Origin of the sequence: Streptomyces sp. NBC_00989, from assembly GCF_045162655.1 — a bacterium.
In the GTDB taxonomy this organism is placed as follows: domain Bacteria; phylum Actinomycetota; class Actinomycetes; order Streptomycetales; family Streptomycetaceae; genus Streptomyces.
In genome coordinates, this window is sequence record NZ_CP108728.1 from 5,053,079 (window position 1) to 5,110,073 (window position 56,995).

51 protein-coding genes and 4 pseudogenes (2 of these 55 cut by a window edge) are annotated in these 56,995 nt (G+C 69.2%); 19 read left to right on the forward strand and 36 right to left on the reverse strand.

Annotated features, from left to right (window positions below; genetic code table 11):
• The 3 genes and pseudogenes from OG714_RS22055 to OG714_RS22065 form a co-directional block, all read right to left on the reverse strand.
• Window positions 1-523: the 5' portion of a carbohydrate ABC transporter permease gene (locus OG714_RS22055; RefSeq protein ID WP_406123367.1), read on the reverse strand. Its footprint begins 359 nt before the window's first position; the window shows 523 of its 882 coding nt (coding positions 1-523); the start codon lies at window positions 521-523; its stop codon lies off the left edge, out of view.
• The gene (locus OG714_RS22060) at window positions 520-1,509 is read right to left on the reverse strand and encodes a carbohydrate ABC transporter permease (RefSeq protein WP_406123369.1); all 990 of its coding nucleotides are present in this window, start codon (window positions 1,507-1,509) and stop codon (window positions 520-522) included. Before OG714_RS22060 ends, OG714_RS22055 begins: the two co-directional genes overlap by 4 nt.
• Window positions 1,506-2,840 (reverse strand): annotated as a pseudogene (locus OG714_RS22065) (ABC transporter substrate-binding protein). Before OG714_RS22065 ends, OG714_RS22060 begins: the two are co-directional and overlap by 4 nt.
• A 222-nt stretch (window positions 2,841-3,062) precedes the next feature.
• Between OG714_RS22065 and OG714_RS22070 the strand changes: the two are divergent.
• From OG714_RS22070 to OG714_RS22100, 7 genes and pseudogenes are all read left to right on the forward strand, one after another.
• Window positions 3,063-5,069: a beta-galactosidase gene (locus tag OG714_RS22070; RefSeq protein WP_406123371.1), complete on the forward strand. Its 2,007-nt coding sequence runs from the start codon at window positions 3,063-3,065 to the stop codon at window positions 5,067-5,069.
• A 70-nt stretch (window positions 5,070-5,139) separates the two neighbouring features.
• Entirely contained in the window at window positions 5,140-6,303 is a 1,164-nt protein-coding gene (locus tag OG714_RS22075; RefSeq protein WP_406123373.1) for an arabinogalactan endo-beta-1,4-galactanase, read from the forward strand.
• A gap of 127 nt (window positions 6,304-6,430) precedes the next feature.
• A pseudogene (locus tag OG714_RS22080) lies at window positions 6,431-6,925 on the forward strand (Scr1 family TA system antitoxin-like transcriptional regulator); the annotation flags it as partial.
• Window positions 6,926-6,935: 10 nt separating this feature from the next.
• Window positions 6,936-7,043, forward strand: a pseudogene (locus OG714_RS22085) (DUF397 domain-containing protein); the annotation flags it as partial.
• Between the two features lie 399 nt (window positions 7,044-7,442).
• Window positions 7,443-9,245 (forward strand): protein kinase domain-containing protein, encoded by a 1,803-nt coding sequence (locus tag OG714_RS22090; RefSeq protein ID WP_406123375.1) that lies wholly within the window; start codon window positions 7,443-7,445, stop codon window positions 9,243-9,245.
• A 1-nt stretch (window position 9,246) separates the two neighbouring features.
• Window positions 9,247-9,552 carry a helix-turn-helix domain-containing protein gene (locus OG714_RS22095; RefSeq protein ID WP_406123377.1) on the forward strand — a complete coding sequence of 102 codons (306 nt, stop codon included), beginning with the start codon at window positions 9,247-9,249 and terminating at the stop codon, window positions 9,550-9,552.
• 50 nt (window positions 9,553-9,602) lie between these two features.
• Window positions 9,603-10,135 (forward strand): annotated as a pseudogene (locus OG714_RS22100) (hypothetical protein).
• Window positions 10,136-10,160: 25 nt separating this feature from the next.
• On the opposite strand, the gene OG714_RS22105 reads toward OG714_RS22100, so the two are convergent.
• Window positions 10,161-10,709: a hypothetical protein gene (locus OG714_RS22105; protein WP_406123379.1), complete on the reverse strand. Its 549-nt coding sequence runs from the start codon at window positions 10,707-10,709 to the stop codon at window positions 10,161-10,163.
• A 64-nt stretch (window positions 10,710-10,773) separates the two neighbouring features.
• On the opposite strand from OG714_RS22105, the gene OG714_RS22110 reads away from it, so the two are divergent.
• Together OG714_RS22110 and OG714_RS22115 are read left to right on the forward strand one after the other, a co-directional pair.
• Window positions 10,774-11,514, forward strand: coding sequence for a hypothetical protein (locus tag OG714_RS22110; RefSeq protein ID WP_406123381.1), 741 nt, complete (start codon window positions 10,774-10,776; stop codon window positions 11,512-11,514).
• A gap of 3 nt (window positions 11,515-11,517) precedes the next feature.
• A complete protein-coding gene (locus OG714_RS22115; protein WP_406123383.1) occupies window positions 11,518-12,195 on the forward strand; it encodes a formylglycine-generating enzyme family protein in 678 nt (225 codons plus the stop codon).
• A gap of 57 nt (window positions 12,196-12,252) precedes the next feature.
• On the opposite strand, the gene OG714_RS22120 is transcribed toward OG714_RS22115, so the two are convergent.
• Both OG714_RS22120 and OG714_RS22125 read right to left on the reverse strand, forming a co-directional pair.
• Entirely contained in the window at window positions 12,253-13,497 is a 1,245-nt protein-coding gene (locus OG714_RS22120) for an NAD(P)-binding domain-containing protein (RefSeq protein ID WP_406123385.1), read from the reverse strand.
• 64 nt (window positions 13,498-13,561) lie between these two features.
• Window positions 13,562-14,833, reverse strand: coding sequence for an ATP-grasp domain-containing protein (locus tag OG714_RS22125; RefSeq protein WP_406123386.1), 1,272 nt, complete (start codon window positions 14,831-14,833; stop codon window positions 13,562-13,564).
• A 196-nt stretch (window positions 14,834-15,029) separates the two neighbouring features.
• Here OG714_RS22125 and fahA point away from each other — a divergent pair, with 196 nt between their 5' ends.
• Complete coding sequence (fahA, locus tag OG714_RS22130; RefSeq protein ID WP_406123388.1) at window positions 15,030-16,244, forward strand: fumarylacetoacetase; 1,215 nt, start codon at window positions 15,030-15,032, stop codon at window positions 16,242-16,244.
• A 231-nt stretch (window positions 16,245-16,475) separates the two neighbouring features.
• Entirely contained in the window at window positions 16,476-17,414 is a 939-nt protein-coding gene (locus OG714_RS22135; protein WP_406123390.1) for a M56 family metallopeptidase, read from the forward strand.
• A 96-nt stretch (window positions 17,415-17,510) separates the two neighbouring features.
• On the opposite strand, the gene recQ is transcribed toward OG714_RS22135, so the two are convergent.
• Window positions 17,511-19,592, reverse strand: coding sequence for a DNA helicase RecQ (gene recQ / locus OG714_RS22140; RefSeq protein WP_406123392.1), 2,082 nt, complete (start codon window positions 19,590-19,592; stop codon window positions 17,511-17,513).
• Between the two features lie 255 nt (window positions 19,593-19,847).
• On the opposite strand from recQ, the gene OG714_RS22145 reads away from it, so the two are divergent.
• Window positions 19,848-20,405, forward strand: a complete 558-nt coding sequence (locus OG714_RS22145) for a hypothetical protein (protein ID WP_406123394.1) — start codon at window positions 19,848-19,850, stop codon at window positions 20,403-20,405.
• A 72-nt stretch (window positions 20,406-20,477) separates the two neighbouring features.
• Here the strand turns inward: OG714_RS22145 and nuoN are convergent, their stop codons facing one another.
• From nuoN to OG714_RS22215, 14 genes are read right to left on the reverse strand one after another with little or no spacing between them, the layout of a single operon-like run.
• Window positions 20,478-22,136 carry an NADH-quinone oxidoreductase subunit NuoN gene (nuoN, locus tag OG714_RS22150; RefSeq protein WP_406123396.1) on the reverse strand — a complete coding sequence of 553 codons (1,659 nt, stop codon included), beginning with the start codon at window positions 22,134-22,136 and terminating at the stop codon, window positions 20,478-20,480.
• Window positions 22,133-23,704 (reverse strand): NADH-quinone oxidoreductase subunit M, encoded by a 1,572-nt coding sequence (locus OG714_RS22155; RefSeq protein WP_406123398.1) that lies wholly within the window; start codon window positions 23,702-23,704, stop codon window positions 22,133-22,135. The genes nuoN and OG714_RS22155 overlap by 4 nt, the downstream gene beginning before the upstream one ends.
• Window positions 23,705-23,709: 5 nt before the next feature.
• Window positions 23,710-25,605: an NADH-quinone oxidoreductase subunit L gene (gene nuoL / locus OG714_RS22160; RefSeq protein ID WP_406123400.1), complete on the reverse strand. Its 1,896-nt coding sequence runs from the start codon at window positions 25,603-25,605 to the stop codon at window positions 23,710-23,712.
• A gap of 14 nt (window positions 25,606-25,619) precedes the next feature.
• Entirely contained in the window at window positions 25,620-25,919 is a 300-nt protein-coding gene (gene nuoK / locus OG714_RS22165) for an NADH-quinone oxidoreductase subunit NuoK (protein WP_016437642.1), read from the reverse strand.
• Window positions 25,916-26,764, reverse strand: coding sequence for an NADH-quinone oxidoreductase subunit J (locus tag OG714_RS22170; protein ID WP_406123402.1), 849 nt, complete (start codon window positions 26,762-26,764; stop codon window positions 25,916-25,918). Before OG714_RS22170 ends, nuoK begins: the two co-directional genes overlap by 4 nt.
• Complete coding sequence (nuoI, locus tag OG714_RS22175) at window positions 26,761-27,372, reverse strand: NADH-quinone oxidoreductase subunit NuoI (protein ID WP_406123404.1); 612 nt, start codon at window positions 27,370-27,372, stop codon at window positions 26,761-26,763. The genes OG714_RS22170 and nuoI overlap by 4 nt, the downstream gene beginning before the upstream one ends.
• The gene (gene nuoH, locus OG714_RS22180) at window positions 27,365-28,735 is read right to left on the reverse strand and encodes an NADH-quinone oxidoreductase subunit NuoH (RefSeq protein ID WP_406123405.1); all 1,371 of its coding nucleotides are present in this window, start codon (window positions 28,733-28,735) and stop codon (window positions 27,365-27,367) included. The genes nuoI and nuoH overlap by 8 nt, the downstream gene beginning before the upstream one ends.
• On the reverse strand, window positions 28,732-31,236 hold the full coding sequence (locus OG714_RS22185) for an NADH-quinone oxidoreductase subunit G (protein WP_406123406.1): 2,505 nt from the start codon (window positions 31,234-31,236) through the stop codon (window positions 28,732-28,734). Before OG714_RS22185 ends, nuoH begins: the two co-directional genes overlap by 4 nt.
• Complete coding sequence (nuoF, locus tag OG714_RS22190; protein ID WP_406123408.1) at window positions 31,233-32,579, reverse strand: NADH-quinone oxidoreductase subunit NuoF; 1,347 nt, start codon at window positions 32,577-32,579, stop codon at window positions 31,233-31,235. The genes OG714_RS22185 and nuoF overlap by 4 nt, the downstream gene beginning before the upstream one ends.
• Complete coding sequence (gene nuoE, locus OG714_RS22195) at window positions 32,579-33,430, reverse strand: NADH-quinone oxidoreductase subunit NuoE (protein ID WP_406123410.1); 852 nt, start codon at window positions 33,428-33,430, stop codon at window positions 32,579-32,581. Before nuoE ends, nuoF begins: the two co-directional genes overlap by 1 nt.
• Complete coding sequence (locus OG714_RS22200) at window positions 33,427-34,773, reverse strand: NADH-quinone oxidoreductase subunit D (RefSeq protein WP_406123411.1); 1,347 nt, start codon at window positions 34,771-34,773, stop codon at window positions 33,427-33,429. Before OG714_RS22200 ends, nuoE begins: the two co-directional genes overlap by 4 nt.
• Window positions 34,770-35,510: an NADH-quinone oxidoreductase subunit C gene (locus tag OG714_RS22205; protein WP_406123412.1), complete on the reverse strand. Its 741-nt coding sequence runs from the start codon at window positions 35,508-35,510 to the stop codon at window positions 34,770-34,772. Before OG714_RS22205 ends, OG714_RS22200 begins: the two co-directional genes overlap by 4 nt.
• Window positions 35,507-36,061, reverse strand: coding sequence for an NADH-quinone oxidoreductase subunit B family protein (locus OG714_RS22210; protein WP_007383964.1), 555 nt, complete (start codon window positions 36,059-36,061; stop codon window positions 35,507-35,509). Before OG714_RS22210 ends, OG714_RS22205 begins: the two co-directional genes overlap by 4 nt.
• Window positions 36,062-36,075: 14 nt before the next feature.
• On the reverse strand, window positions 36,076-36,435 hold the full coding sequence (locus tag OG714_RS22215; RefSeq protein ID WP_007383963.1) for an NADH-quinone oxidoreductase subunit A: 360 nt from the start codon (window positions 36,433-36,435) through the stop codon (window positions 36,076-36,078).
• 744 nt (window positions 36,436-37,179) lie between these two features.
• Here OG714_RS22215 and OG714_RS22220 point away from each other — a divergent pair.
• Window positions 37,180-37,989, forward strand: a complete 810-nt coding sequence (locus tag OG714_RS22220) for a C40 family peptidase (RefSeq protein WP_406123413.1) — start codon at window positions 37,180-37,182, stop codon at window positions 37,987-37,989.
• 185 nt (window positions 37,990-38,174) lie between these two features.
• Complete coding sequence (def, locus tag OG714_RS22225; RefSeq protein WP_406123415.1) at window positions 38,175-38,801, forward strand: peptide deformylase; 627 nt, start codon at window positions 38,175-38,177, stop codon at window positions 38,799-38,801.
• A 24-nt stretch (window positions 38,802-38,825) separates the two neighbouring features.
• On the opposite strand, the gene OG714_RS22230 is transcribed toward def, so the two are convergent.
• The gene (locus OG714_RS22230) at window positions 38,826-40,109 is read right to left on the reverse strand and encodes a geranylgeranyl reductase family protein (protein ID WP_406123416.1); all 1,284 of its coding nucleotides are present in this window, start codon (window positions 40,107-40,109) and stop codon (window positions 38,826-38,828) included.
• Window positions 40,110-40,206: 97 nt separating this feature from the next.
• On the opposite strand from OG714_RS22230, the gene OG714_RS22235 reads away from it, so the two are divergent.
• Both OG714_RS22235 and OG714_RS22240 read left to right on the forward strand, forming a co-directional pair.
• A complete protein-coding gene (locus OG714_RS22235) occupies window positions 40,207-40,713 on the forward strand; it encodes a GNAT family N-acetyltransferase (protein WP_406123418.1) in 507 nt (168 codons plus the stop codon).
• A 120-nt stretch (window positions 40,714-40,833) separates the two neighbouring features.
• Window positions 40,834-41,148 (forward strand): PASTA domain-containing protein, encoded by a 315-nt coding sequence (locus tag OG714_RS22240; RefSeq protein WP_406123420.1) that lies wholly within the window; start codon window positions 40,834-40,836, stop codon window positions 41,146-41,148.
• 7 nt (window positions 41,149-41,155) lie between these two features.
• On the opposite strand, the gene OG714_RS22245 is transcribed toward OG714_RS22240, so the two are convergent.
• The 4 genes from OG714_RS22245 to OG714_RS22260 form a co-directional block, all read right to left on the reverse strand.
• A complete protein-coding gene (locus tag OG714_RS22245; RefSeq protein WP_406123421.1) occupies window positions 41,156-41,866 on the reverse strand; it encodes a demethylmenaquinone methyltransferase in 711 nt (236 codons plus the stop codon).
• A 62-nt stretch (window positions 41,867-41,928) separates the two neighbouring features.
• The gene (locus OG714_RS22250) at window positions 41,929-43,308 is read right to left on the reverse strand and encodes an acyltransferase family protein (RefSeq protein WP_406123423.1); all 1,380 of its coding nucleotides are present in this window, start codon (window positions 43,306-43,308) and stop codon (window positions 41,929-41,931) included.
• On the reverse strand, window positions 43,308-45,743 hold the full coding sequence (locus tag OG714_RS22255; protein ID WP_406123424.1) for a bifunctional polysaccharide deacetylase/glycosyltransferase family 2 protein: 2,436 nt from the start codon (window positions 45,741-45,743) through the stop codon (window positions 43,308-43,310). Before OG714_RS22255 ends, OG714_RS22250 begins: the two co-directional genes overlap by 1 nt.
• A gap of 19 nt (window positions 45,744-45,762) precedes the next feature.
• Window positions 45,763-46,071, reverse strand: coding sequence for a hypothetical protein (locus OG714_RS22260; RefSeq protein WP_406123426.1), 309 nt, complete (start codon window positions 46,069-46,071; stop codon window positions 45,763-45,765).
• 402 nt (window positions 46,072-46,473) lie between these two features.
• Here OG714_RS22260 and OG714_RS22265 point away from each other — a divergent pair, with 402 nt between their 5' ends.
• Complete coding sequence (locus OG714_RS22265) at window positions 46,474-47,520, forward strand: chitinase (protein WP_406123428.1); 1,047 nt, start codon at window positions 46,474-46,476, stop codon at window positions 47,518-47,520.
• A 95-nt stretch (window positions 47,521-47,615) separates the two neighbouring features.
• Here OG714_RS22265 and OG714_RS22270 read toward each other — a convergent pair whose 3' ends face one another.
• From OG714_RS22270 to OG714_RS22290, 5 genes are all read right to left on the reverse strand, one after another.
• Window positions 47,616-48,029, reverse strand: a complete 414-nt coding sequence (locus OG714_RS22270; RefSeq protein WP_406123430.1) for an imidazolonepropionase-like domain-containing protein — start codon at window positions 48,027-48,029, stop codon at window positions 47,616-47,618.
• Window positions 48,030-48,036: 7 nt separating this feature from the next.
• Window positions 48,037-49,236 carry a cyclic dehypoxanthinyl futalosine synthase gene (gene mqnC / locus OG714_RS22275; protein WP_366098698.1) on the reverse strand — a complete coding sequence of 400 codons (1,200 nt, stop codon included), beginning with the start codon at window positions 49,234-49,236 and terminating at the stop codon, window positions 48,037-48,039.
• A gap of 89 nt (window positions 49,237-49,325) precedes the next feature.
• Window positions 49,326-49,931, reverse strand: coding sequence for a hypothetical protein (locus OG714_RS22280; protein ID WP_406123432.1), 606 nt, complete (start codon window positions 49,929-49,931; stop codon window positions 49,326-49,328).
• Window positions 49,932-49,945: 14 nt separating this feature from the next.
• Complete coding sequence (locus OG714_RS22285; protein ID WP_406123434.1) at window positions 49,946-51,616, reverse strand: serine/threonine-protein kinase; 1,671 nt, start codon at window positions 51,614-51,616, stop codon at window positions 49,946-49,948.
• A 65-nt stretch (window positions 51,617-51,681) separates the two neighbouring features.
• Window positions 51,682-52,530, reverse strand: a complete 849-nt coding sequence (locus tag OG714_RS22290; RefSeq protein WP_406123435.1) for a menaquinone biosynthetic enzyme MqnA/MqnD family protein — start codon at window positions 52,528-52,530, stop codon at window positions 51,682-51,684.
• A 286-nt stretch (window positions 52,531-52,816) separates the two neighbouring features.
• On the opposite strand from OG714_RS22290, the gene OG714_RS22295 reads away from it, so the two are divergent.
• On the forward strand, window positions 52,817-53,020 hold the full coding sequence (locus OG714_RS22295) for a cold-shock protein (RefSeq protein WP_003998944.1): 204 nt from the start codon (window positions 52,817-52,819) through the stop codon (window positions 53,018-53,020).
• A gap of 623 nt (window positions 53,021-53,643) precedes the next feature.
• Window positions 53,644-54,324, forward strand: coding sequence for a class I SAM-dependent methyltransferase (locus OG714_RS22300; protein WP_406123436.1), 681 nt, complete (start codon window positions 53,644-53,646; stop codon window positions 54,322-54,324).
• Here the strand turns inward: OG714_RS22300 and OG714_RS22305 are convergent.
• The 5 genes in view from OG714_RS22305 to OG714_RS22325 are tightly spaced (at most 7 nt apart) and all read right to left on the reverse strand, a layout consistent with a single transcriptional unit that may run on beyond the window.
• Window positions 54,286-54,816, reverse strand: a complete 531-nt coding sequence (locus tag OG714_RS22305) for a hypothetical protein (protein ID WP_406123438.1) — start codon at window positions 54,814-54,816, stop codon at window positions 54,286-54,288. The two genes, OG714_RS22300 and OG714_RS22305, sit on opposite strands and share 39 nt — an antisense overlap.
• A complete protein-coding gene (locus tag OG714_RS22310) occupies window positions 54,813-55,349 on the reverse strand; it encodes a hypothetical protein (protein ID WP_406123440.1) in 537 nt (178 codons plus the stop codon). The genes OG714_RS22305 and OG714_RS22310 overlap by 4 nt, the downstream gene beginning before the upstream one ends.
• Complete coding sequence (locus OG714_RS22315; protein ID WP_406123441.1) at window positions 55,327-56,622, reverse strand: WXG100 family type VII secretion target; 1,296 nt, start codon at window positions 56,620-56,622, stop codon at window positions 55,327-55,329. Before OG714_RS22315 ends, OG714_RS22310 begins: the two co-directional genes overlap by 23 nt.
• Before the next feature lie 7 nt (window positions 56,623-56,629).
• Window positions 56,630-56,926, reverse strand: coding sequence for a DUF6317 family protein (locus OG714_RS22320; protein ID WP_406123443.1), 297 nt, complete (start codon window positions 56,924-56,926; stop codon window positions 56,630-56,632).
• On the reverse strand, window positions 56,926-56,995 hold the final stretch of the coding sequence (locus tag OG714_RS22325; RefSeq protein WP_406123444.1) for an SAV_915 family protein. 437 nt of this gene lie beyond the right edge of the window; the window shows 70 of its 507 coding nt (coding positions 438-507); the start codon falls outside the window, past its right edge — the gene reads right to left on this strand; its stop codon occupies window positions 56,926-56,928. Before OG714_RS22325 ends, OG714_RS22320 begins: the two co-directional genes overlap by 1 nt.

Below are 56,995 nucleotides of genomic sequence, written 5' to 3' on the forward strand. Positions count from 1 at the left end.
CCGCGTAGATACGGACGAGGTAGACGCCGTAGGGAGAGAGGATCGACGGCAGGAGCATCGACCAGTACGAGTCGGCCAGGCCCAGCTTCGACAGGAGGAGGTACTGGGGGACGGTCAGCACGATGCTCGGGACGAGGACGCCGGCCAGCATCAGCTTGAAGACGAACTCCCGTCCCTTGAAGGCGAATCGGCCCAGTGCGTAGCCGCCGGCGGCCGAGACCGCGGCCGACAGCAGGGCGCCGCCGCCCGCGTAGAAGAGGGAGTTGAGCATCCACTCCCAGTAGATGCCGTCCCGGTAGGAGCTCAGCTGCTTGAGGTTGTCGAGGAAGCCGGTGCCGGGGGCGAAGGTGAACGTGGAGAACAGTTCGCCGCGGCCCTTGCTCGCCGCGATGACCACCCAGACCACGGGGATCAGGCAGTACAGCGCCCCGAGGATCAGCACCAGGGTGGGCACCCAGGCGGTGCGCTTCGGCTTGCCGATGCCCGGGCGGGCGTCGGTGGCGGTGAGGGTGAGGGGGGTCATGCCCGGTCCTCCCGGGTGTAGCGGTCGGAGACGCGCAGCAGCGTGAAGGAGAGCGCGAAGGTCGCCAGGGCCAGCACCACGGCGGTGGCGGAGGCGCCGTAGATGTCCGACCTGAGGAAGGCGGCGTCGTAGATGGCCATCAGCGGACTCCAGGAACTGGAGAGGCCGTTGGTCAGCGGCTTGAGCGCCATGGGCTCGGTGAAGACCTGGAGCGTGGCGATGACCGAGAAGAAGAACGTGAGCACCAGCGACGGCATCACGATCGGGATCTTGATCCGCAGGGCGATCTTCAGGTCGGACGCGCCGTCGATGCGGGCGGCCTCGTAGATCTCCTGCGGGATCGAGCGCAGGGCCGTGTAGATGACGATCATGTTGAAGCCCGTGCCGCCCCACACCGCGATGTTCGCGAAGGACAGGTACAGGTTGCCGCCGTCGAACAGGTCCGGCTGCGGCAGGTTGAACTCCCGCAGCAGGTAGTAGAAGGGGCTGACCGTCGGCAGGTACAGGAAGCCCCACATCAGGGCGGCGATGATGCCGGGCACGGCGTACGGCAGGAAGATCGCGAGGCGCGCGAACTTGGCGCTGCGTGCCTGCGGGGTGTCCAGCATCAGCGCGAAGACCAGCGCCAGACCGAGCATCGTGGGGATGACGATCAGGCCGTAGCCGAAGGCGCGCAGGACGCTGTGGCCGAACTCGGAGTCGTTGAGGACGTCGGTGTAGTTGCCCAGGCCGTTCCAGACCTGCTGGCGGGCGCCCTTGCCGAGGCCGATGCCCTTGACCTGGACCTTGTGGAGGCTGAGCCACACCGCGTACCCGATCGGTACGACGGTGAAGGCGGCGAACAGGAGCACGGCCGGTACGAGGAACCAGTACGGCGCGCTGCGGCCACGGCGACGGAGGCGGCGGGGGCGGACGGAGGTGGCGGTGCCGTCCGCCAAGGGTCCGGCCGTCAGCCGGTCGGAGCCCTTGAGCGGAGTGCTGGTCATGCCTCGGTCACCTTGAAGCCCTGCTTCTTCATGTCGGTGAAGGTCTTCGACTGCATGGTGGCGAGCGCGGTGTCGAACTGGGCGGCCTTCTTCGCCTTGGTGGCCGTGCCGAAGGCGTCGCTGAAGGTGTCGTAGGCGACCTGCACGTTCGGGCCCCAGGCGGAAGCGGCCGTGGTGGCGGCGATCTTGGCGGCCGTGTCGTAGAAGTCGGTCTGGTTCGGGAAGAACTCCGGCGTGGTGAGGATCGAGCCGGACTGGCCCTTGGTGGCCGCCGGGTAGATGCCCGCCTCCTTGACCAGGGCGGCCAGCGCCTCCGGGTCGGTGTTCAGCCAGTTCGCGAACTTGGTCGCGGCCTCGGCGTGCTTGGAGTCGGTGGAGACACCCGTGGAGGAGCCGCCCCAGCTGCCGGTGACGTCCTCGCCCGCGCTCCACTGCGGCAGCGGCGCCATCCGCCACTTGCCCTTGGTGTCGGGGGCGGAGCTGACGAGCACACCGGGCGCCCACACGGCGGAGACCCAGCCGAGGTGGGTGCCCTTGTTCAGGGCGTTGTTCCAAGCCGGCGTGTACATCGGCTGGTTGTCGATCGCGCCCTCCTGGACGAGCCCGCCCCAGAAGTCGGTGACCTTCTTCGTGGCCGCGTCGTCGATGCCGACGGTCCACTTGCCGCCGCTCTCCACGGTCCACCACTTGGCACCGGCCTGCTGCGCCAACCCCGCGAACAATCCCGGGTCGTTGGAGGAGAACGTCGTCAAGTAGGCGTCCGGGACGGCCTTCTTGGCGGCGCGGGCGGTCTTGGCGAAGTCGTCCCAGGTCGCCGGGACGGTCAGGTTGTGCTTCTTGAACAGGTCCTCGCGGTAGAAGAACATCAGCGGCCCGGAGTCCTGCGGTATCGCGTACACCGCGTCGGTGCCGAGCGTGACCATGCCCCAAAGGCCCTCGGCGAACTGGGACTTGGCGGACTTCGCGTACTTCGAGATGTCCGCGAGCACGTCGTTCGAGACCAGCGTCGGCAGCGACTGGTACTCGACCTGGATCAGGTCGGGGGCGTTGCCCGCCTTCTTCGCGGTGATCAGCTTGGAGACGATGTCCTTGCCGGCGGCCTACTTGGAGACGGTGACCGTGATGTCCGGGTTCTTCTTGTTCCAGATCGCGGCGACCTTCTCCATGTTCGGCGCCCAGGCCCAGTAGGTCAGCTTGACGGGCCCGCTGCTCTTGCCGGAGTCGTCGTCGGAACCGCCACAGGCGGCGAGGGTGCCCGTGAGGCCGACAGCTGCTGCCCCGGCAAGGATGCTGCGCCTGCTGAACTGGTGGCGGTGGATCGACATCTTCATCTCCCCTGACTGAGTGCGAGCCGGCCTCGGATGTGTCCCATCTGCGCCGCACGGCTCTGTGACCGTGCACAGTAGAGAATTGTTTCGGACCCTTGTCAATGGATGAACCCTGGGGTTACCTACTTGTTGCTGACGGATGGACGCCACAACCATCCATGTGCACGATCACAGAATCGCTTGCTTTTTAGCCGCCTCAGTCGTTGATCCCCCGGGAGTGAACCCATGCCGTCCCCCGCCCCGCACGACCGTCTGCCGCTCGCCTTCGGAGGTGACTACAACCCCGAGCAGTGGCCGCAGGAGGTCTGGGAGGAGGACGTACGGCTGATGCGGGAGGCCGGGGTCACGGCCGTCTCCCTCGGCGTCTTCTCCTGGGCCCGGATGGAGCCGCGTCCTGGCGAGTACGACTGGGAGTGGCTCGACACGGTCGTCGACTTGCTGCACTCGTCCGGGATCTCCGTGAACCTCGGCACGCCCACTGTCGTACCGCCGGCGTGGTTCTACCGCGCACACCCTGACGCGCTCCCGGTGACCCGCGAGGGCGTCCGCCTCGCCTTCGGCTCGCGGGGCGCGATATGCCACTCCAACGCCGAGTACCGGGCGGCGGCGGCCACGATCACGACGGCCCTCGCCGAGCGCTACGGCAACCATCCGGCGGTGGTGCTGTGGCACGTCCACAACGAGTACGGCGCCCCGGTCCTCGCCTGCTACTGCGACACCTGCGCGACGGCCTTCCGGGACTGGCTGCGAGTGCGCTACGGCACGCTCGGCGCCCTCAACCAGGCCTGGGGAACGGCGTTCTGGGGCCAGCAGTACGGCGACTGGGAGGAGATCACTCCGCCCCGGGCGACCCCGTCCGTATGCAATCCCACCCAGCAACTCGACTACCGCCGCTTCGCCGACGCGCAGGCCCGCGCCAACTTCTGTGCCGAGCGGGACATCCTGCACCGCCTCTCCCCCGGCGTCCCCGTCACCACCAACTTCATGGTCGCCCCGAGCCAGGGCCAGGGCGTCGACTACTGGGCCTGGGCCAAGGAGGTCGACCTCGTCACCAACGACCACTACCTGATGACGGACGGCCGCCGCACCCACGTGAACCTGGCGCTGGCGGCGGACCTGACGCGCTCGGTGGCGGGCGGCGGTCCGTGGCTGCTGCTGGAACACGCCACGTCGGGGGTCAACTGGCAGCCGTACAACCCGGCGAAGCGTCCCGGTGAGATGGCGCGGAACTCACTCGGGCACGTGGCGCGAGGCTCCGAGGGCGCGATGTTCTTCCAGTGGCGGCAGTCGCAGTCGGGGGCGGAGAAGTTCCACACGGCGATGCTGGCGAACTCCGGTACGGACAACCGGGGTTGGCGCGAGGTGACGGAACTCGGCAGCCGGGTCGCCGACTTGAGCCAGGCCGGTCTGCGCGGCACCCGGACACGCGGTGACGTGGCGATGGTGTGGTCCTGGGACTCCTGGTGGGCGCAGAGCCTGGAGTGGCGGCCGAGCCAGGACCTGGACGCGCGGGAACGGTTGGATTCGTTCTACGAGGCCCTGTACGACCGGCACTTGACGGTGGACTTCCTGCCGCCGACGGGGTTGGGGGACCTGGACCCGGAGCGGTATCCGCTGCTGGTGGTACCGCAGTTGTACGCGGCGCCGGTCGGGGTGGGGGCGGATCTGGAACGGTACGTCTCGCGGGGCGGGACGGTACTGGTCTCCTTCTTCTCCGGGATCGTCGACGAGAACGACACGCTGCATCCGGGCGCGTATCCGGGGTCGCTGCGGGACGTACTCGGGCTGACGGTCGAGGAGTTCGACCCGTTGCTGCCGGGCGAGACGGTGTCGGTCCGGGGGACGGACGGCGCGCTGTACGAGGCCGATCTGTGGTCGGAGGTCGTGGTTCCGGGTGCGGGTTGCGAGACGGTCGCGGTCTTCGCGGACGGTCGTACGGCGGGTGGGGCGGCGCTGACGCGGCACGCGGTGGGGTCGGGGGCGGCGTGGTACTTGGCGACGCGGCTGACGGGCGCCGACCTGGCCGCCGTCGTCGACCTCGCCCTCGCGGACGCGGGGATCACACCCGTCGGCTTGCCGCGCGATGTCGAACTCGTCGTACGGGAGGGCGAGTCGGGGACGTTTCGCTTCGCGGTGAACCACACCGGGAGCGAGGTGAAGGTGGTGCTGCCGGACGGGAGTCGCGCGGCGGTACCGGCGGGCGGGGTGGAGGTGTTCCGGGACCCGCGCTGACCAACTCCGTTGCCCCGCAGCTCAGTTCTGCCATCGCTGTCAATTGGTGTCATTGAAAGGGAACTTCGTTATGCGCAGACGCAGTGTTCTTACGGCGGCGGGTGCGGCCGCACTCGCGGTGCCGGTGTTGGGCACAACACCGGCGGTGGCGAGCACCGGTACCGGTACGGCCCCGGACCGGCGCCGGTTGGAGATCCGGGGGATGGACATCTCGTCCCTCCCCAAGGACGAGGCGTCCGGCGCGGTGTACCGCCGAGCGGACGGTCGCCGCGACGATCCGATCCGCATCCTCGCGGACGCGGGCATCACCCACGCCCGCCTCAAGGTCTGGGTGAACCCGGCCGACGGCTACAACAACAAGAAGCACATCCTGCCGCTGGCCAAGCGGTTGCGCCGGGCGGGGATCGGCATCTGGGTCGACTTCCACTACTCCGACACGTGGGCCGACCCGGCCCACCAGACCAAGCCGGCGGCCTGGGCGGACCTGGACGTGGCGGGCCTGACGAGGGCGGTCTACGACCACACGGCCGACGTGTTGGGCGCGTTGCGCCGCCAGGGCACCCCGGCGGACCTGGTCCAGATCGGCAACGAGATCAACGGCGGGCTGCTCTGGCCGACCGGCAAGAACTGGGGTGACGACGCCGGGGGTTGGGGCAACCTGACGACGTTCCTCAAGGCGGGCCTGAACGCGGCGCGCGACACGACCCCGCGCATCCGCACGATGCTCCACATCGCCTCGGGCGGCGACAACGGCACATCACGTTGGTGGTACGACAACGTGGTCGCCGACGGCGTCGACTTCGACATCATCGCCCAGTCGTACTACCCGTTCTGGCACGGCGCCCCGGAGGCCGCGGCGGCCAACTTGGCGGATATCTCGGCCCGTTACGACAAGCCGGTGCTGATCGCGGAGACGGCGTACCCGTTCACGCTGGAGAGCGAGGACGCGACGAACGACATCATGTACGACCCCTCGCAGCTGACGGAGGGCTACCCGGCGACCCCGGCCGGCCAGGCGGCGTGGCTGCGCACGGTGGCCGACCTGATGGCGAACGTCCCCGGCAACAAGGGCCTGGGCTACTGCTATTGGGAAGGCGTGTGGACGTACCGGGCCGGTGACGGCTGGGACCCGACCGACCCGACGTCCGGCAACGCGTGGGAGAACCTCGCCCTGTTCGACTTCGACGACAAGGCGCTGCCGGGGTTGAGGACGCTGGGCCGCTACCGGTCGTAACGCCCGCGAGTGACGAGTCCAACCCGTACGGTTACTGTCCGGTGCTTGTCCAGTGCTGTCCGGGCTGTCGGCAGGGGCCGTACGGGTAGGGGGCGTTGCGGCACGGCCGTACGACGGAGGGGCGAGCGTGGACAGGGAACCGGAGCAGGTCAACGGCGAGGCGGACGAGCCGGGTTGGGAGGTCGACCCGGACGACGAGTGGGGGTTGGCGGTCCTCGCGACGGTGGGGCGCCAGTTGAGGCTGCGGCGCGAGGCGGTGGGGATGCGGGTCCCGGACTTCGCGGTGGCGGTGGGGTACGGCGAGGACCTGGTCTACAAGATCGAGGGCGGGAAGCGGATTCCTCGGCCTGAGTATCTGGACAAGTCCGACGAGGTGTTGGACGCGGGTGGACTGATCTCGGCGATGAAGGAGGACGTGGCCCGGGTCCAGTACCCAAAGAAGGTCCGGGACTTGCAGCAGATGGAGGCCAAGGCGGTCGAAGTGCTTTCCTACGGCAACCACAACGTGCACGGTCTGCTCCAGACAGAGGAGTTCATGCGGGCGCTGCTGCTGACGCAGCGGCCCGTGCTCCCAGAAGAGCAGCTACAGCGACGGCACCGAGGGCGACTCCTGCGTCGAAGTAGCCACCACCCCCGCCACCATCCACATCCGCGACACCAAGCACAACACCCGGGGCCCCCGCCTCACCTTCAGCCCCACCACCTGGACCGACTTCATCCCCTACGCCTCGAACAACTAGCCCCGCCCTTGGAGTTGGTTGGAGCAATGCCGTGGGTAGTACTGCTGTCCCTACCCTGCCCCCTAGGCCGCTGCCGCCCTCGTAGAGGATGATCGGCACGCGAAGGGCCCGGCGAGTTCGTCGACCACGGTCGCCGGACCTTCATGACGTGAGACGGCGGCGCCGCCCCGCTCGCGGCCGGGCCCTGCTCCTCATGGAACCGACCAACAGCCCTGGAGTCGCCCCGCGCGCGACAACCGGGCCCGGCACGCCGTAGAAAGCGGCTGCTTCCGGGCCCTTCGCTGCCACAATGCTCCTCAACCAGCCGTAGGCGAGGGGACGTTGGGCGTGCGGTCGGCCGGAGGAACCCCGTGGCGCCGTCGGCCGGATCGGTCCTGAAGCAGAGAAAAGGAACCCTCGGTGTCCGACGAAGGACGGCTGATCGCCGGCCGATACCTCATCCTCGACCGCATCGGCCGGGGCGGCATGGCCACCGTCTGGCGCGCCCACGACGAACTCCTCGGCCGCCAGGTCGCCGTGAAGAAGCTCCACTCCCAGCCCCAACTCGACGACGCCGAACTCGCCACCCTCTTCGAACGCGCCCGGCGCGAGGCGCACAGCGCCGCCCGGATCAGCCACCCGAACGTCGTTGTCGTCCACGACGTCGTGGACGACGAGGGCCGGCCCACCATCGTGATGGAGTACGTGCGCTCCACCACCCTCGCCGACCGGATCAAGGCGTACGGCACGGTCCCGCTCGACGAGGTCGCCCGGATCGGCCGGGGCGTGATCGCCGCGTTGCGGGCCGCGCACCGGGCAGGGGTCCTGCACCGGGATGTGAAACCGGCCAACGTGCTGCTCGCCGAGGACGGCCGCGTGGTCCTCACCGACTTCGGCATCGCCCAGGCCGTCGAGACCTCGGCGCTCACCCGCACCGGCCAACTCGTGGGGTCGGTCGACTTCATGGCCCCCGAACGCCTCGTCGGCGCCAAACCCGGGCCGGAGGCCGACCTGTGGGCACTCGGCGCAACGCTTTTCGAAGCGGTCGAGGGCCGCTCACCGTTCCTCCGGGAAACGGTGGCCCAGACGATGTACGCCATCGCCATGGAACCGGCCCCCGAAGTGCGCGGTGCCGGACCACTCACCCCGCTGATCCAGGGCCTGCTCGTGGCCAAACCGGCCGACCGGCTGTCGGCCGAGGAGGCCGAACGCATGCTGCGAAGACCGGCAGGCGCAGCGGGGCCCTCTGTTGTTCCACCCGCCGCCCACCCCATGGCCGTGGCTGACGACGCTCCGGCTCCGGCTCCGGCCGCGAACCCAGTGCCCGAGTCCGCATCGCCATCGCCGTCGCCATCGCCATCGCCATCGCCATCGCCATCGCCATCGCCATCGCCATCGCCATCGCCATCGGGGCTCAACTCTGACCGCGGAACCGACGATGCCTCCGCAGCCGAGCCACCCGTAGAACCTCCACAGCCCGATACGACCGCCCAACAGGCGCACCGGCCCCCAGGCCGTTCGAAGAAGCCGGTCGTGCTCGCCGCGGCCGTCGCCACGGCGCTGTTGATCACGATCGCCGTACTGCTGACCAACCTGCCAACGGGGAAGAGCAGCGCCACCGCGTCCGACGGCCCGCTCCCGGCCGACAACCCCACCCAGCAGTCCACGGACACATCCGCGCCCACGGTCTCCTCCCCCAAGGCGTCCCGCTCCGCGAGTTCCGGCGCCAAGTCTCCGACGCCGCACACCTCTTCGAAGCCGACGTCCACAACCGTGCAGGAGGACTCCGAGCCGGAGTCCGGAGGCAATGCCGGATCCGAGGAAAGCGGATCTGGTAGAACGGTCGACCCGGCCGTCGGCCATGCCCTGGTGGTCCCCGCCACGCAGAAGTGCCTGAGCGGCGGCGCCGGGACCGAGGGAATCCAGCTGGTCCATGTCGCCTGCGACGGCTCCGCGGCACAGCGCTGGCAGACCGGATCGGGGGACACCTTCCGCTCCTTGGGGAAATGCATGACCGTGGCCGGCGGAGCGAGCGACGACCGGACCGAGATCCAACTGAGCGCGTGCAGCGGCGACTCCAGCCAGCAATTCCACTTCTCCGGTACGGAACTGGTGGCCGATCAGTCACAGAAATGCGTCACCGTTTTCGGGGGCACGAGCGGCACGGTGGTGGTCCTGTGGGAATGCAACGCCTGGGACAACCAGACGTGGACCCTCCAATAACATGGCCGACATCGCCGACATGGCAGCGATGAACCACTTCGGCATGGCTGTGCGCGGTTGGCGTGAGCGCATGTCACCGCAGGACAGCGGGCTGACGTTGGGCGGGGCGCGGCGCATCTCCGGACTGCGCCGCGAAGAGCTGGCCGGTCTGGCGGGCATATCGGTCGACTACGTGATGCTGCTGGAGCAGGGCCGTGCTCGCAATCCGTCGGTCCAAGTGGTCACCGCTTTGGCCAGAGCACTGCGTCTCGACCGTCCGAGCGTGACCATCTGTTTCGCTGCGCCGACCTCGCACCGCCCTCGGTAGGGAAGGTCTCCAGGGAGATACCCCTGAGCGCGCAGCGACTTGTACGGCAGTTGGGAGACGTTCCCGCCGCGGTCTTCGCTGCCGACTGGACCATCCTCGGCTGGAACAGGATGTGGACGGCCGCGATCGGCGATCCCCGTCCCCGTGCGTACGGTTGGGACGAGCGCAGTCTCGTTGCCGGGACGTTCCCGGCGAGCGGCAGCCGAGGACTGGAACCGATTGCGGCATGGCTCATTCGGCCAGGAAAAGGCATCGAAGCGCAGGAGGAGGACCTCGTCGCCGACCTCCGTGTGACGGCCGCCGCCCATCCCCATGACGTACGTCTTGCCTCACTCGTCGAACGCTCGCTTCGAAGCAACCCGCGCTTCGCCCTCTGTGGTCCAACGGCACTGTCGGCCCCTATGCCGGCGACCACGTGACCATCGAGCATCCACTGGTGGGTGACATCGCCCTCGACATCGACACCCTGATTCCTGCTGGCACCGACCTCAGGATCCTCACGTGTGCGACTGCGGCCGAGACCACCGACACGGAGAAGCCGGCTGCTCTGCGTGCGTCCTGTCCCCGCCGCGCGACGGACTGACCCACCCCGACTCGGAGACCTCCGATCAGGGCTGAACAGGCTGGCCGGGAGGCCGGGTTGGGTCATAGTGCGTGCGGGCGAACGTGTCGTTCGCGCGGTGCACGGTGTCGGGTTCAGGCGGCGCCGGCCACACGCTGAGGACGTGTTCTTCCACCGGGGTGTCGCCCGCGTACCCCTCGCCTTCATCGCGTCCACGCGCCTGGACACGGACGCGATACCAACCCGCGCCGCCCGTCGCGAAGTTCCCGGCGTCCTCCTCGACGTCACCGCCCCACCGGAACAGCCGCAGGACGCCACTCGTACTGCAAATGCTCACGTCCACCACGGTCTCCCACTCATCGCCAGGCAGCGGTGGTTCGTCCGCGCACTGCCGGGTGGTCAGGCGTATCCGGCCGGTGTGCGTGCCCGCGAGCACGGTGAGGTGTTCCGGGCCTCCTGCGGCCAGGCTGTTCCCCGCGAAGATCCGCCGGACCGTGTCGGCGTCGTCGTACTCGCTGAGAAATTCGTCGCCCTGTAGGTAGTACTGCCCGTAGGAGACGAACATCCGATCCGAAGTCCACGTCGTGTAGCGCATCCACCGGATGATGCCCTGCCCCACTGACAACCCGTGGCGAAGGCCTGCCAGGCATCATCGAGGCATGTTCACCCCTGAACAACGCGACCGCACCCGCGCCCAACTCCTCGCCCACGCCGAGGCCGACGACTCGATCACCGGCCTCGCGTACACCGGCTCGCTCGCCACCGGCACCGGCGACCGCTGGTCGGACACGGACATCGTGCTGGGTGTCCGTGGCGAGACCGGGGTCGCCGACGCCGTGAACCGGTGGACGGCGTGGATCCACGACGAGTTCGGCACCCGGCACCACTGGGACCTCCGCACGGTCGGCGCAGGCCTCATCCGCGTGTTCCTGCTGCCCGGATGGGTGGAGCTGGACCTCACCTTCGCCCCGGAGTCGGAGTTCGGCGCCCGGGGTCCAGCCTGGCGAACACTCTTCGGTACCCCGCACACCCAGCCGCCGTTCCCCCCGCCCGACCGCGACACGGTGATCGGCTTCGCCTGGCACCACGCCCTGCACGCCCGCATCTGCCTTGAACGGGGCCGCAGTTGGCAAGCAGCGCACTGGATCAACGCCCTGCGCGACCAGCTGATCACCCTGGCCTGCCTACGCCTGGACCTCCCCACCGCGTACTCGAAGGGCGCCCACCTGTTGCCGGACGAGGTGACGGCCCCGCTGGAATCCACACTCGTCCGTTCCCTCACGGACCCCGAACTCCGCCGCGCCCTGACCGCGACGATCACGGCCACGACAATGGAACTGGACCGCTCGGATCCCCAACTCGCCGCCCGCCTGGGCCCGATGCTCACGGAGCTGACCTAACGCATGGGCACGACCACCCACATCGACCTCGTCCCCGTCCCACCCGGCCAGGTCACCCTCACCGACCGCCGCACGCAACGCAGTTGGACGGTCGACCTCGCCCCCTTCCGCCTCGGCACCCTCCCCGTCACCCAGGAGCAGTACGCCCAGGTCACCGGTGAACACCCGAGCACCGCACAGGGCAGCGACCACCTCCCCGTGGAGACCGTGTCGTGGCGGGACGCGGTCCTCTTCTGCAACTCCCTTTCCCAGCAAGAGGAGTTGACCCCGGCCTACGACTTCGACGCCCAAGGCGAACCACTCCTGCGCGCCCCCTTCGCCGACGGCTACCGCCTCCCCACCGAGGCCGAGTGGGAGTACGCGTGCCGGGCGGGGACGAGCGGCCCCCGCTACGGCCCCCTCGACGACATCGCCTGGCACCGCGGCAACTCCGAGGAGCGGCCCCACGAACCGGGCGGCCGACTCCCCAACCCCTGGGGCCTGCACGACATGCTGGGCAACGTGTGGGAGTGGTGCTGGGACCTCTACGACCCCGAGGTCTACGGCACCTACCGGGTGTTGCGCGGCGGCGGCTGGTTCGACGAGCACTGGAGCTGCCGCGCTTCCGTACGCCGCCGGAGCCACCCGACCTTCCGGGTGGACGACGTGGGCTTCCGCGTCGCCCGGTCCCTCACGGGCTGAGCCCCCGCCGCGACCACCCGGTCGCCGACCACCAGGTCGCCGACATCCGGTCGCCAACTACCCGTGCGCGGACGCCAGATGCTTCGCCAGCCTCGGCGACGCGAACTCCGTCCCGCACACGAACCGCATCACCGGCCCGTACGACGACGCCGACGGCAGCCCCGTGAAGTAGACGCCCGGCACGGACGACACATACCCGGCGCCGAGTTTCGGCGTACCCCGGCTCACCGCCAGTTGGGTGCGCAGCTCATGCCCCAGGAAGTCCATCGCCGCGATGTCCACCCGGTACCCCGTCGCGGATATGACGTGATCGGCGGTGAGCTGCTGCGTCCCTCCGCCCGGCGTCGCGACGGTGAGTACCGGGCGGCCGTTCGCCGCGCCCGCGCCCCCGTCCGCCTCCGCCCGTACGATCCGCTCGACCTCGCTGACCTGCACCTTCCCCTCGAACCGCTCGCGCAGCCACCACGCACCGAGCGGCCCGAGCACCCGGCGGACCAGGTAGTGCCGGGTCTGCTCGGGGAGGTAGCGGTACGGCTGGGGGTAGTAGCTCAGCGCCCACAGCGACCACGCCCGCCCGAACGGCGACTCGGGGCGCAGCTTCGGCTGCTTCCACGGAGGTGCGCCGAAGGCGACCCGGCCGTGCCCGCGCGAGACGATCCGCACGTTCGCGCCCGCCTCCGCCGCCAACACCGCTGTCTCCAGGGCGGACTGCCCGGCGCCGACGACGATCAGCTCCTTGCCCTTGAACCTGCTCAGGTCGTGGTGCTGCGAACTGTGCGAGACGGGAGCGGTGGGCGCGGGCCCGTCGACCGCCGCGGCTGCCAGCTCCGGCGGGAGATGGTCGAGGCCGTACAGTCCGGTCGCGACCACGACCGCCCTCGCTGTGAACAACTCCCCCGAGTCCAGCTTGAGTTCGAAGCCGCCGCCCTTGTTCCGGTCCCCGTTCCGGTCCGCTTTCCGGTCCACGGAGACGACCCGCACCCGCTCCAGCTCGGGCACCAGCTTCTGCTGGAACCACTCGCCGTAGGCGATGAAGGTCTCCACCGGGATGATGTCCTCGTCGGTGACCAGGCGGGGGATGCCGGCCGCGTCGCAGTAGTCGACGAGGTTGTGGCCGGGCTGCGGGGCGTCGAGGTTGGAGGCGGCGGGCGTCGACTTCAGGAGCATCCCGGCGGGCATGTGGTCACGCCAGCTGACCATGGGCTCGCCGAAGACACGAACCGGAATGCCGCGCGCCCGCAGATGCGCGGCGGTGGACAGGCCGAACGGCCCGGCGCCGATGACTGCTACCGGTTGAATCACGAAGTCCCTCCCCAGGACGTTCAATTCGTCACTTCGTGCTGGTGCTGCTGCCAGGGGTCACTGGCTACTGCTGGTTCCTACTGGTGCCGCTGCCGCGCCGGTTGGTGCGCCACAGCTGATACAGGTGCTTCGCGCCCGGCCGCACGAAGCGGGCAAGCATCGTGAAGAACGGCCGCAGATCGTCACCCGCGAGCCAGGCCAGCTCCGTCCCGCTCGCCCGCGCCGGCGCGTGCGGCGTCGTATAGCCGCTGCGGCGGTAGGCGAGGAGGGCGGGCAGGTCGATGTTCTCCACGATGTACCGGTGGCCGGCGCGCTGCTCCCCCTCGGGGACGGAGCGGCCGGTCAGGTCGAGGTGCATGGCGCGGACGACGTCCACCCCCGACTCGTTCTCGAAGAGTCGGAACTGGGCGCCCATGCGGGGGTTGAAGTCGAGCAGTTTGTACTGACCGTCGCGCCGGTCGAAGCGCAGGTCGAGGTCGATGATTCCGGTGAAGCCGATCTGTTTGATGAAACGTGCGGCGAGGTCCGCGAGTTCCGGATTATCCACGACATACGCATTTGCCGTCATGCCCGCGTGCGGCGGCCAGGAGCGCACCTTGACGCCGGTGAACAGGGCGAGCGGGGTCGAGTCCTGGTCGAAGTAGGCGTGCACGATCCAGTCCTCGGCCTCCTCCCTCGGCAGGTACTCCTGGAGGATCACCCCGGGGTGCTCGCCCCAGTCCCGGGCCAGCGTGAGCAGCCCCTCGCGGGTCGCGATCCTCGTCGTACCGTTCACGGCCGGCCGTGAACGCCGTACGAATGCCTCCCTGTTCTTGGCCACGATCGGGAAGCGGGCCTTCTCGGCGAACTCGACGATGTCGTCGTACGACTGCGGGAAGGCCGCCGCGGGGCTGGGTATGCCGTGTTCCACGCAGAGTTCGTGCAGGCCCTGCTTGCTCGCGAGGTGACGCGGCAACTTCGGTTCCACACGCGGGAAGAGGAAGCGGGCGCCGAGCACGTCCTGGTGCTCGGCGATCAGGACGGCGGCCTCCTCGTCGGTGGGGATGAGGACGGCGGGCCGGCCGATTCGGCGCCCGACGCGCAGCAGCCCCTCCACCAGTCGCCCGGGTTCCTCCGTGCCGGTCGTCGGCCACACGAACGCGCGCTCCAGATAGCGGGACGCGGCCGCGGGCGTGTAACGGTCCTCCGTAATCGCATACATCGGCACGCCGAGCCGGCCCAGACTCCGGATCGCACCCACCCCGCCGTGATGCAGCGGATAGTCGCCGAACTTCACGATCAGGCCCGGCACTTCGCGGTCGGCCTCGAAAGGCACGCCGCTGGTGCGCTTGGCCACGGGTCCCCCCACGTGTCCCCCCTACGGACCGGACCCACCCCGTCCGTGTCCCCCAAAGGACGCTAAGCCGGAATTGCCTCCTCCGACAAGGCCTTTTCGGACATTGCGAACTCTTTAGACACTGCCGGTTCCCGCAACTCACCCGTAACGTGTGGCGCGGCCACATGCGAGTACGCACGAGAGTGAGGCAGCACCCATGCCCCCCTTCGATCTTCCCGAGGGCGACCCCTTCGGCCCGCACAACCTTCCCTACGGCGTCTTCTCGCCCGTCGGCTCGGACGAACGGACGGTCGGCATCCGGCTCGGCGACCACGTGCTCGACGCGGGCGCGGCGGCGGAGGCGCTCGGCTCGCCGTACGTCTCCCTCCTGGCGCACCCCACCCTCAACCCCCTGCTCGCGGCGGGCCACACCGCCTGGTCGGACGTCCGCCGCGCGCTGACCGCATGGGTGACGGTCCCGTCCCACCAGGAGACGATCACCCCGTACTTCCACCCGCTCTCCGCAGTGACCCTGCACCTCCCCTTCGAGGTCGCGGACTACGTCGACTTCTACGCCTCGGAGAACCACGCCCGGAACGTCGGCCGCATCTTCCGCCCCGACGCCCCCGACTCGCTGACCCCCAACTGGAAGCACCTGCCGATCGGTTACCACGGCCGCTCCGGCACGGTCGTGGTCTCGGGCACGGACGTCGTACGGCCCTCCGGTCAGCGCAAGTCCCCGGCCGACCCCGCGCCCGTCTTCGGCCCGTCGATCCGCCTGGACATCGAGGCGGAGGTCGGCTTCGTGGTCGGCGCGCCCTCGACGATGGGCAGGCCGGTGCCGCTCGCCGACTTCCGCGAACACGTCTTCGGCCTGTGCCTCCTCAACGACTGGTCGGCACGCGACATCCAGGCCTGGGAGTACGTCCCCCTCGGCCCGTTCCTCGGCAAGTCCTTCGCCACGTCGGTGTCGGCGTGGATCACCCCGCTGGACGCGCTGGAGGAGTCGCGGGTGGCACCGCCGGAGCGCACGCACGAACTCCTCCCCTACCTGGACGACTCGGCCGAGGAACCCGGCGGCTACGACCTCCGCATCTCCGTCGCGATCAACGGCCACACGGTGTCCGAGCCGCCGTTCTCCACCATGTACTGGACCGCCGCCCAGCAACTCGCCCAGATGACGGCCAACGGCGCCTCCCTGCGCACCGGCGACCTGTACGGCTCGGGCACGGTCAGCGGGCCGACGGAAGGCGAGCGCGGTTCGCTGCTGGAGCTGACCTGGAACGGCCGCGACACCCTCGAACTCCCGGACGGCAAGCGGACGTTCCTGGAGGACGGGGATGTCGTGACCCTGTCGGCGTGGGCGCCGGGCGTGGACGGCACGCGGGTGGGTCTGGGCGAGGTCACCGGGCGGATCGTGGCGCGGGACTGAGGCGCGAGGGGCGGCGCGGTCGGCGGGGTCCGAGGCGCGGGGGCCGGCGGGTGTGACGAGTCCGGTGGTCTCTGTACACCTGACTCCAGCCGCCCGTGCAGTCATACTGACGGCGGGCGGCACACCTGTCGTGTACCCGCCCTCGGGTACAGCCGCACCCGCACCTTCCGTTCGTTCCGTTCCGCCCGTTCCCTCTGTTCGTTCCGTTGACCAGGATCCGGAGCCCGTGGCATGACTGTCTGCCTGCTCCTGCTGAGCGTCGTCGCCCTCTCGGCCGCCGTGCCGGCTCCGCGCGCGCTGACCCGGGCCGTGTGGCCCGAGCGGGAACCCGTGGTCGGCCTGTGGGTGTGGCAGTGCCTGGTCGCCACGGTCCTGCTGTGCTGCCTGGCCGCCCTGGTCCTGGGCGCCGCCGCCGTCTTCCACACCGTCCGCGATCATGTCTTCGCCCCCGCTCCCCCGGCCGTCACCGCGGCCTACGACCTCTCCGCCGCCCCCGTCTGGGCGGTCGCCCTCACGCTGTCACTGGCCTGCGGCGCCGCCTGGACCACCGCGATGCTGGCCCGCGAACTCGCCGAGGCCCGCCGCCGTCGCGGCGAGGCCCGCGCGCACCTGCGCGAGCGCGCCCCCGACCTGCCGGCCGGCCTGCCCCCGGCGCGCGGCCCCCTCCTGGTCCTGGAGGACGAGTACCCGGACGCCTGGTGGATGCCCGGCCATCCGCCCCAACTCGTCGTCACCACAGGCGCGTTGCACCGTCTCACCGGTCACCAGCTCGACGCGGTCCTCACCCACGAACGCGGTCACGCCCGCGCCCACCACGACTGGCTGCTGCACCTGTCGACCGCGCTGGCCTCCGGGTTCCCGCACATCCCGCTGTTCGCCCACTTCTGCGACCAGACCCACCGTCTGGTCGAGCTGGCCGCCGACGACACGGCCTCCCGCCAGTGCGGTCACCTGACCACGGCGTTGGCCCTCATCGAGCTGAACAACCACCGAGGCGTCCTCTCCTGCGCCTCCAGCCACCGCCTCCTCGGCGAACGCGTCAACCGCCTCCTGGACCCCAGCCCGAGGCTCGGCCGCCGTCACCGCGCCCTGACGACGACGGTGGCGACCCTGGTCCCCTTGCTCCCGTTGCTGATCGTGTTCGCACCCGGGCTCACGGCCTTGGGCTGAGGGCCCTGTTCCGAGGGCACTGTTCCGAGGGCTCTGGTTCCGAGGGGCCTACCGGGGTCCCCGCACCCCGGTCCCTGCCCCAGCCCTTACGTCCAGCTACATCCAGTCCTCGGGCTCCGGCTCCTCATCCATCTCCGGCCAGTAGTCCGCACCGGGGTCAACATCCTTCGCCGCCCGACCCGAAGCGGGTGCCGACGCCCGCGCTGGCGCCTGCGCCTGCGCCGGTGCCGGGACTTGCGCCGCAGCCGGAGCCGGAGTCGGAGCCGGTGCCACGGCCGGAGCCTCGCCCAGCCCCGCCAGCACCTCGATCACACCCTCCCCGTACGTCGCCAGCTTCTTCTCGCCGACCCCGCTGATCTCCCCGAGCTGCCCCACCGACGTCGGCCAGATCGTCGCGATCTCCCGCAGCGTGGCGTCGTGGAAGATGACGTACGCCGGAACTCCCTGCTCACGGGCCTGTTCCGCACGCCAGGCGCGCAACGCCTCGAAGGCGGGTTGCAGCGACTCGGGCAGCTCCACCGCCGCGGCCTTGGCCTTGCGCTCGCCCCGGCCGGAGGACCCCGACCCCGACCGCGCGGAGCCCGCCGGCTTCTTCGGCTCCTTGCGCAGCGGCACCTCCCGCTCGCGCCGCAGCACCGTGCCGCTCGCCTCGGTGAGCACCAGCGTGCCGTACTCCCCCTCGACCGCCAGCAGCCCCTGCGCCAGCAACTGCCGTACGACGCCCCGCCATTCACCCTCGGCCAGGTCCTGGCCGATGCCGAACACGGACAGCTGGTCGTGGTCGAACTGGATCACCTTGGCCGACCGGCGCCCCATGAGGATGTCGACGATCTGCAGGGCGCCGAACTTCTGGCCCCGCTCCCGCTGCAGCCGCACCACCGTCGACAGCACCTTCTGCGCGGCGACCGTGCCGTCCCAGGTCTCGGGCGGGGTGAGGCAGGTGTCGCAGTTGCCGCAGCCCGCCGCGTCCGGGTCCTGCCCGAAGTAGGCGAGGAGTTGGCCGCGCCGGCACTGCGCGGTCTCGCACAGCGCGAGCATGGCCTCCAGGTGGGAGGCGGCCCGGCGGCGGAACGCCTCGTCGCCCTCGCTGGACTGGATCATCTTGCGCTGTTGTATGACGTCGTTCAGGCCGTACGCCATCCACGCCGTGGAGGGCGATCCGTCACGCCCCGCACGACCCGTCTCCTGGTAGTAGCCCTCCACCGACTTGGGCAGGTCGAGGTGGGCGACGAACCGTACGTCCGGCTTGTCGATGCCCATGCCGAAGGCGATGGTCGCGACGACGATCAGGCCGTCCTCGCGCAGGAACCGGGACTGGTGCGCCGCGCGCGTGCCCGAGTCCAGACCCGCGTGGTACGGCACCGCCTCGATGCCGTTGCGCGACAGGAACTCGGCGGTCGTGTCGACGGACTTGCGCGACAGGCAGTACACGATGCCCGCGTCGCCCGCGTGCTCCTCGCGCAGGAAGCTCAGCAGCTGCTTCTTGGGGTCGGCCTTCGGCACGATCCGGTACTGGATGTTGGGCCGGTCGAAGCTCGCCACGAAGTGCCGGGCGCCCGGCATGTTCAGCCGCTGGGTGATCTCCTTGTGCGTCGCGTCCGTGGCCGTCGCCGTGAGCGCGATCCGCGGGACGTCCGGCCACCGCTCGCCGAGCACCGAGAGGGACAGATAGTCGGGGCGGAAGTCGTGACCCCACGAGGACACGCAGTGCGCCTCGTCGATCGCGAACACCGAGATCTTGCCGCGCGAGAGCAGGTCCAGGGTGTTGTCGAGCCGCAGCCGCTCCGGCGCGAGATAGATCAGGTCCAGCTCGCCGGCCAGGAACTCGGCCTCGACCAGGCGCCGTTCGTCGAAGTCCTGCGTCGAGTTCATGAACCCGGCGCGCACCCCGAGCGCACGCAGCGCGTCCACCTGGTCCTGCATCAGCGCGATCAGCGGGGAGACGACGACTCCCGTACCGGGTCTGACCAGGGACGGGATCTGGTAGCACAACGACTTTCCGCCGCCGGTCGGCATGAGGACGACGGCGTCGCCGCCCGCCACCACATGCTCGATGACCTCTTCCTGCTCGCCGCGGAAGCTGTCGTAGCCGAAGACGCGGTGGAGCGTGGCCAGCGCCTCGCTCTCGCCCTGTGCCGCCGGCGTCCGTACTTCGGTCGTCACAACCGTCCCGCCCATCCCGTGCATCGCTCGTCCCCCGTACGTCGTCCCTCGACCACTGCGTCCACGATAGGGCTCCGCGCTGACAGCGTCGGAGTTATCCACAGGCTGGTGGCGGTGACCGGGTGTGGTCAGTCGGATGGCTCCCGTCACATGGCGCGACCGGAACGGCCGGAACATGCTGCTGGGGCGGGACCGCGGAGGCCCGCCACGCCCCGAACGGACGGCGCGCCGTGCGTGCGGACGCCTCCCGAAAGTCCAAGGAGCCCCACCATGTCCCCTCGGTCCTCGCGGTCCCCTCGGCCCCTGCGGAGCGCCGTCACGACCGCCCTCGCGGTGGCGACGGCCGCGGCCCTCGCGCTGACCGCCGCCCCGGCCCATGCCGCGTCCGACCCCGATCCGTCGGTGTGGACCGAGCTGAGCAGGACGACCCAGGCCACCGCCAAGTACGGGTACGAGGGGTTCGCGGCGGCCGGCGGATACTCGCGCACCGACACCTGCGTCGCCGACCCGGCCGAGGGCGGCATGGGCTACCACTACGTCAACCCGGCGAACATCGACTCGGTCGATCCGCAGAAGCCGGCGGCCCTCGTGTACGCGGACGGGTTCACGAACGAGTACACCGGCACGTCGAGCGGCGGCGCGCGCAAGCTGGTCGCGGTGGAGTGGGTCGTGAAGGACACGGGCCAGGCCGCGCCGACGCTGTTCGGGCAGACCTTCCAGAAGGGCCGGCTCCCCGGCTACTTCACCCTGCACGCCTGGCTCTACAAGCCCAACTCGGCGGGCCTGTTCGCCGCGTGGAACCCCGAGGTCGTCTGCCCGACGGTCTGACCGCGCCTACGCGAAGGCCCCGGCTCGCTCGAAGCGAACCGGGGCCTTACGCATGGGCTCAGCGACCTGCGCTCAGCGCACGAACACCCCTGCCTGGTTCGCCAGGTCGAGGAAGTACTGCGGGGCCACACCAAGCACCAGCGTGACCGCCACGCCCACCCCGATCGTCACCATCGTCAGCGGGGACGGGACCGCGACGGTGGGGCCGTCGGGCCTCGGCTCACTGAAGAACATGAGCACGATCACGCGGATGTAGAAGAACGCCGCGATGGCGGAGGAGAGCACACCGACCACGACCAGCGGGGCCGCGCCACCGGCCGCCGCCGCCTTGAACACGGCGAACTTCCCGGCGAAACCGGCAGTCAGCGGAATGCCCGCGAAGGACAGCAGGAACACCGCGAACACGGCCGCGACCAACGGCGACCTGCGCCCGAGCCCCGCCCACTTGGACAGGTGCGTCGCCTCGCCGCCGGCGTCCCGTACGAGGGTGACGACCGCGAACGCGCCGATCGTCACGAACGAGTACGCGCCCAGGTAGAAGAGCACGGACGAGACGCCGTCCCGGGTGGTCGCGATGACACCCGCGAGGATGAATCCCGCGTGCGCGATCGACGAGTAGGCCAGCAGCCGCTTGATGTCGGTCTGGGTGATCGCGACGATCGCACCGCCCAGCATCGTGATGACCGCAACGCCCCACATGACGGGCCGCCAGTCCCAGCGCAGGCCCGGCAGCACGACGTAGAGCAGCCGGAGCAGCGCTCCGAAGGCGGCCACCTTGGTCGCGGCGGCCATGAAGCCGGTGACCGGGGTCGGCGCGCCCTGGTAGACGTCCGGCGTCCACATGTGGAACGGCACCGCGCCCACCTTGAACAGCAGCCCCATGACGATCATCGCGCCGCCGATGAGCAGCAGCGCGTCGTTGCCCATGGTGTCCGCGAGGGCCGGGTTGATGTTCGTGATGGAGCCGTCGACGACCTGCGCGATCGTGGAGTACGACATCGAGCCGGCGTAGCCGTAGAGCAGCGCGATGCCGAACAGGGTGAACGCGGAGGCGAAGGCGCCGAGGAGGAAGTACTTGACCGCGGCCTCCTGCGACAGGAGCCGCTTGCGGCGGGCCAGGGCGCACAGCAGGTAGAGCGGGAGCGAGAAGACTTCCAGGGCCACGAACAGGGTCAACAGGTCGTTGGCGGACGGGAAGACGAGCATGCCGGCGACCGCAAAGAGCAGCAGCGGGAAGACCTCTGTGGTGGTGAACCCGGCCTTGAGCGCGGCCTTCTCGCTGTCGCTGCCGGGCACGGACGCGCCCTGCGCGGCGAACGAGTCGACCCGGTTGCCGTGCGCCTCGGGGTCGAGTCGCCGCTCCGCGAAGGTGAACAGGCCGACCAGTCCGGACAGCAGGATCACGCCCTGCAGGAACAGGGACGGGCCGTCGACCGCGATCGCGCCCATCGCCGCGATGTGCGCCTTGGTGGTGCCGTATCCGTCGGCCGCCAGCAGCAGCACTGCCACGAAGCCGAGGATCAGGGCGGCGGCGGACACGAGGACCTGGGTGAGGTAACGGGCTCTGCGCGGGACGAACGCCTCGACGAGCACCCCGACGAGCGCCGCGCCGAGGATGACCAAGGTCGGCGACAATTGCCAGTACTCGATCTTCGGGGCGTCGATCTTCGAGATCGGGTCGGCTGCGGTTGCGGCCGTTGTCCACAGGCTGTGGACGGCTGTTGCGCTCACTTGGCCGCCTCCACCGAGGGCTTGGGATCCTTCTTGTGCACGTCGGACAAGGTCTGCTTGACCGACGGGTTCACGATGTCCGTGACGGGCTTCGGGTAGACGCCCAGGAAGATCAACAGCACGATCAGCGGGGCGACGACCAGGAGTTCACGCGGTCGCAGGTCCGGCATCGAGGCGACCTCGGGCTTCACCGGGCCGGTCATCGTCCGCTGGTAGAGGACGAGGGTGTACAGCGCGGCGAGGACGATGCCGAAGGTGGCGATGATCCCGATCGCCGGGTAGCGCGAGAACGTGCCGACCAGGACCAGGAACTCGCTCACGAAGGGCGCGAGTCCGGGCAGCGACAGCGTGGCCAGTCCGCCGATCAGGAAGGTGCCCGCGAGCACCGGGGCGACTTTCTGCACCCCTCCGTAGTCGGCGATCAGACGCGAGCCGCGCCGCGAGATCAGGAATCCGGCGACCAGCATCAACGCGGCCGTGGAAATACCGTGGTTGACCATGTAGAGCGTCGCGCCGGACTGGCCCTGGCTGGTCATCGCGAAGATGCCCAGCACGATGAACCCGAAGTGCGAGATCGACGCGTACGCCACCAGCCGCTTGATGTCCCGCTGCCCGACGGCGAGCAGCGCGCCGTAGATGATGCTGATCACGGCGAGGACGAGGATGACGGGCGTCGCCCACTTGCTGGCGTTCGGGAACAGCTGGAGGCAGAAGCGGAGCATCGCGAAGGTGCCGACCTTGTCGACAACTGCCGTGATCAGTACGGCGACCGGCGCCGTCGCCTCGCCCATCGCGTTGGGCAGCCAGGTGTGCAGCGGCCACAGGGGCGCCTTCACCGCGAAGGCGAAGAAGAAGCCCAGGAACAGCCAGCGTTCGGTGTTGGTCGCCATGTGCAGCGTGCCGTCGGCCCGCGCCTGCGCGATGTCCGCGAGCGAGAAGTTCCCGGCCACTACGTAGAGGCCGATCACCGCCGCCAGCATGATGAGCCCGCCGACCAGGTTGTAGAGCAGGAACTTGACGGCTGCGTACGACCGTTGGGTGGCCGCCGCCTCGTCGCCGTGCTCGTGCGCGCTGTCCCCGAAGCCGCCGATGAGGAAGTACATCGGGATCAGCATGGCTTCGAAGAAGATGTAGAAGAGGAAGACGTCGGTGGCCTCGAAGGAGATGATCACCATCGCCTCCACCGCAAGGATGAGAGCGAAGAAGCCCTGGGTGGGCCGCCAGCGCTTGTTGCCCGTCTCCAGGGGGTCGGCGTCGTGCCAGCCGGCCAGGATCACGAACGGGATCAGCAGGGCGGTGAGCCCGATGAGCGCCACCGCGATGCCGTCCACGCCCAGCTCGTAGCGGACCCCGAAGTCCGCGATCCAGGCGTGGGACTCGGTGAGTTGGTAGCGGTCACCGCCCGGGTCGAAGCGCACCAGGATCGTGATGCCCAGCGCGAGCGTCGCCAGCGAGACGAGCAGCGCCAGCCATTTCGCGGCGGTGCACCGCGCGGCCGGGACGGCGGCCGTGGCGACCGCCCCGAGGGCCGGGAGCGCCGCCGTCGCTGTCAGGAGGGGAAAGGACATCGGTATCAGACCGCCCTCATCAGCAGGGTCGCGGCGACGAGGATGGCCGCACCGCCGAACATCGAGACCGCGTACGACCGCGCGTAGCCGTTCTGCAGCTTGCGCAGCCTTCCGGAGAGGCCGCCCATGGAGGCCGCCGTGCCGTTGACGACGCCGTCGACCAGGGTGTGGTCGACGTAGACCAGAGAGCGGGTGAGGTGCTCGCCGCCGCGCACCAGGACGACGTGGTTGAAGTCGTCCTGGAGGAGGTCGCGGCGGGCGGCCCGGGTGAGCAGCGACCCGCGCGGGGCGACGGCCGGGACCGGCTTGCGTCCGTACTGCGCCCAGGCGATCCCGACGCCGATGACGAGCACCACCATGGTGGCCAGGGTGACCGTCAGGGCGCTGACCGGGGAGTTGCCCTCCTCGTGGCCGGTGATGGGCTCCAGCCAGTGCAGGAAGCGGTCACCGATGCCGAAGATGCCGCCGGCGAAGACCGATCCGAAAGCCAGCACGATCATCGGGATCGTCATCGTCTTCGGGGACTCGTGCGGGTGCGGTTCGTTGCCGTTCTCGTCGGGCTGCCAGCGCTTCTCCCCGAAGAAGGTCATCAGCATCACGCGCGTCATGTAGTACGCCGTGATGGCCGCGCCCAGCAGGGCCGCGCCGCCGAGGATCCAGCCCTCGGCGCCGCCCTTCGCGAAGGCCGCCTCGATGATCTTGTCCTTGGAGAAGAAGCCGGACAGGCCCGGGAAGCCGATGATGGCGAGGTAGCCGAGGCCGAACGTGACGAACGTGATCGGCATGTACTTCCTGAGGCCGCCGTACTTCCTCATGTCGACCTCGTCGTTCATGCCGTGCATGACCGAACCGGCGCCGAGGAACAGTCCGGCCTTGAAGAAGCCGTGGGTCACCAGGTGCATGATCGCGAAGACGTAGCCGATGGGGCCGAGGCCCGCGGCGAGCACCATGTAGCCGATCTGCGACATCGTCGAGCCGGCCAGCGCCTTCTTGATGTCGTCCTTCGCGCAACCGACGATCGCACCGAACAGGAGCGTGACGGCACCGACGACGGTGACGACGAGCTGTGCGTCCGGCGCGGCGTTGAAGATCGCTCCGGAGCGGACGATCAGGTACACGCCCGCGGTCACCATGGTCGCCGCGTGGATGAGGGCCGAGACCGGGGTCGGGCCCTCCATCGCGTCGCCGAGCCAGGACTGCAGCGGCACCTGGGCGGACTTGCCGCAGGCCGCGAGCAGCAGCATCAGGGCGATGCCCGTGAGCTTGCCCTCGGAGGCGTCGCCGACGTGGCTGAGGACCGGCCCGAAGGCGAAGGTCCCGAACGTCGTGAACATCAGCATGATGGCGATCGACAGGCCCATGTCGCCGACCCGGTTGACCAGGAAGGCCTTCTTCGCGGCGGTCGCCGCGCTGGGCTTGTGCTGCCAGAAGCCGATCAGCAGGTAGGAGGCGAGACCGACGCCCTCCCAACCGACGTACAGGAGCAGGTAGTTGTCGGCGAGGACGAGGATCAGCATCGCCGCGAGGAACAGGTTCAGATAGCCGAAGAAGCGGCGCCGGCGCTCGTCGTGCTCCATGTACCCGATCGAGTACAGGTGGATCAGCGAGCCGACACCGGTGATCAGCAGGACGAAGGTCATCGACAGCTGGTCGAGGCGGAAGGCGACGTCCGCCTGGAAGCCCTCGACGGGGACCCAGGTCCACAGGTGCTGCAAGAGCGTCCGGTGCTCGGCGTTCTTCCCCAGCAGGTCGGTGAAGAGGACGACACCGATCACGAAGGAGGCGGACGACAGGGCCGTGCCGATCCAGTGGCCGACGGCGTCGAGCCGACGGCCGCCGCACAGCAGTACGGCCGCTCCGAGCAGGGGCGCCGCTACCAGCAGCGCAATCAGGTTCTCCACGATTCAGCGACCCCTCAGAGCTTCATCAGGCTGGCGTCGTCGACCGAGGCCGAGTGGCGGGAACGGAACAGCGACACGATGATCGCGAGCCCGACCACGACCTCCGCGGCGGCGACGACCATCGTGAAGAAGGCGATGACCTGACCGTCGAGGTTGCCGTGCATCCGGGAGAAGGTGACGAACGCGAGGTTGCAGGCGTTCAGCATCAGCTCGATGCACATGAAGACGACGATCGCGTTCCGCCTGATCAGCACGCCGGTGGCGCCGATCGTGAACAACAGGGCGGAGAGATAGAGGTAGTTGACGGGGTTCACTTCGACGCCTCCTCGGTCCGCTTGAGGTTCGCCGGCGCGATCTCGGTGCGCTCCAGGCGCTCCTCGGCGCGCTGCTCCAGGGCCCGCAGGTCGTTCAGCGCCTCGCTGGACACGTCGCGGATCTGGCCGCGGTCACGGAGCGTCTTGCTGACCGTGAGCTCGGACGGGGTGCCGTCGGGCAGCAGGCCCTGGACGTCCACCGCGTTGTGCCGGGCGTAGACACCCGGGGCGGGGAGCGGCGGGAGGTGCTTGCCGTCGCGGACGCGCTGTTCGGACAGCTCGCGCTGGGTCTTGGGCCGCTCGGTGCGCTCGCGGTGCGTGAGCACCATGGCGCCGACGGCGGCCGTGATCAGCAGGGCGCCGGTGATCTCGAAGGCGAACACGTACTTCGTGAAGATGAGGGCGGCCAGGCCCTCCACGTTGCCGTTCGCGTTGGCCGTGCTCAGGCCGTCGAACTGCGTGAGCGAGGCGTTGCCGATGCCCGCGAACAGCAGGACTCCGAAGCCGAGCCCGCAGAGAAGGGCCAGCCAGCGCTGGCCCTTGATGGTCTCCGTCAGGGAGTCGGCGGCCGTGACGCCGACCAGCATCACCACGAACAGGAACAGCATCATGATCGCGCCCGTGTAGACGACGATCTGCACGATGCCCAGGAAGTAGGCGCCGTTGGCGAGGTAGAAGACCGCCAGGATGATCATGGTCCCGGCGAGGGAGAGCGCGCTGTGCACGGCCCTCCTCATGAGGACGGTGGACAGGGCGCCGATCACCGCGACCGTGCCGAGGACCCAGAACTGGAAGGCCTCGCCGGTGGAGGTGGAGTAGGCGGCGGCGACGAACTGCGCGCTCATGCCTCCACCCCCTCTTCGGTGGGCTTCTCGCCCTTGGAGACGGCTACTTGGGGCACCGTGCCCGGTGCGGCCTCCGTCACCAGGCCCCGGTAGTAGTCCTGTTCGTCCATCCCCGGGTAGATGGCGTGCGGGCTGTCGACCATGGTGTCTTCGAGCCCCGCGAGCAGCTGTTCCTTGGTGTAGATGAGGTTGGCGCGGCTGCTGTCCGCCAGCTCGAACTCGTTGGTCATCGTCAACGCGCGCGTGGGGCACGCCTCGATGCACAGGCCGCACAGGATGCAGCGGGCGTAGTTGATCTGGTAGACGCGGCCGTACCGCTCGCCCGGCGAGTAGCGCTCCTCGTCGGTGTTGTCGGCGCCCTCCACGTAGATGGCGTCGGCGGGGCAGGCCCAGGCGCACAGCTCGCAGCCGACGCACTTCTCCAGGCCGTCCGGATGGCGGTTGAGCTGGTGCCGTCCGTGGAACCGGGGGGCTGTGGTCTTCTGCTGCTCCGGGTACTGCTCGGTCAGCCGCTTCTTGAACATGGCCTTGAAGGTCACGCCGAAGCCGGCCACGGGGTTCTGGAAGCCGGGCTTGGACTGCCCGGTCTCCTTTGGCTCCTCAGCCATCGGACGCCTCCTTTCCATCCAGAGATCCGTCACTGCCAGTGTCCGACCCACCACTGACAATCAACTCCCGCTCGCGGCGCGAGGGGCGCCGCGGCACCGGCGGCAACTCCTGTCCCGGCAGCGGCGGCACGGGGAATCCACCCGCCATCGCGTCGAACCCGGCGGGTTCCTCGGCCAGTTGCGCGTCGTCCTTGGCCTTCTGGCGGAACATGTCCGCGATGAAGGACAGCAACAGCAGGACGAGCACACCGCCGCCGATGTAGAGGGCGATGTCGGCGAAGTCGTAGTTCTCGTTCTTCAGGGTCCGCACGGTCGCGACGAGCATCAGCCAGACGACGGAGACCGGGATGAGGACCTTCCAGCCGAGCTTCATCAACTGGTCGTAGCGCACGCGCGGGAGCGTGCCGCGCAGCCAGATGAAGAAGAACAGCAGCAGCTGGACCTTGATGACGAACCAGAGCATCGGCCACCAGCCGTGGTTCGCGCCCTCCCAGAAGGAACTGATCGGCCACGGGGCCCGCCAGCCGCCCAGGAAGAGCGTGGTCGACACCGCGGAGACCGTCACCATGTTCACGTACTCGGCGAGCATGAAGAGCGCGAACTTGATGGACGAGTACTCGGTGTTGAAGCCGCCGACCAGGTCGCCCTCGGACTCCGGCATGTCGAAGGGGGCGCGGTTGGTCTCGCCGACCATCGTGATGATGTAGATGATGAAGGAGACCGGCAGCAGGATGATGTACCAGCGGTCGTGCTGTTGCTCAACGATCGTCGAGGTCGACATCGACCCGGAGTAGAGGAACACCGAGGCGAACGCGGCGCCCATCGCGATCTCGTAGGAGATCATCTGGGCGCAGGAGCGCAGGCCGCCGAGCAGCGGGTAGGTGGAGCCGGAGCTCCAGCCGGCGAGGACGATGCCGTAGATGCCGACCGAGGCGACCGCGAGGATGTAGAGCATCGCGATCGGCAGGTCGGTGAGCTGCATCGTGGTGCGGTGGCCGAAGATCGACACCTCATTGTCGGCGGGCCCGAAGGGGATCACCGCGATCGCCATGAAGGCCGGGATGGCCGCGACGATCGGCGCGAGGACGTAGATCACCTTGTCCGCGCGCTTGACGATCAGGTCTTCCTTGAGCATCAGCTTCACGCCGTCGGCGAGCGACTGGAGCATGCCCCAGGGGCCGTGCCGGTTGGGGCCGATGCGCAGCTGCATCCAGGCGACGACCTTGCGTTCCCAGACGATCGAGAACAGCACGGTGATCATCAGGAACGCGAAGCAGAACACCGCTTTGACGACGACCAGCCACCAGGGGTCGCGGCCGAACATGGAGAGGTCTTCGGCAGCGAGGTACGGGTACGGGCTCATGCCTCCACCTCCTTGGGGGCCTCGCCCGCGAGCGTGGCCGGGCCGATGCGGACGAGTGCGCCGGGCAGCGCCCCGGTGTCGGAGGCGACGCCCCCGCCGGTGGAGTTCAGCGGGAGCCAGACCACCCGGTCGGGCATCTCGGTGATCCGCAGCGGGAGTTCGACCGTTCCGGAGCCGCCGGTCACGGCGAGCGCGTCGCCGTCCTTGACGCCCGCCTCGGCGGCCGTGGCGGCCGACACACGCGCGTGGGCGGCGTGCCGGGTACCGGCGAGTGCTTCGTCGCCCTCCTGGAGCGCGCCCTGGTCGAGCAGCAGCCGGTGCCCGGCGAGCACGGCCTCCCCGGCGGCCGGCCGCGGCAGCACACCCGCGGTCTCCAGCGGATCGCTGGCCCGCGGCCCGTCCCAGGCACCCAGCCGGTCCAACTCCGCGCGCGTGGTGCGCAGATCGGGCAGCCCCAGGTGTACGTCCATGGCGTCGGCCAGCATGTGCAGCACACGCGCGTCGGTCGGTGCGAGGGTGCGGGTCATCTGGTCGGGCTTGAGCGCGGCGTCGAAGAAGCGGACCCGGCCCTCCCAGTTGAGGAAGGCGCCCGCCTTCTCGGCAACCGCGGCGACCGGGAGGACGACATCCGCGTGTTCGGTGACCTCGCTGGGCCGCAGTTCGAGCGACACCAGGAAGCCCACTTCGTGCAGTGCCGCACGCGTGCGTGCCGGGTCGGGCAGGTCGCCCGGCTCCACACCGGCGACGAGCAGCGCCCGGAGTTCACCACCGGCGGCGGCCTCGACGATCTGGCCGGCGTCGCGGCCGTAGCGGTGCGGGAGTTCGGCGACGCCCCAGGCGACGGCGACCTCGTCACGCGCGCGTGGGTCGGTGGCCGGACGTCCGCCCGGCAGCAGCGACGGCAGCGCGCCCGCCTCGATCGCCCCGCGTTCCCCGGCCCGGCGCGGAATCCACACCAGCCGGGCACCTGTCGCGAACGCGGCCCGTACGGCGGCGGTGAGACCACCGGCGACGGCGGCCAGCCGCTCGCCGACGACGATCACCGCGCCCTCGGTGCGCAGCGCCTGGGAGGCGCGGGCGCCGTCGTCCTCCAGACCGAACCCGCTGGCGAGCGCGTCGAGCCACTCGGTCTCGGTGCCGGGAGCGGCCGGCAGCAGGATGCCGCCCGCCTTCTCCAGTCCGCGCGTGGCGTGGGTGGCGAGCGAGAACACCCGCTGCCCGTGCGTGCGCGAGGCCTTGCGCAGCCGCAGGAAGACGCCGGGCGCCTCCTCCTCGGACTCGAACCCGACGAGCAGAACGGCGGGCGCCTTCTCCAGGGAGGTGTACGTGACGCCGTTGCCGTCGAGGTCCCGGCCGCGTCCTGCGACCCGGGCGGCCAGGAAGTCGGCCTCCTCGCTGCTGTGCACGCGCGCGCGGAAGTCGATGTCGTTCGTGTCGAGCGCCACGCGCGCGAACTTGCTGTACGCGTAGGCGTCCTCGATGGTGAGGCGGCCGCCGGTCAGGACACCGGTCCGGCCCCGCGCGGCCGACAGGCCCTGCGCGGCGGCCTCCAGGGCCTCCGGCCAGGACGCCGGCTCCAGGACGCCGTCCGCGTTGCGCACGAGGGGCGTCTGCAGCCGGTCGCGCTGCTGCGCGTACCGGAAGCCGAAGCGCCCCTTGTCGCAGATCCACTCCTCGTTGACCTCGGGGTCGACGGCGGCCAGGCGCCGCATGACCTTGCCGCGCCGGTGGTCGGTGCGGGTCGCGCAGCCGCCGGAGCAGTGCTCGCACACGGAGGGCGTGGAGACCAGGTCGAAGGGGCGGGAGCGGAATCGGTACGCCGCCGAGGTGAGCGCGCCCACCGGGCAGATCTGGATGGTGTTCCCGGAGAAGTACGACTCGAAGGGGTCGCCCTCACCGGTGCCGACCTGCTGGAGCGAGCCCCGCTCCAGGAGCTCGATCATCGGGTCGCCCGCGATCTGGTTGGAGAAGCGCGTGCAGCGGGCGCACAGCACGCACCGCTCGCGGTCCAGCAGCACCTGGGTGGAGATCGGGACGGGCTTCTCGTAGGTCCGCTTTTTGCCCTCGAAGCGGGACTCGGCGTTGCCGTGGGACATCGCCTGGTTCTGGAGGGGGCACTCGCCGCCCTTGTCGCAGACCGGGCAGTCCAGCGGGTGGTTGATGAGGAGCAGCTCCATCACACCGTGCTGGGACTTCTCCGCGACCGGCGAGGTGAGCTGGGTCTTGACGACCATGCCGTCCGTGCACGTGATCGTGCAGGACGCCATCGGTTTGCGCTGGCCCTCGACCTCGACGATGCACTGCCGGCAGGCGCCGACCGGGTCGAGGAGGGGATGGTCGCAGAACCTGGGGATCTCGATGCCGAGTTGCTCGGCGGCGCGGATGACCAGGGTGCCCTTGGGCACGCTGATCTCGGCGCCGTCGATCGTCAGCGAGACGAGATCCTCGGGCGGGACCGCCGCGTCGCTCCCTCCGGAGGGAGCGTTCGTGGTCACCGTCATGCGTTCACCTCCGTGCGGTCGGCCCAGGCCGTGGACTTGGCCGGGTCGAAGGGGCAGCCCCGGCCCGTGATGTGCTGCTCGTACTCCTCGCGGAAGTACTTGAGCGAGGAGAAGATCGGCGAGGCGGCGCCGTCGCCGAGGGCGCAGAAGGACTTGCCGTTGATGTTGTCGGCGATGTCGTTCAGCTTGTCGAGGTCGGACATGGCGCCCTTGCCGGCCTCGATGTCGCGCAGCAACTGCACGAGCCAGTACGTCCCTTCACGGCACGGTGTGCACTTGCCGCAGGACTCGTGGGCGTAGAACTCGGTCCAGCGGGTGACGGCACGCACGACGCAGGTCGTCTCGTCGAAACATTGCAGAGCCTTGGTGCCGAGCATGGAACCCGCGGCACCCACTCCCTCGTAATCAAGAGGGACGTCTAGGTGCTCGTCGGTGAACATCGGCGTGGAAGACCCGCCCGGCGTCCAGAACTTGAGGCGATGCCCGGCCCGGATGCCGCCGCTCATGTCGAGCAGCTGGCGGAGGGTGATGCCGAGCGGCGCCTCGTACTGACCGGGACTGGTGACATGGCCACTGAGCGAGTAGAGCGTGAAGCCCGGGGACTTCTCGCTGCCCATCGACCTGAACCATTCCTTGCCTTTTTGCAGAATGGCGGGAACTGACGCGATCGACTCGACGTTATTCACCACAGTCGGGCATGCATAGAGGCCCGCGACCGCAGGGAAAGGGGGACGGAGCCGCGGTTGGCCACGGCGGCCTTCGAGCGAGTCGAGCAGCGCGGTCTCCTCACCGCAGATGTACGCGCCGGCGCCCGCGTGCACGGTGAGCTGGAGATCGAGTCCGCTGCCCAGGACGTTCTCGCCGAGGTAGCCCGCCTCGTACGCCTCGCGTACGGCCTCGTGCAACCGCCGCAATACGGGGACGACTTCACCACGCAGATAGATGAAGGCATGCGACGACCTGATGGCATAACACGCGATGACAATGCCCTCGATGAGGCTATGCGGGTTCGCGAACAGGAGCGGGATGTCCTTACAGGTCCCGGGCTCCGACTCGTCGGCGTTGACAACTAGATAGTGTGGTTTTCCATCCCCTTGGGGAATGAATTGCCATTTCATTCCGGTGGGGAAGCCGGCGCCACCGCGACCGCGCAGACCGGAGTCCTTCACATACGCGATGAGGTCGTCCGGCGACATGGCGAGCGCCTTGCGGAGCCCCTCGTATCCCTCGTGCCTTCGGTACGTGTCCAGAGTCCAGGACTCGTCCTCGTCCCAGAAGGCCGACAGCACGGGTGCGAGCAGCTTCTCGGGGCTGTGGTCTTTCAGTTCGGGTGCCAAGGTCATCACTCCCCCTCCTCGGCGACAGGCCCCGCCGGGTGGGCGGGGTCGGAAGCCGACGTGTCCTGCGGCGCATCGTGCGAACTGAGGTGCTCGGTCGTCGGCGACTGGTCCTGCGGAGCACCGGAGCCCCGCGGATGGACCACGCGCGCGGGTGCGGTCTCTCCCTTGGCCAGGCGGAGGCCCACCAGCGACGCGGGTCCCGCACCGCCGCTCGCCTCGACGGCCCCGGGCCGCTCGTCGGGGAAGCCGGCGAGGATCCGCGCGGTCTCCTTGAAGGTGCACATCGGCGCCCCGCGCGTGGGCTCCACGGGTGCGCCCGTGCGCAGGTCGTCGACGAGGCGGCGGGCGCTGGCCGGGGTCTGGTTGTCGAAGAACTCCCAGTTGACCATCACCACCGGCGCGAAGTCGCAGGCCGCGTTGCACTCGATGTGCTCCAGGGTGACCTTGCCGTCGTCGGTGGTCTCACCGTTGCCGACGCCCAAGTGCTCCTGGAGGGACTCGAAGATCGCGTCGCCGCCCATCACCGCGCACAGGGTGTTGGTGCAGACCCCGACCTGGTAGTCACCGCTCGGCCGGCGCCGGTACATGGAGTAGAAGGTCGCCACGGCGGCGACCTCGGCCGTCGTCAGGCCCAGCAGGGTCGCGCAGAACTGCTGCCCTGTGCGCGTGACATGACCTTCCTCCGCCTGCACGAGGTGCAGCAACGGCAGGAGGGCCGAGCGGGAGTCCGGGTAGCGGGCGATGATCTCCCGCCCGTCGGCCTCCAGCCGGGCCCGGACGTCGTCCGGGTAGGCGGGCGCGGGCAGTTGGGGCATGCCCAGACTGACGCCCTGCTCCGAAGAACTGGTGGTCACCGGTCGACGCCTCCCATCACGGGGTCGATGGACGCGACGGCGACGATGACGTCGGCGACCTGGCCGCCCTCACACATCGCCGCCATGGCCTGAAGGTTGGTGAAGGACGGGTCCCTGAAGTGGACCCGGTAGGGGCGGGTGCCTCCGTCGGAAACGGCGTGCACCCCGAGTTCGCCCTTGGGCGACTCGACCGCCGCGTACGTCTGTCCCGGCGGCACACGGAAGCCTTCGGTCACCAGCTTGAAGTGGTGGATCAGGGCCTCCATGGAGGTGCCCATGATCTGCTTGATGTGGTCGAGCGAGTTGCCCAACCCGTCGGGCCCGAGCGCGAGTTGGGCGGGCCAGGCGATCTTCTTGTCGGCGACCATGACCGGGCCGGGCTGGAGCCGGTCCAGGCACTGCTCGACGATCCTGAGCGACTGGCGCATCTCCTCCAGGCGGATGAGGAAGCGGCCGTAGGAGTCGCAGGTGTCGGCGGTCGGGATGTCGAAGTCGTACGTCTCGTAGTCGCAGTACGGCTGCGCCTTGCGCAGGTCGTGCGGCAGACCGGTGGAGCGCAGGATCGGGCCGGTGGCGCCGAGGGCCATGCAGCCGGCCAGGTCGAGGTAACCGACGTCCTGCATACGGGCCTTGAAGATGGGGTTCCCCGTGGCGAGCTTGTCGTACTCGGGGAGGTTCTTCTTCATCTTCTTCACGAACTCGCGGATCTGGTCCACCGCGCCGGGCGGCAGGTCCTGGGCGAGTCCGCCGGGGCGGATGTACGCGTGGTTCATCCGCAGGCCCGTGATGAGCTCGTAGATGTCGAGAATCATTTCACGATCACGGAATCCGTAGATCATGATCGTGGTGGCGCCGAGTTCCATCCCGCCGGTGGCGATGCACACCAGGTGGGAGGACATCCGGTTCAGCTCCATCAGGAGCACCCGGATGATCTTCGCCCGCTCGGTGATCTGGTCCTCGACGCCGAGGAGTTTCTCGACGGCGAGACAGTAGGCGGTCTCGTTGAAGAAGGACGTCAGATAGTCCATGCGCGTCACGAACGTGGTGCCCTGCGTCCACGTGCGGTACTCGAGGTTCTTCTCGATACCGGTGTGGAGGTAGCCGATGCCGCAGCGGGCCTCGGTGACCGTCTCGCCGTCGATCTCCAGGATCAGACGGAGCACACCGTGCGTGGAGGGGTGCTGGGGCCCCATGTTGACGACGATGCGCTCGTCGTCCGCCTTGGCCGCGGACTGGACGACCTCGTCCCAGTCGCCACCGGTGACCGTATATACGGTGCCCTCGGTGGTCTCGCGCGCCGAAGCGGCCGACGCGTCGGAAGCGGATGCTGACTGCGTGCTCACGAGTACGACCTCCGCTGGTCCGGAGCCGGGATCTGGGCGCCCTTGTACTCGACGGCGATGCCGCCGAGGGGGTAGTCCTTGCGCTGCGGGTGGCCCGGCCAGTCGTCCGGCATCATGATCCGCGTCAGGGCCGGGTGACCGTCGAAGACGATGCCGAAGAAGTCGTACGTCTCGCGCTCGTGCCAGTCGTTGGTCGGATAGACCGGGACCAGGGACGGGATGTGCGGATCGCTGTCCGGGGCGCTGACTTCGAGGCGGATCAGCCGGTTGTGGGTGATCGAGCGCAGGTGGTAGACGGCGTGCAGCTCGCGGCCCTTGTCGTGCAGGTAGTGGACCGCGCTGACGCCGGTGCAGAGTTCGAAGCGCAGGGCCGGGTCGTCGCGCAGGGTCTGGGCGACGCGGACCAGGTGCTCGCGTTCGATGTGGAAGGTGAGTTCACCGCGGTCGACGATCGTCTTCTCGATCGCGTTGCCGGGCAGCAGGCCCTGTTCCTCCAGGGCGCCCTCCAGCTCGTCGGCGACCTCGTCGAACCAGCCGCCGTAGGGCCGGCTCGACTCTCCCGGCAGGCGGACCGAGCGGACCAGGCCGCCGTAACCGGAGGTGTCGCCGCCGTTGTTGGCTCCGAACATGCCGCGCTGGACGCGGATCTCCTCGCCCTCGCCGCGCTGGCCGGGGAGGTTGGAGGCGCCCGGATCGTTCTCCGGGGCGGCTCCGTTGGTGCCGTTCGCGTCACTCACCGCAGCAGGCCCTTCATCTCGATGGTGGGCAGTGCCTTGAGCGCCGCCTCCTCCGCCTCGCGGGCCGCCTCCTCGGCGTTCACGCCGAGCTTGGAGGACTGGATCTTCTGGTGGAGCTTGAGGATCGCGTCCATCAGCATCTCGGGCCGTGGCGGGCAGCCCGGGAGGTAGATGTCGACCGGGACGATGTGGTCGACGCCCTGCACGATCGCGTAGTTGTTGAACATGCCGCCCGACGACGCGCAAACGCCCATGGAGATGACCCACTTGGGGTTCGGCATCTGGTCATAGACCTGCCGCAGCACCGGCGCCATCTTCTGGCTGACCCGGCCCGCGACGATCATCAGGTCCGCCTGGCGGGGAGATCCGCGGAAGACCTCCATGCCGAAGCGCGCCAGGTCGTAGCGTCCGGCGCCGGTCGTCATCATCTCGATGGCGCAGCAGGCGAGGCCGAACGTGGCCGGGAAGACGGACGCCTTGCGCACCCAGCCCGCGGCCTGCTCGACGGTGGTCAGCAGGAAACCGCTCGGCAGCTTTTCTTCGAGTCCCATGAGTTAAAGGCCCCTCAGTCCCATTCCAGGCCGCCGCGCCGCCATACGTACGCGTACGCGACGAAGACGGTGAGCACGAAGAGCAGCATCTCCACGAGCCCGAAAACACCCAGGGCGTCGAAGGTGACGGCCCAGGGGTAGAGGAAGACGATCTCGATGTCGAAGACGATGAAGAGCATCGCCGTCAGGTAGTACTTGATGGGGAAGCGCCCGCCGCCGGCCGGCGTGGGGGTCGGCTCGATGCCGCACTCGTACGCTTCGAGCTTGGCCCGGTTGTACCGCTTCGGACCGATCAGCGTGGCCATGACCACGGAGAAGATCGCAAAGCCTGCCCCGAGGGCTCCCAGTACGAGGATGGGCGCATACGCGTTCACCGCTCCTCGCTCCTCTCAGTCGGCACTGACTGCTGGCGATGGCATCGGGTCGCTTCCGCCTCACGCGCCGCTCAAACCCCGTTCGTCCCAACGAAGATCGCGAACATGTGAAGCAGGTCACAAGCCCAACTGCCTCGCATCTTATGCCCGGCGCTCTGTGATCTGCGACACGGGGTATTACACAAGCTTTGTGATCTCCACCACCTGACGGTGGATCATCAAGCCGGACGAGCGGCGATCTTCGCACGTGAAGCGTCCAGCCGATCACCAGAGGTGACATTTCCGCTCGTCATCGCAGGCCGAGGGTGTCGTCTCAGTATCAAGAGGCTTCCCTTGCATGCAAATTGGAGTTGGACGCGACGCCTTGATAATGGAAGCCCGTTCACACATCAGAGGGAGGCGCGCGGCACGGTGTGGACGCGTGCACACGTTCACGAAGTCACCCGCTCGCGGTACCCACGCAGGACGCACGCATTCCGGTAACCGTTCCGTGACCTCCGCCACACTCATGAGAGGCGCATGAGAACGGGGCTTGGCCACCTGTCCCAACAGGTGGTAGGTGGCGGGCAATTCGGGCGTACCGACGAAAGACCGTGATCACGGGCCTGATCGGGCAGGTCCGCAATGTCCGTTACGGCGTCAATAAGGAACGACACACCCGGGGTTGATGGGACGCATTGAACAATTGTGGCGCAGCACACGTTTCTTGAAGGTATGGAGGAGCCCCTGATACCGGTTGGTCTCATGTCCCACACCGCTCACATACGCAGCCATCGGAAACCCCGCCGCAGCGCGACGACGAACATCGCCGTGCGGGCCGGAGTTGCCGGTGGCGTTCTCAGCATGGCGGCGGCGGGTGCAGCCACGGCCAACGCCGCCGAGACGACACAGACCATGCAACTGCCCACCCTGACGGCCGATCTGGCCACCCAGGTCGCGCAGTCCGCCGAGGCCACGCAGCAGGCCGCAGCGAACTACCAGCTGCAGGCCGAGCGTGACACGGCCGCCGCAAACGCCGCGAAGCAGGCGAAGGCGGACCTCGCGGACGCCAAGAAGAAGGCGGAGGCAAAGAAGAAGGCCCAGGAAGCCGCTCGTAAGGACGCTGCGGCGCGCGCCGCGTCGCGCAGCTCGGAGAGGACCACCCTGGCCTCTACGGCGACCACGAGCGCCTCCACGAGCACCAGCTCGTCGACGGCGACCGGTTCGGCCGCGGCCGTCGTGTCCTTCGTGAAGGCCCAGATCGGCAAGTCCTATGTCCTGGGCGCCACCGGCCCCAGTGCCTACGACTGCTCCGGACTCGTCGGAGCCGCCTTCAAGCAGGTCGGCATCAGCCTGCCGCGTGTCTCCCAGGACCAGTCGACCGCCGGTACTCAGGTGTCCCTGAGCAACCTGCAGGCCGGCGACATCCTGTACTGGGGCAGCGCGGGCAGCGCCTACCACGTGGCGGTGTACGTGGGCGACGGCATGTTCGTCGGCGCGCAGAACCCCTCCACCGGCATCGTGGAGCGGCCGCTGTCGTACGACATGCCGACCGGCGCGGTGCGGGTGCTCTGAACCCGCGCACGACGCCGTGAGCATGGGGCCGCTGCCTCGGGGGCAGCGGTCCCCTCGGCGTACCCCGAGGGTGCTCCCGGCCTTCCCTCTACCGGAGTTCGCGGCTCTCCTGAAAGGCTCTCGTCTCAAGGTTCTCAAGTTCGGCTAACCAGACGGCCGGACGCCAAACCCGAGGAGAGCAACTCATGCCACGTGTCTTCGTCCAGGGCCGCCCCGTCGACTCCTATCCCCGGCCCGCGCCTGAGGCCGGACGCGGTTCCGTCCGACGCGTCACCGAGGTCGGTGAAGAGGTCCTGCACCGCCCGAGCCGGGACGTGACCGAGTTCGGGCCCGACCTCGCCGCGCTCATCGACGACATGTTCCTCACCATGTACGTCGCCGACGGAGCCGGCCTCGCGGCCAACCAAGTGGGCGTGGATCTGCGCCTGTTCGTGTACGACTGCCTCGACGACGACGGTGTCCGACATGTCGGACACATCGTCAACCCGGTCCTGGACCCGCTCGACCCGGCCGGGCGCCGGCTGCTCGACGAGGGCGAGGGCTGCCTGTCGGTGCCGGGTGCCATGATGGACGTACCGCGTCCGGACCGGGCCGTGGTGCGCGGGCTCGACAAGGACGGCAAGGCGCTTGTGATCGAGGGCACGGGGTACTTCGCGCGCTGCCTCGCCCACGAGACCGACCACGTCAACGGCCAGGTGTACCTGGACCGGCTCTCCAAGCGGGACCGCAAGGAGGCGCTGCGGCAGGTGGCGGACCGGCGTGACGAGGTGTTCGCCCGCCGGGCCGCCAAGACGAAGGCCCTGACCGCCTGATCACCACCAGGCCCGGAACCCCCGCTACGCCTTCGGCGCCACCTTGCTCAGCCCGTTGATGATGCGGTCCATCGCGTCGCCGCCCGTGGGGTCGGTGAGGTTGGCCAGCATCTTCAGGGTGAACTTCATCAGCAGGGGGTGCGTCAGGCCGCGCTGGGCCGCGATCTTCATGACCTTCGGGTTGCCGATGAGCTTCACGAAGGCGCGGCCCAGCGTGTAGTAGCCGCCGTAGGTGTCCTTGAGGACCTGCGGGTAGCGCCGCAGGGCCAGTTCACGGCTCGCGGGGGTCGGGCGGGCGTGGGCCTGGACGATGACGTCGGCGGCGATCTGGCCGGACTCCATGGCGTAGGCGATGCCCTCGCCGTTGAAGGGGTTCACCAGGCCGCCGGCGTCGCCGACCAACAACAACCCCTTCGTGTAGTGGGGTTGGCGGTTGAAGGCCATCGGGAGGGCGGCGCCGCGGATCGGGCCGGTCATGTTTTCGGGGGTGTACCCCCAGTCCTCGGGCATGGACGCGCACCAGGCCTTCAGCACCTCGCGCCAGTCCAACTCCTTGAAGGAGTCGGAGGTGTTGAGGACACCGAGGCCGACGTTCGAGGTGCCGTCGCCCATGCCGAAGATCCAGCCGTAGCCGGGCAGCAGTCGGTCCTCGGCGCCGCGGCGGTCCCACAGTTCCAGCCAGGATTCGAGGTAGTCGTCCTCGTGTCGGGGCGAGGTGAAGTAGGTCCGGACGGCCACGCCCATAGGGCGGTCCTCGCGGCGGTGCAGGCCCATCGCGAGGGAGAGGCGGGTGGAGTTGCCGTCGGCGGCGACCACCAGGGGCGCGTGGAAGGTGACTTCACGTTTCTCGTCGCCGAGCTTGGCGTTGACGCCGGTGATGTGGCCGGTGCGTTCGTCGACGATCGGGGCGCCGACGTTGCAGCGCTCGTAGAGGCGGGCGCCGGCCTTCTGGGCGTTGCGGGCGAGCTGTTCGTCGAAGTCGTCGCGCTTGCGGACGAGGCCGTAGTCCGGGAAGGAGGCGAGTTCCGGCCAGTCCAGCTGGAGGCGGACCCCGCCGCCGATGATGCGCAGGCCCTTGTTGCGCAGCCAGCCGGCCTCCTCGGAGATGTCGATGCCCATGGCCACGAGCTGTTTGGTGGCGCGCGGGGTGAGTCCGTCGCCGCACACCTTCTCGCGCGGGAACTCGGTCTTCTCCAGCAGGAGTACGTCGAGTCCGGACTTGGCGAGGTGGTAAGCGGTGGCGGAGCCGGCTGGCCCCGCGCCGACGACGATCACATCGGCGGTGTTTTCGGAGAGGGGCTCGGTCACGGCGGGATCTCCCCAAGTTCGAAATCTGCGTGCCGACCGGCACTGGACATGGGCAGTCTATTCAGCGCCACTGATCACCAGGCTGAAGGGCTGCCCCGTGAACCGAGCTCTCCCCGCAGTACGGCTGCGTGTCCCGACCGACGAGGACGCCGTGGCCTGGCACCGGGCCTTCGCCCACCCCGACGTCATGGAGTTCCACGGTGGGAAAGCCGCCGAGCTGTCCGTCTACGAGGAACTCACCGCCCGCCAGCGCCGGCACGACGCGGAGCGCGGTTTCTGCCTGTGGACCATGCTCGACGACGCGGACCGGGTCATCGGCTTCACCGGCGCCCAGCCGTGGCCGCAGGACTGGGGACCGAAGGGCGAGATCGAGATCGGCTGGCGGCTGGGACGGGAGTTCTGGGGCCAGGGATACGCCACGGCGGCAGCGGAGACGACCCTGGAGCGGGTGCGGGCGGCCGGGGTGCCGAGCGTGGTGGCGATGGTCCTGGCCCGCAACACCCGGTCGATCGCGGTGACCCGGCGGCTGGGCATGCACCTCGCCGAGGTCTTCACCACGCCCTCCCGCGAGGAGGAGGGCCACTGCTACCGACTCGAACTGTAACTCAGAGTAACTATCCGCTACAGAACGACACTTGACGCTTCCAATCGGTGCCGGACCGGGGTTACCCTTCCGGTACCGCTGGGGGTGACATCTGTGCGCATAACACCCAAACCACCCGAAGTGCGCGTGCCACGGCTCGTCGGCCTGATGGCCGTGGACGCGCGCGAGACGGCCCAGTCGCGCGGGCTGTTCATCAACTCGCCGGACCGGCCCGACTTCCATCTCGCCGTCGTCGACTACGTCGTACGGCAGTATCCGCAGCCCGATGCCGAGGTGCCGCGGGACTCCATGGTCTACGTGTGGTTCGACTTCGGCCCGGGCGACGGCGGGGGCGGTATGCGTGAGCCGCGCACACCCCGGCCGCCGAGCGGCGGGATGCAGCGCGAGCTGAACGAGCCGCCGGGCGACGCGTTCTTCGCGACGGTGATCAGCTAGACGGTGATCAACCGGCGGAGCCCACGCCGCCCTTGAAACCGCGGTGCAGGGCCACGATCCCGCCGCTCAGGTTGCGATGGGCGACCTTCGACCAGCCGGCCTTGCGCAGTCGCTCGGCCAGTGCGGACTGGTCGGGCCAGGCGCGGATGGACTCGGCGAGATAGACGTACGCGTCCGGGTTCGAGGAGACGGTACGGGCGACCGGCGGCAGCGCGCGCATCAGGTACTCGGTGTAGACCGTGCGGAAGGGCGCCCAGGTCGGGTGCGAGAACTCGCAGATCACCACCCGGCCGCCGGGCTTGGTCACCCGGTACAGCTCGCGCAGCGCGGTGTCCGTGTCCTGCACGTTGCGCAGCCCGAAGGAGATGGTCACGGCGTCGAACGTGTCGTCCTTGAACGGCAGCTTCGTCGCGTCGCCGGCCGTGAGCGGCAGCCAGGGGTGGCGCTTCTTGCCGACCTGGAGCATGCCGAGGGAGAAGTCGCAGGGCACGACGTAGGCGCCGCTGCGGGCGAAGGGGAGGGACGAGGTCGCCGTACCGGCGGCGAGGTCCAGGATCTTCTGCGCGGGGCGGGCGTCGACCGCCTTCGTGACCTCCTTGCGCCATCGGCGGTCCTGGCCGAGCGACAGCACGTCGTTGGTCAGGTCGTACCGTTCCGCCACGTCGTCGAACATCGAGGCGACTTCGTGCGGCTGCTTGTCCAGGGATGCGCGGGTCACGGGCCCATTGTGGCAGTACGGGCCGGGCACACCGAAGGCGCCCGGCCCGTAGCGCACCGACTTCACGACGGCAGGAGTCTGGGTTTCTTCTTCGCCGCCACGTCCTCCACCCAGCCGCAGAGCACGATGAAGACGGCGATGAGGATCCAGCCGATGCCGAACATGAACCACTGGCTGCCCAGCGGCAGCCACTTCTCGAAGGCGGGCACCTTCCAGAACTGGTCGGTGAGCGGCACCGCGAGCACCAGCGCGATCTCGTGCCAGAGATAGATGGTCACGGCCCGCGAGTTGAAGATCGTGACGATCCGGTCGAGCTTCTTGAACCTGGTCAGCCAGGCGAAGTCGATGTTGAAGTAGGCCTTGGCCCACATCAGCAGCATGACGTAGCCGGCCGACCAGTACGTCTGGGCGAGCGGGTTCTCGTCCAGGTCGTACGTCCCGGCCTCGGCCTGGTGCGTGAAGGCGTACCAGCCGCCGAAGACGATCGCGGCGACCGAGAGCGTCACCACCAGGAAGGGCTTCAGCTTCTGGAGCACGCCGTCGCGGTGCGCGAAGCCGAGGATCCAGCAGAAGAGGTACGTCGACAGGTCCCAGAGCGCGTTGCCGAAGCGGTTGTCCGGCCCCGCCCACACGTACTTCAGGACGACGATCGGCACCAGGGTCAGCAGCAGCACCGGGATCGGCGCCTTGCGGAAGATCCACAGCAGGGCCGGCGAGAGCATCACGAACCACAGATACGTCCGCAGGTACCAGAGGATCTCCCAGGCCTGCATGCCCCAGGCGTTGCCCGGCGGATCACCGACGGGCACGATCCAGAAGACGATCTGCCACCCGGGCATCCAGTCGTGGATCATCATCGCGACGAGCACGAAGAAGCCCCAGAACCAGAACGGCGGCAGCAGCCTCCGCATCCGGCTCTTGACCACCTTGAACGCCGGCCGCTCCAGGGACTTCGCCATCAGCGTCCCGGCCAGCCCGAACATGATCCCCATCGAGGGGAACACCATCCCGCACCAGGCCCACCCGAAGGTGTGGTAGGTCACGACCCGGACCAGCGCGACGGCCCGCAGCGTGTCGAAGTACCGGTCCCGGCCCGCCGGTTTGGACGCGGGCTTCTCGACAGGCTCCTCGACGACCTCAGCCGCCACCGGCTCCGGCTCGGCCACCGTCTCCGGTTCCACCGTGGGCAGCGTCGCCGTCTCTCCTACGACGGCCGCCCCCGCGCCCTGCCCGTAGTCCGTCCCCGCGTACTGCTGCGGATACGACTGCTGTTGGGGATACGGCTGCTGTTGTTGGGGGTACGCCTGCTGCTGATACGGGTACGGCGGCTGGGGCTGGCCGTACGGCTGAGGCTGCCCGTACCCGTCGTAGCCGTACGGCTGCTGAGGCTGTTGCGGTTGGCCGTAGCCACCCCCGTATCCCTGCTGCTGTTCCCAGGTCATCAGCTCGCCCCCGCCGGTGTGCCGACCTCGCCGGTGCGCTTGAGTTTCTGCCAGCGCAGCCGGCCGCCGGTCAGGGCGGTGATGCTGGAGTGGATGAGGACGAGGTACATCATCTGGCGGTAGGCGAGCTGCTGGAGCGGCATCATCAGCAGGTAGCGGTACTTCTCCCGGTCCAGCCTGAACGCGTAGGCCGCGCACAGGAGTTGGATGCCGAGCACCGCGAACCACATCGCGAGGGACGCCCAGAAGTCCACGAAGATCATCGAGTAGACGGTGAAGACGTCGATCAGCGGGGCGAAGACCGGCGTGATGATCTGGAAGATGACCACCAGCGGCATGCCGACCCGGCCGAAGCGGCCCGAAGGACCCTTGTCCGTAAGGGACTTGCGGTGCTTCCACAGCGCCTGCATGGTGCCGTAGGACCAGCGGTAGCGCTGCGACCAGAGCTGCTTGAGGGAGGCCGGGGCCTCGGTCCAGGCCTTGGCGTGCTCCTGGTAGACGACCCGCCAGCCCTCGCGGTGCATGGCGATGGTGATGTCCGTGTCCTCGGCGAGCGTGTCCTCGCTCATACCGCCGACCTGGAGGACCGCCTCGCGGCGGAACGCGCCGATCGCGCCCGGGATGGTGGGCATGCAGCGCAGCAGGTCGTACATGCGGCGGTCGAGGTTGAAGCCCATCACGTACTCGATGTGCTGCCAGGCGCCGATGATCGTGTTGCGGTTGCCGACCTTGGCGTTCCCCGCGACCGCGCCGACCTCGGGGTCGGCGAAGGGCTGCACGAGGTGTCGTACGGTGTCGGGTTCGAAGACGGTGTCGCCGTCCATCATCACGACGATGTCGTAACTCGCGCTGCGCACACCGTTGTTGAGGGCGGCCGGCTTGCCCGCGTTCTCCTGGCGGATGACCCGGACGTTCGTCATGCCGAAGGAACGGGCCGCCTCGCGGGCGATCTCGGAGGTGCCGTCCGAGGAGCCGTCGTCGACGACGATGACCTCGATCGGGTGGGTGCTCTTCGCCAGCGACTCGAGGGTGTTGGCGATGCACTCCTTCTCGTTGTACGCCGGGACGATCACCGTCACCGGGCGGGTGACGGTCGGCCCCCAGCTGAACCTGCGTTTATTGCGCTGTCTGTAGTGCCGCCGGGCGAGGATCAGCATCATCCCGAAGCGGCTCATGACCGCGACGCCGACGACGGTGAGGCCCGCCGCGAGTCCCGGCACCACCCACTCCGCGACGGAGACGGCGTAGATGAGCGCCTTGCCCTCGTAAAGGGTCATGCCGGTGGCCTCGCGGTGGGCGCCCTGGAGGACCGAGGTCTGCCGGTTGCCGTTGCGGTTGGAGCCGTTCCCGGTGCCGCCGGCCGTGCCCGCGCCGCCGACGGCCGAGTCGACCGGGGTCTGGCCGTTGCCCGCGCCGGTGCCACCGGGTGCGCCGGACGGCGCGGCGGAAGGTGCCGCGGAGGGCTGGGCGCCGGCCTCGACGTTGCCGGTGCTCGTCCCGGCGGCCGCGCCCGTGCCGGCACCCGCGCCGGTCCCGCTCGCCCGCTCGGCGGCGGTGTTCTTGGCGATGGCGCCGCTCACGGTGGTGAACGTGTAGCCCTTCGCCTTCATCTTCTCGATGTACGTGGGCAGCGCCTTCATGGTCTGCGAGCGCACACCACCGGCGTCGTGGAAGAGCACCGAGGAACCCGAAGTCCCGGACGGCGTAGCCCACTTGATGATCTTCGCGACACCGGGCTGCTTCCAGTCGTCGCTGTCGGTGTCGACGAAGACACTGGTGTAGCCGTCGGCGCCGAGCTTCTTGTAGACGGGGTAGCTGTAGTTGTCGATGGCGTCCGTCTCCGAGGAGTACGGCGCGCGGAACAGCGTGGTGGTGATGCCGGCCGCGCCCGCCAGCGCGAGCTGCGTCTGCTGCATCTCGCGCTTGATTCGGGCGTCGCTCTGGTAGGAGAGGTCGACGTGGGTGAAGGTGTGGATGCCCACCTCTTCGCCCTGCTCGACCATCTGCTTCACGATGTCCGGGTAGCGCGAGACCATCGAGCCCACCAGGAAGAACGTGGCCGGCACGTCGTACTTCTTGAGGATCTTCAGGACCGTGGGCGTGTAGGTGGGGTTCGGACCGTCGTCGAAGGTGAGGACGATGGTCTTCTTCGGAATGGTCTGGGTGACCGGCTTGCCGTCGCGGAAGGTCAGGATCGGGCCGCCGTTGAGGACCTTGTCGGGGACCTTGCCGGCGCTCGCGCCGTCCCGGACGCGTTCGTCGCCGCCGACTTCCGCGCGCAGGTAGCCGTCGAGCAGCATCACGCAGGTGAGGCCGAGCAGAAGCAGCAGGGCGAGAATCACTCGGGGCCGCTGGAGCGCGGAAGCCTTGCCGCGCGCCCGCGCCATCCGGGTGGGGGCGCGTCGGCGCCCGCGCGAGGGAGTCGTCGTAGTCATGGCTGCGCGTGCACTCCCGTCAGTTCGCGGTGGCGGAGGCGGACGGCGCCGCACCCGTGGGGGCGCCGGAGGGGATGCCGGTCGGAGCGCCGGTCGGAACACCGGAGGGCGCTACGCCGCCTCTGCCACCGCCGGGGGCGTTGCCACCGCCGGGAGCCGAACCGGCCTGACCGCCGCCGAAGGGCAGCAGCGAGGAGGGGTTGGCGGAGATGCCCCAGCCCATGAACGCCATGCCGAGTACGAACGCGTACCCCAGGCAGACGGTGCCCATGAGGAGGCCGATCCGGCGCAGCACCTTTGACCGGCGGCCGGAGTTGTCAACGAACACGGGACCTTCAGCGGACCCGTTGCCGGCTTTGCGGCGGCGACCCCGCGAAGAGGCGCGGTTATCGATGGCGGACTCGGATTGCATTCCCCAGACATTAGGCCGCCTTTATGTGACCAAAACTCTGATTCTCTTGTGAGCCCGCCCAGAGAATCGCCGCAACCTGTGCCTTCCCTTAGAGAAACCAGGAAAAGCCTTATGAGCGGCCGGTGTCAGTAGTGTCCCCTATTTTCCGCTTCGCCGCCCGGCTTGACCGTTTCGCGCATCGATACCCGCGGGTTTCCTATGTTTTTTCTGTCTTCGTGGGACACAGCCCCATGTGCTTCATTTAGCCTTCAGAAACCGACTCTGTTTCCATCCTGAGACAGAAATCACCGTCCCGAGAAGGAAAGGGTGCATGCTCATATGAGGAGTTTCCTGAAACCGGCGGCCGGGCTCACCTGCTTGTTTGCCCTCGCTGTCACCGGATGCTCCTCGAGCTCCGACGACTCGTCGGACTCGGCCCCACCAGCAACACAGAAGGCGACTACGACACCCTCCGAAAGCGCCTCTTCGACGCCGTCGGCCTCGTCGTCGTCCACGTCCTTCGCGCCGTACGTCAGCGTCACGACCGCCGCCGACATGGACAGCGCGGGGTCCCCGTCGACGTACAACCTCTCCTTCGCCATCGCCAAGGGGAGCACCTGCACGCCGGAGTGGAACGGTACGACCGCGATCGGCAACTCGGCCGTGAAATCCCGGATTTCGGCGCTGAAGACCTCCGGGGCCACGGTCCGGGTCTCCTTCGGCGGGGCGTCCGGCAAGGAGCTGGCGGAGACCTGCACCAGCGCGACGGCGCTGGCGAAGGCGTACGGCGAGGCGCTGGACGCGGCCGGCTCCACCCAGGCCGACTTCGACATCGAGGGCGACACGCTGACCGACTCCACGTCGGTCGCCCTGCGCTCCAAGGCGATAGCCCTGCTCCAGCAGGAGCGCACCGACCTCAAGGTCTCCTTCACCCTGCCCGTGATGCCGTCCGGCCTCGACTCCGACAGCCTGGCGCTGCTGGAGTCCGCCAACGACAACGCGGTCGAGGTCTCCACGGTCAACATCATGACGATGAACTACGGCGAGTCGTACACCGGCGACATGGGCGACTACGCGATCACGTCCGCCACGGCCACGCACACGCAGTTGAAGAAGGTGTTCGGGTTGTCGGACGCGGGGGCCTGGCAGGGAATGGCGCTCACGTCGATGGTCGGGGTGAACGATGTCTCCGGCGAGACGTTCTCCCTCTCGGACGCGGCGCAGGTGCGGACGTTCGCCGAGTCGAAGAAGGTCGCGTGGGTGTCGATGTGGTCGACGTTCCGGGATCAGCAGTGTGAGAGCGGGTCGTCCGACGATGATGCGGCGACTGATTGCAGTGGGGTGACTCAGTCGGCCGGGGCGTTCGGGGAAGCGTTTGCCGGGTGACGGTAGTTCGCCGACTGACGGCCGTCGTGGGCTGGTCGCGCCCGCGCGGCGGAGCCGCACAGTGTCACAGCCCCGCGCCCCCAGGGAAACTGCCCTTAGCGGCGTCTGTGGACTAGCCGCCCTGCACACACCGTCGCGATGCATGTGCCGGCCTCGTCGAATACGGCCAGGTCGGCACGGCCGAGGTCTGCAAGAACCGTAGGGCGTGGGGCGGCCAGGATCACGACCCCGTTCCGCTGCGCCGCCGCCCGGAGTTCGGGTGAGTCGACGTGTTCCGCCAGGACCGCGGTCGCGCCCGTCTTCAGTACGGCGTGGATCCGCTCCCGTGGGCTCGGGGCGTCCGGGAGGGGGCCCTCGTGGATGCGGGCCGGACCCAGGACGCCTGGCCAACTCCGCACCCGGGCACCGGGAAAGCGGGCCTGGATCTCCGCGAGGGTCCCGACGCCCGCGACCCGGGCGCCCTCGACGGCGACGGCCCCGCCCTCGTCCGCCGTGTGAATCGTCAGCACAGGCAGGTCAGTTGGCCGACAGGAGCTTCAACTCCGGGTGAGCCGTGCCGCCTTCGATCGCCGTGGAAGAGATGTGGGACATCACGCGCTCGTCGACCGGGTCGTTCGCCGGGTCGTCGTGGACGACGATGTGCTCGTACGTCGTGGCCCGCTGGGCCGGGACGCGGCCCGCCTTGCGGATCAGGTCGATGATCTCCATGCGGTTGGAGCGGTGCTTGGCGCCGGCCGAGGAGACGACGTTCTCCTCCAGCATGATCGAGCCGAGGTCGTCCGCGCCGTAGTGCAGGGAGAGTTGGCCGACCTCCTTGCCGGTGGTGAGCCAACTGCCCTGGATGTGGGCGACGTTGTCCATGAAGAGGCGCGCGATGGCGATCATGCGCAGGTACTCGAAGAGCGTGGCCTGCGTGCGGCCCTTCAGGTGGTTGTTCTCGGGCTGGTAGGTGTACGGGATGAAGGCGCGGAAGCCGCCCGTCCGGTCCTGTACGTCACGGATCATCCGCAGGTGCTCGATGCGCTCGGCGTTGGTCTCGCCGGTGCCCATGAGCATGGTCGACGTGGACTCGACGCCCAGGTTGTGCGCCGCCTCCATGATCTCCAGCCAGCGCTCGCCGGACTCCTTGAGCGGGGCGATCGCCTTGCGCGGGCGGGCGGGGAGCAGCTCGGCACCGGCGCCCGCGAAGGAGTCGAGGCCGGCCGCGTGGATCCGGGTGATGGCCTCTTCGACGGAGACCTTCGAGATGCGGGCCATGTGCTCGACCTCGGACGCGCCGAGGGAGTGGATGACCAGCTGGGGGTACGCGCCCTTGATCGCGGCGAAGTGCTTCTCGTAGTACTCGACGCCGAAGTCCGGGTGGTGTCCGCCCTGGAACATGATCTGCGTACCGCCGAGTTCGACGGTCTCCGCGCACCGGCGCAGGATGTCGTCGAGGTCCCGCGTCCAGCCCTTCGCGGTGTCCTTGGGCGCGGCGTAGAACGCGCAGAACTTGCACGCCGTGACGCACACGTTCGTGTAGTTGATGTTCCGCTCGATGATGTACGTCGCGATGTGCTCCGTACCCGCGTACCGGCGCTTGCGTACGGCGTCGGCGGCGGCGCCGAGCGCGTGCAGCGGGGCGTCGCGGTAGAGGTCGAGCGCCTCTTCGGGAGTGATGCGCCCGCCCTCGGCAGCACGGTCGAGGACGGACTGGAGCTCGGCCTTCTCGGTCACCGGGAGGTCCCTTTCGTCAAGGGTCGCGGACGGGCAGCTGGTGCTGACGGACCTTGTCAGCCTACGCCAGCGGATTTCGCGCCCCGACCTCAGGCCGTGTACGCGCCGACCAGCAGCCCGAGGAGGGCACCGGCGAGCAGAAACGGGCCAAAGGGGACGACGGTCCCCCGGCCGTCCCGCCGTCTCCAGGCCGCGAATACCCCGTAGACCGCCCTGATCAGGAACCCCGCGAAGGCGCCCACCATCACCGTCGGCCACCCGTACCAGCCGAGCACGACCCCCGCCCCGACCGCGAGCTTCACCTCACCGAGGCCCAGACCACCACCGCCACGGCCGCCACCGCCGCCGGAATCGATACGGCTCAGCGCGAAGTACCCGGCTCCGAGCGCGAGGCCGCCGCGCAGCGCGGTCGTCCAGTCGCCGGCGTGCTCGGGCACGAAGGCGACGGCACCGAGGAGGACGAGGGCGGCCCCCGCGAGGGGAAGCCCGGCCCGGGGCGCCGCCACCGCGACCGGCGCGAGCAGCAGCCACACCGCGAGTTCGGGCCTGGTCCCGGTGGCGACGGCGAGGGCGACGCACACCAGCACGACGAGGAGAGCGGTTCCGGCACCGCGCCGGCCGACCCGCGCGACCACCGCCCCCGCACCGGCGCCCCACATCCCCGCGAGGGCGATCAGCAGATGGTCGTAGTCCACTGGAGGTCCGCCGGCTACTTGACCTTGGACAGCCGTGCGGTCGGGGAGCCCTCGGCGGCACTGTCCGACGCGTACTTGAGGTCGTCGCCGACGGGGGTGAGGGTGACCGTGTGGGCGGCCTGGTTGCAGACGTCGCGGTTCGACGTCGCGCCCGCGGCCGAGGCGACGAGCCGGGTCTTCGTCACCTGCTTCAGGGTCAGTACGTCGTCGCAGACGCCGCCGAGCTGGTCGGTCTGGCGGAGGATGCCCAGCCGCTGCCCCACGCCCACCTTGGCGATCGTGATCCGGAAGGTCCCGTCGGGGAGCGTGCCGCCCAGCGCGGTGCCCTCGCCCTGCCAGTGGCCGAGGTAGGCGTCGGGGACGGACTGGAGCGAGGTGCCCGCGGTCGCGCTCGGCGTACTGCTCGACGTCGGTTTGGTCGCGGCGCCCGCGGAGGAGTCGTCGCCCTTGTCACCCGGCTGCATCCAGTACAGCCACACCGGCACCAGGGTCACCACCGCCAGCGCCCCGGCGACGGAGAGCGCCACCGCGCAACCCACCCTGCGGCCACGCCCGTTGGGGCCGGGAGCGGCCGTGGCCGCGACGGAGACGGAGAGCTTCCCGGGGTGCCGGTCGGAGGCCGGGGGGACGGTGTCGTACGGAGGCGCGTCACGGGGTTCGGGCACGAACCCGGGTGGCCCCGCGGGTGACTTGGGCATCACCGGCGCCGGTCCGAACGCCCCGGCCCCCGCCCCCACCGACGGACTGCTGAACCCCACCGGCCCCGACGGCACACCCTCGGCGACCCCCGCGGCCTCAAGATTCAGCAGCTGTACGGCACTTCGGCTGACCTGCTCCACCAGCGCCCCCGGCAGCCATCCTCCGGCCACCAGCCGAGCCGCCCCGTCCGGAGCGAGCCACCGCCCCACCTCGGCCGGTGTCGGCCGCGCGGCGGGGTCCTTCGTGAGACAGGAACGCGCCAGCTCCCGCAAGTCCTCGTCCATCTCGCCGAGTTGGGGCTCTTCGTGGACGACCTTGTAGAGGAGCGCGGCAGAGGAGTCACCGGGGAAGGGGGACTCACCCGTGGCCGCGTACGCCAGCACGGCCCCCAACGAGAAGACGTCGGACGCCCCCGTCGCCCCCTTGCCGAGGATCTGCTCGGGGGCCATGTAACCGGGCGAACCGACGGAGACACCGGTGGAGGTGAGGGAGGCGGTGCCGTCCGTCGCGCGGGCGATCCCGAAGTCGATCAGCAGCGGCCCGTCGAGGGTGAGAAGCACGTTGGACGGCTTCACGTCCCGGTGCACGAGTCCCAGCTCATGCACCGCCGTGAGCGCTTCGGCCAGCCCCGCGCCGAGCGCCCGTACGGTGGCCGTGGGCAGCGGCCCGCGGTCCGCGACGGCGGCGGAGAGGGAGGGCCCGGCCGCGTAGGCGGTGGCGACCCACGGCACGGAAGCCTCGGGATCCGCATCCAGCACAGGGGCCGTCCAGGCGCCGCCCACCCGCCGCGCGGCGTCGACCTCGCGGCGGAAGCGGGCGCGGAACTCCTCGTCGAGCGCGAAGTGCGGATGCACGATCTTGACCGCGACCGTACGACCGCCCGCGCTGCGCCCGAGATAGACCCGGCCCATCCCGCCGGAACCGAGCCGGCCGAGCAGCCGGTAGGGTCCCACGACCGTGGGTTCGTCGTCTCCGAGCGGCTGCATGCCGTCCACCCCTCCCCCGTACGACTTCCAGCAGGGTAGTGCGCCACCTTCTGTCTATACGGCTATTACGGCTGGAGCAGTTCCACGTTCACGTCGGCCGGGAACCCGGTGGTCGGGCCGACCCGGCGGGCGAACTCGGCGACCGCGGCCAACTGGGGCGCACCAAAACGGAAGTCCAGCGTCGTGAAGTACCGCTCCAGGACGGTCTCGTCGAAGTCCTCCCAGCGGGCGGCCTGTTCGGCGACCTTGCCGACCTCTTCGAGAGAGAGGTTGCGGGAGTCGAGAAAGGCCTCGTGGACCTTGCGGGTGATGACCGGTTCGCGCTCCAGGTAGTCGCGGCGGGCGGCCCACACGGCGAAGACGAACGGCAGCCCGGTCCACTCCTTCCAGAGCGCGCCGAGGTCGTGCACCTCAAGGCCGAAGCGGGGCCCGTCGAGCAGGTTGGCGCGCAGTGCGGCGTCACCGATGAGTACGGCGGCGTCGGCCTCCTGCATCATCAGGCTCAGGTCGGGCGGGCAGGTGTAGTAGTCGGGCTGGACGCCGTAGCGCTCGGCGAGCAGCAGCTGTGCGAGGCGTACGGAGGTCCGCGAGGTCGAGCCGAGGGCGACCCGGCGGCCGTCCAGCTGGTCCAGCGGGACCTGCGAGACGATCACGCAGGACATCACCGGGCCGTCGCAGCCGACGGCGATGTCGGGGAAGGCGACCAGGTCGTCCGCGTTGCGGAGGAACTCGACGAGCGTGATGGGCCCGATGTCGAGGTCCCCTTGCACCAGCTGCTCGCTGAGCTTCTCCGGGGTGTCCTTGGTGAGCTCGAAGTCGAGAAGCGTGCCTGTTCTCGCGAGCCCCCAGTACAGGGGCAGGCAGTTCAGGAACTGGATGTGGCCGACGCGCGGCCGGGTGCGAGAATTGTCCACAACGTGAGGCTAGACCTCATGCGGTACGCTCCATACTTCGGCCCCACAGTCAAGCCTGCGGCGATCTTCAAACGTCCGGGTGATGTGATCTTGGCCTCTATTGCTTTCGGCTGCCCGAGTGCTAGGCTCGCCGCAAGTTGCAGTTTGGTTTCCCTTGCAGTACAGAGCCTGCGGAGCATGTAACCGCAGGCTCTTGTCGTTTTCAGACGTATGCAGTAGTGCGGGACTTGTTTTCACACTTGCAGGGTTCTGGAGCAGGGCAACCCTTTGGGCCCAAGGAGGGCTTATGGCTACCGGAACCGTGAAGTGGTTCAACGCCGAAAAGGGCTTTGGCTTCATCGCCCAAGAAGGCGGAGGCCCCGACGTCTTCGTTCACTACTCCGCGATCAACGCGAGCGGCTTCCGCTCGCTGGAGGAGAACCAAGCGGTCTCCTTCGACGTGACCCAGGGCCCGAAGGGCCCGCAGGCGGAGAACGTCACCCCCGTCTGAGTCACCTGATCGCAGTCCTTCGGTCTCGGAGCCTGGTGCTTTGATCCGGAACAGATAGCAATGCCCAAGGAGCCCCGCACCGCAAGGTGCCGGGGCTCCTGCCTTTGCCTCCGGCGGTTGGGCGGGGTTGTTGTCGCCGGGTGGGTGGGGTTTTCGCTGGGTGGGTGAGGTTGGGCGGGTGGGGTTGTCGCCGGGTGGGTGAGGTTGGGCCGGCTGGTTGTCGCTGGGTGGGTGGCGTTGGCTGGGTGGGCTCGTTGCCGCTGGGCGGGTGGCGTCGGCCGGGCGAGGTTCGTTGTCGCTGGGTGGGTGGCGCTGACTGGGCGGAGATCGTTGGCTGGCCGGTCTCCGCTGGTGGGTGGGCGGGCTTGCCGTCGCCGGGTAGGTGGGGTTGGGCCAGCTGGTTGTCGCTGGGCGGGGCTCGTTGGTCGGCCGATCGCCGGTGGCGGGTGGTGGGTGGTGGGTGGTGGGTGGTGGGTGGTGGAAAGCCTGGCCACTTGCCGCCGGGAGGGTGCGGAGATCCCGGCGGGGTGCCGTCCGGCGGGCGGCGGAAGCCCAGACGGTTGTCGCCGGGGGTGGCGGAAAGGGCGGTCGGTTGTCAGTGGGGGTCGTTAGGGTTTCCGGCCATGACATCGACGCCGTTCACCTCCGCCGAGGCCGACTTCGTGACCAGTACCCGGATCTTCTACGACGCCATCGCCGAGGACTACGCCGACCACTTCGCCGGGGAGCGCAGCGCCAAGCCTCGGGACTGGACGGTGATGGCGGGCTTCGCCGAGTTGGTGAGCAGGGGTGAGGGCGGGAGCGGGCAGGTGGCCGACCTCGGGTGTGGGCCGGGGCGGTCCACCGCGTTCCTCGCCTCGCAGGGCCTGGACGTCTTCGGCCTCGACCTGTCCGAGTCGATGCTCGCGATCGCGCGCCGCGAGAACCCGGGGCTGCGCTTCCGGCAGGGCTCGATGCTGGACCTGGACATCCCGGCCGGCACGCTCGCGGGGGCCGTCTCCTGGTACTCGTCCATCCACACGCCTGTGGACCAACTCCCGTTCGTCTTCGCGGAGTTCCACCGGATCCTCGCACCGGGCGGGTATCTGCTGCTCGCCTTCCAGGCTGGCGACCAGCCCCTCACCCTCGACCAGCCCTTCGGTCACCCCGTTCGCCTGGACTTCGAACGGCGGCGACCGGAGCTGGTGGCCGAGCTGCTGGAGGCGGCGGGGTTCACGCTGCGGGCACGGACCGTGCGGGAAGCGGAGGAGGGACTCGGGGAGTCGTCAGCGCAGGCGTTTCTTGTCGCCCGGAAGCCGGTGTAGCTCGGCTGAGGCTTCCAGGAATCGGCGGGCGCCGACCTCGCTGGGGTATTCGCGAACAGTGAAGGCGGCCGCCAGCGTGCCGACGCTCCACGCGAAGAGCGCCGGCACGACGGGGATCACGAGCAGCGCGGGGATGAGGGCGGCGCGGCCCAGGTTCTGGCCGCGCCGGGTGTCGTAGCGCTTGTTTGTCCAGGCTTGGGCTGGGGTGGGCGGGTTCAGCAGCTTCTTGCGGATGGCCCGGCGCTGTTGCACCCAGCCCCAGACCGCAAATCCGCACGCTGCGGCCACCTGCGTCCAGTCCCACACCGGGCGCAGGACCGCGGGCAGGTGGACGCGGAACGACTGGTAGGACTCGACGACGACGCCGCACATCATGGCCATCAGCACGAGCCAGAGCAGTGCACCGGAAGAGCGCCGCAGCCAGTAGAGCGCGCCGCGCTTGTACCAGGTCCTGCCGAGCCCGGGCAGTTTCGGGATGTCGGAGCGGATCATGTTCCGGACGGATGCTCCTGCAGCCAGCGGCGGGCGCCCACTTCGCTGGGGTATTCGCGGACCGCGAACGCGGCGATCACCCAGCCGACGCAGCCCGCCACGAGGGCCGGGGCGACCGGTGCCGCGACCAGCCAGAGGGCCCGGCCCGCGACGGCCAGTCCGGTGGAGCGCCGGGTCTCGTCCCGCTTGGCCTGGCGGGCCTGGCCGGGCGTTGGCGGGTCCAGCAGCTTCTTGTGAAGGTCCCGCCGCTGCACCCGCCACCCCCAGGCAAAGGCCACGAAGGACAGGACCGCCTGCGCCCAATCCCACACCGTGCGCACGGTCGACGGCAGGCTCGTGCGAAAACTCCCGTAGAGGACGAGCGCGATGTAGCAGAAGAAGGCCATCACGACGAACCAGAGGAGGGCTCCGGAAGCCCGGCGCAGCCAGTAGCGTGTGCCGCGCTCGTACCAGGTGGTGCCCAGCCCGGGCAGGGCGGGAATCCGGGCCGGGGTGCCAGCCCCAAGGGTCTTAGAAGATGCTTTTGATGCCATGCCAGACGTCATCCTTCAGTCGTACGAAGTCATGCCCGGTCTCCGTCATGACATGGCCCGTGCCGTGCAGCACTCCGCCGACCACGCCGTGGTCGTGGATGTCCTCGCTCCAGTGCTCGTGGAACGCGTGGTCGATGACCCCGGTCGCCCCGACGACGATCGCACCGCCCACTCCGGCCACGACGATCGCGGGCGCTTCGATGGGCGCTGCGGCCACCAGGCCCGCCGTGATGGCCGTACCGGCGACCAGCCCGGCCACGTTCGCACCCCCGTCCACCGCCACCGAATGCTGCCAGGACCACCCCTTGTCATGGTCCTCGGAAGCCTCCAGCAACCCACAGGCGCCGGCCGCGGCGACGTCCAGGACGGGGACCTCCTTGAGGAAGTCCGGCAGCTTGTCCAGGCTTTCGCCCGCGCGCAACGCGTCCGCGGCGTCGGCCAGTTTGACGTTCAGGGCACGGTCGTAGGGCAACTTGGTGCTGCCGTAGTCGGCGCGGGCCATGTCCTCTTCCAGCGACTGGACCCTGGCGACGGCGTCGGCGTAGGCGCCCTTGGCGGGAAGGTCCTTGGGGAGCGAGCGGCCGGCCTTCTGGAACGCCTTGCGTTCGGAGCGGAGTTCCTTCTTGGCCGCCTGCGCCTCGGACTTGGCGTCGTCGATCTTCGTGCGCGCCTTGGCACCGTCGACCCGTGCGTCCTCGGCGTCGAAGGCGTACAGACCGCGCAGATAGTCGACGACGGTGATCTTGTCGCCGGCGGTCACCTCCGCCTTGCCGGTCACCTCCGCGTACAGCGCCTGCAACTGGTCCGCCGCCGCCAGCCGCGCCTTCTGCGCCGTGTGCAGGACTTCCTTGCGCACGGTGTCGTACTCGCCCATCGCGGAGAGCGTCTTCTGCTCGTCCGCACTGGGCGGAGTCGAGGTGACCGTCGGCAGCGGGACACCCTTGTCCGCCATCGCGACGCCCTTCTTCGCCGCCACGTGCTCGGCGTTCTGCAGGGCCGTCTCACACGTGGAGAGCGCGTCGGCGAGGGTGTCCAGGATGTCGCCCGCCTCGTGGACGAGGGCCGCGAAGGCACCGGCGGTCACGGCGTCCTCGGTGTACGTGGCCCGGAAGGACTCCGCCGACTCGCCCTTCCAGCCCGCGTCGTCGACCAGGGCGTCCACGGCACGCGTGAGAGGACTGATGACGTCGTCGAGCTTGTCCTTGGCGTTCTTGTACGTCATGGCCATCGTGCGGAGCCCGCCGATGTCGCCGCCCACCCAGCTGTCGGTCATCGGTCCCTCATCCCGCCATCAGGTCTTCGAACACGCCGTGGACGTCGATGTCGTGCCGGTGGAAGGAGTCGCGGGCGTACGCGACCTTGTCGCCCCGGTCGTCCAGCCGGTCGGCGAAGCCGATGTGGAGGGCGACGATGAGATCGGCGACCTCCTTGATGGCGTGGTCGAGGGCGGAGTCCCCACCGCTCACCACGGGCGGGGCCACCTGGTCGTGCAGCTTCCGGTAGTCCGTGGCCTGGTCGTGGAACGTCGTGGCCATCGAGGTCAGGTCACTCATGACCGCTTTGAAGTCGGCCGACATCAGCGCACCTCCCGCGCGTAGGCGGCCAGATCGGCCAACTGCCAGTTCGGTGGTCCGGGAGCCACCCGC

Coding starts and splice junctions, on each gene's coding strand:
- OG714_RS22060 (WP_406123369.1), bottom strand. CDS start 1,509: ATGACCAGCACTCCGCTCAAGGGCTCCGACCGGCTGACGGCCGGACCC.
- OG714_RS22070 (WP_406123371.1), top strand. CDS start 3,063: ATGCCGTCCCCCGCCCCGCACGACCGTCTGCCGCTCGCCTTCGGAGGT.
- OG714_RS22075 (WP_406123373.1), top strand. CDS start 5,140: ATGCGCAGACGCAGTGTTCTTACGGCGGCGGGTGCGGCCGCACTCGCG.
- OG714_RS22095 (WP_406123377.1), top strand. CDS start 9,247: ATGGCCGACATCGCCGACATGGCAGCGATGAACCACTTCGGCATGGCT.
- OG714_RS22105 (WP_406123379.1), bottom strand. CDS start 10,709: ATGCGCTACACGACGTGGACTTCGGATCGGATGTTCGTCTCCTACGGG.
- OG714_RS22110 (WP_406123381.1), top strand. CDS start 10,774: ATGTTCACCCCTGAACAACGCGACCGCACCCGCGCCCAACTCCTCGCC.
- OG714_RS22115 (WP_406123383.1), top strand. CDS start 11,518: ATGGGCACGACCACCCACATCGACCTCGTCCCCGTCCCACCCGGCCAG.
- fahA (WP_406123388.1), top strand. CDS start 15,030: ATGCCCCCCTTCGATCTTCCCGAGGGCGACCCCTTCGGCCCGCACAAC.
- OG714_RS22135 (WP_406123390.1), top strand. CDS start 16,476: ATGACTGTCTGCCTGCTCCTGCTGAGCGTCGTCGCCCTCTCGGCCGCC.
- recQ (WP_406123392.1), bottom strand. CDS start 19,592: ATGGGCGGGACGGTTGTGACGACCGAAGTACGGACGCCGGCGGCACAG.
- OG714_RS22145 (WP_406123394.1), top strand. CDS start 19,848: ATGTCCCCTCGGTCCTCGCGGTCCCCTCGGCCCCTGCGGAGCGCCGTC.
- OG714_RS22155 (WP_406123398.1), bottom strand. CDS start 23,704: ATGTCCTTTCCCCTCCTGACAGCGACGGCGGCGCTCCCGGCCCTCGGG.
- OG714_RS22170 (WP_406123402.1), bottom strand. CDS start 26,764: ATGAGCGCGCAGTTCGTCGCCGCCGCCTACTCCACCTCCACCGGCGAG.
- nuoI (WP_406123404.1), bottom strand. CDS start 27,372: ATGGCTGAGGAGCCAAAGGAGACCGGGCAGTCCAAGCCCGGCTTCCAG.
- nuoH (WP_406123405.1), bottom strand. CDS start 28,735: ATGAGCCCGTACCCGTACCTCGCTGCCGAAGACCTCTCCATGTTCGGC.
- OG714_RS22185 (WP_406123406.1), bottom strand. CDS start 31,236: ATGACGGTGACCACGAACGCTCCCTCCGGAGGGAGCGACGCGGCGGTC.
- nuoF (WP_406123408.1), bottom strand. CDS start 32,579: ATGACCTTGGCACCCGAACTGAAAGACCACAGCCCCGAGAAGCTGCTC.
- OG714_RS22210 (WP_007383964.1), bottom strand. CDS start 36,061: ATGGGACTCGAAGAAAAGCTGCCGAGCGGTTTCCTGCTGACCACCGTC.
- OG714_RS22220 (WP_406123413.1), top strand. CDS start 37,180: ATGTCCCACACCGCTCACATACGCAGCCATCGGAAACCCCGCCGCAGC.
- def (WP_406123415.1), top strand. CDS start 38,175: ATGCCACGTGTCTTCGTCCAGGGCCGCCCCGTCGACTCCTATCCCCGG.
- OG714_RS22250 (WP_406123423.1), bottom strand. CDS start 43,308: ATGACCTGGGAACAGCAGCAGGGATACGGGGGTGGCTACGGCCAACCG.
- OG714_RS22255 (WP_406123424.1), bottom strand. CDS start 45,743: ATGACTACGACGACTCCCTCGCGCGGGCGCCGACGCGCCCCCACCCGG.
- OG714_RS22265 (WP_406123428.1), top strand. CDS start 46,474: ATGAGGAGTTTCCTGAAACCGGCGGCCGGGCTCACCTGCTTGTTTGCC.
- OG714_RS22285 (WP_406123434.1), bottom strand. CDS start 51,616: ATGCAGCCGCTCGGAGACGACGAACCCACGGTCGTGGGACCCTACCGG.
- OG714_RS22295 (WP_003998944.1), top strand. CDS start 52,817: ATGGCTACCGGAACCGTGAAGTGGTTCAACGCCGAAAAGGGCTTTGGC.
- OG714_RS22300 (WP_406123436.1), top strand. CDS start 53,644: ATGACATCGACGCCGTTCACCTCCGCCGAGGCCGACTTCGTGACCAGT.
- OG714_RS22305 (WP_406123438.1), bottom strand. CDS start 54,816: ATGATCCGCTCCGACATCCCGAAACTGCCCGGGCTCGGCAGGACCTGG.
- OG714_RS22310 (WP_406123440.1), bottom strand. CDS start 55,349: ATGGCATCAAAAGCATCTTCTAAGACCCTTGGGGCTGGCACCCCGGCC.
- OG714_RS22315 (WP_406123441.1), bottom strand. CDS start 56,622: ATGACCGACAGCTGGGTGGGCGGCGACATCGGCGGGCTCCGCACGATG.
- OG714_RS22320 (WP_406123443.1), bottom strand. CDS start 56,926: ATGTCGGCCGACTTCAAAGCGGTCATGAGTGACCTGACCTCGATGGCC.